Origin of the sequence: Slackia equolifaciens (assembly GCF_003725995.1) — a bacterium.
Lineage (GTDB): Bacteria > Actinomycetota > Coriobacteriia > Coriobacteriales > Eggerthellaceae > Slackia > Slackia equolifaciens.
The window spans coordinates 1-57,671 of record NZ_QIBX01000015.1; the positions used below are offsets into that span (position 1 = coordinate 1).

At 59.2% G+C, this 57,671-nt stretch carries 36 protein-coding genes and 1 tRNA gene; 10 read left to right on the plus strand and 27 right to left on the minus strand.

The window, feature by feature from the left end:
- Together DMP06_RS08160 and DMP06_RS08165 are read right to left on the minus strand one after the other, a co-directional pair.
- A partial coding sequence (locus DMP06_RS08160) for a PH domain-containing protein (RefSeq protein WP_123209253.1) occupies positions 1-1,720 on the minus strand: 1,720 nt, incomplete at its 3' end.
- A 3-nt stretch (positions 1,721-1,723) separates the two neighbouring features.
- Positions 1,724-2,218 (minus strand): PH domain-containing protein, encoded by a 495-nt coding sequence (locus DMP06_RS08165; protein WP_123209254.1) that lies wholly within the window; start codon positions 2,216-2,218, stop codon positions 1,724-1,726.
- Between the two features lie 228 nt (positions 2,219-2,446).
- Here DMP06_RS08165 and DMP06_RS11800 point away from each other — a divergent pair, with 228 nt between their 5' ends.
- Complete coding sequence (locus DMP06_RS11800; protein ID WP_274542720.1) at positions 2,447-2,578, plus strand: hypothetical protein; 132 nt, start codon at positions 2,447-2,449, stop codon at positions 2,576-2,578.
- A 170-nt stretch (positions 2,579-2,748) separates the two neighbouring features.
- On the opposite strand, the gene DMP06_RS08170 is transcribed toward DMP06_RS11800, so the two are convergent.
- Complete coding sequence (locus DMP06_RS08170) at positions 2,749-4,140, minus strand: hypothetical protein (RefSeq protein ID WP_148042517.1); 1,392 nt, start codon at positions 4,138-4,140, stop codon at positions 2,749-2,751.
- A gap of 619 nt (positions 4,141-4,759) precedes the next feature.
- Here DMP06_RS08170 and DMP06_RS08175 point away from each other — a divergent pair.
- The gene (locus DMP06_RS08175; protein WP_220092551.1) at positions 4,760-6,064 is read left to right on the plus strand and encodes a carboxylate--amine ligase; all 1,305 of its coding nucleotides are present in this window, start codon (positions 4,760-4,762) and stop codon (positions 6,062-6,064) included.
- Between the two features lie 861 nt (positions 6,065-6,925).
- On the opposite strand, the gene asnB is transcribed toward DMP06_RS08175, so the two are convergent.
- From asnB to DMP06_RS08190, 3 genes are all read right to left on the minus strand, one after another.
- Positions 6,926-8,773, minus strand: coding sequence for an asparagine synthase (glutamine-hydrolyzing) (gene asnB, locus DMP06_RS08180; protein ID WP_123209256.1), 1,848 nt, complete (start codon positions 8,771-8,773; stop codon positions 6,926-6,928).
- Positions 8,774-9,493: 720 nt separating this feature from the next.
- Positions 9,494-10,213 carry an amino acid ABC transporter ATP-binding protein gene (locus DMP06_RS08185; RefSeq protein WP_452586149.1) on the minus strand — a complete coding sequence of 240 codons (720 nt, stop codon included), beginning with the start codon at positions 10,211-10,213 and terminating at the stop codon, positions 9,494-9,496.
- Between the two features lie 313 nt (positions 10,214-10,526).
- Complete coding sequence (locus DMP06_RS08190) at positions 10,527-12,662, minus strand: ABC transporter permease subunit (RefSeq protein ID WP_123209257.1); 2,136 nt, start codon at positions 12,660-12,662, stop codon at positions 10,527-10,529.
- A gap of 422 nt (positions 12,663-13,084) precedes the next feature.
- Between DMP06_RS08190 and DMP06_RS08195 the strand changes: the two genes are divergently transcribed.
- The 3 genes from DMP06_RS08195 to DMP06_RS08205 all read left to right on the plus strand — a co-directional run bounded on the left by DMP06_RS08195 (position 13,085) and on the right by DMP06_RS08205 (position 15,892).
- Positions 13,085-14,635: a Mur ligase family protein gene (locus DMP06_RS08195; RefSeq protein ID WP_123209258.1), complete on the plus strand. Its 1,551-nt coding sequence runs from the start codon at positions 13,085-13,087 to the stop codon at positions 14,633-14,635.
- A 316-nt stretch (positions 14,636-14,951) separates the two neighbouring features.
- Positions 14,952-15,299, plus strand: a complete 348-nt coding sequence (locus DMP06_RS11880) for a helix-turn-helix transcriptional regulator (RefSeq protein ID WP_245962437.1) — start codon at positions 14,952-14,954, stop codon at positions 15,297-15,299.
- A 2-nt stretch (positions 15,300-15,301) separates the two neighbouring features.
- Positions 15,302-15,892 (plus strand): hypothetical protein, encoded by a 591-nt coding sequence (locus DMP06_RS08205; RefSeq protein WP_123209259.1) that lies wholly within the window; start codon positions 15,302-15,304, stop codon positions 15,890-15,892.
- Between the two features lie 220 nt (positions 15,893-16,112).
- Here the strand turns inward: DMP06_RS08205 and DMP06_RS08210 are convergent, their stop codons facing one another.
- The 4 genes from DMP06_RS08210 to DMP06_RS08225 all read right to left on the minus strand — a co-directional run bounded on the left by DMP06_RS08210 (position 16,113) and on the right by DMP06_RS08225 (position 20,532).
- A complete protein-coding gene (locus DMP06_RS08210; RefSeq protein ID WP_123209260.1) occupies positions 16,113-16,556 on the minus strand; it encodes a GatB/YqeY domain-containing protein in 444 nt (147 codons plus the stop codon).
- Between the two features lie 522 nt (positions 16,557-17,078).
- Positions 17,079-18,134 carry a cytochrome d ubiquinol oxidase subunit II gene (gene cydB, locus DMP06_RS08215; RefSeq protein ID WP_123209261.1) on the minus strand — a complete coding sequence of 352 codons (1,056 nt, stop codon included), beginning with the start codon at positions 18,132-18,134 and terminating at the stop codon, positions 17,079-17,081.
- A gap of 1 nt (position 18,135) precedes the next feature.
- Positions 18,136-19,602, minus strand: a complete 1,467-nt coding sequence (locus DMP06_RS08220; protein ID WP_123209262.1) for a cytochrome ubiquinol oxidase subunit I — start codon at positions 19,600-19,602, stop codon at positions 18,136-18,138.
- 438 nt (positions 19,603-20,040) lie between these two features.
- Positions 20,041-20,532 (minus strand): HsmA family protein, encoded by a 492-nt coding sequence (locus tag DMP06_RS08225; protein ID WP_123209263.1) that lies wholly within the window; start codon positions 20,530-20,532, stop codon positions 20,041-20,043.
- 330 nt (positions 20,533-20,862) lie between these two features.
- Between DMP06_RS08225 and DMP06_RS08230 the strand changes: the two genes are divergently transcribed.
- Positions 20,863-21,456 carry a TetR/AcrR family transcriptional regulator gene (locus DMP06_RS08230; RefSeq protein WP_161957868.1) on the plus strand — a complete coding sequence of 198 codons (594 nt, stop codon included), beginning with the start codon at positions 20,863-20,865 and terminating at the stop codon, positions 21,454-21,456.
- 458 nt (positions 21,457-21,914) lie between these two features.
- Here DMP06_RS08230 and nagA read toward each other — a convergent pair whose 3' ends face one another.
- On the minus strand, positions 21,915-23,063 hold the full coding sequence (gene nagA / locus DMP06_RS08235; protein WP_123209265.1) for an N-acetylglucosamine-6-phosphate deacetylase: 1,149 nt from the start codon (positions 23,061-23,063) through the stop codon (positions 21,915-21,917).
- Between the two features lie 578 nt (positions 23,064-23,641).
- The gene (gene nagB, locus DMP06_RS08240) at positions 23,642-24,532 is read right to left on the minus strand and encodes a glucosamine-6-phosphate deaminase (protein WP_123209266.1); all 891 of its coding nucleotides are present in this window, start codon (positions 24,530-24,532) and stop codon (positions 23,642-23,644) included.
- Between the two features lie 653 nt (positions 24,533-25,185).
- Here nagB and DMP06_RS08245 point away from each other — a divergent pair.
- Positions 25,186-25,833, plus strand: coding sequence for an HAD family hydrolase (locus tag DMP06_RS08245; RefSeq protein ID WP_123209267.1), 648 nt, complete (start codon positions 25,186-25,188; stop codon positions 25,831-25,833).
- Positions 25,834-26,049: 216 nt separating this feature from the next.
- Complete coding sequence (locus tag DMP06_RS08250) at positions 26,050-27,216, plus strand: DNA/RNA non-specific endonuclease (RefSeq protein WP_220092552.1); 1,167 nt, start codon at positions 26,050-26,052, stop codon at positions 27,214-27,216.
- Between the two features lie 230 nt (positions 27,217-27,446).
- On the opposite strand, the gene DMP06_RS08255 is transcribed toward DMP06_RS08250, so the two are convergent.
- Both DMP06_RS08255 and DMP06_RS08265 read right to left on the minus strand, forming a co-directional pair.
- On the minus strand, positions 27,447-28,502 hold the full coding sequence (locus DMP06_RS08255) for a hypothetical protein (protein ID WP_123209269.1): 1,056 nt from the start codon (positions 28,500-28,502) through the stop codon (positions 27,447-27,449).
- Positions 28,503-29,426: 924 nt separating this feature from the next.
- Positions 29,427-29,502: transfer RNA gene (locus DMP06_RS08265), tRNA-Phe, on the minus strand.
- A gap of 259 nt (positions 29,503-29,761) precedes the next feature.
- Here DMP06_RS08265 and DMP06_RS08270 point away from each other — a divergent pair.
- A complete protein-coding gene (locus DMP06_RS08270) occupies positions 29,762-30,730 on the plus strand; it encodes an SPFH domain-containing protein (RefSeq protein WP_123209270.1) in 969 nt (322 codons plus the stop codon).
- Positions 30,731-30,965: 235 nt separating this feature from the next.
- Complete coding sequence (locus DMP06_RS08275) at positions 30,966-31,529, plus strand: nucleotidyltransferase family protein (protein ID WP_123209271.1); 564 nt, start codon at positions 30,966-30,968, stop codon at positions 31,527-31,529.
- Between the two features lie 142 nt (positions 31,530-31,671).
- Here the strand turns inward: DMP06_RS08275 and DMP06_RS08280 are convergent, their stop codons facing one another.
- From DMP06_RS08280 to DMP06_RS08340, 13 genes are all read right to left on the minus strand, one after another.
- A complete protein-coding gene (locus DMP06_RS08280) occupies positions 31,672-33,000 on the minus strand; it encodes a coproporphyrinogen III oxidase family protein (RefSeq protein WP_123209272.1) in 1,329 nt (442 codons plus the stop codon).
- 192 nt (positions 33,001-33,192) lie between these two features.
- Complete coding sequence (gene purD / locus DMP06_RS08285) at positions 33,193-34,464, minus strand: phosphoribosylamine--glycine ligase (RefSeq protein WP_123209273.1); 1,272 nt, start codon at positions 34,462-34,464, stop codon at positions 33,193-33,195.
- A gap of 2 nt (positions 34,465-34,466) precedes the next feature.
- Entirely contained in the window at positions 34,467-35,777 is a 1,311-nt protein-coding gene (locus tag DMP06_RS08290; RefSeq protein ID WP_123209274.1) for an adenylosuccinate synthase, read from the minus strand.
- Between the two features lie 213 nt (positions 35,778-35,990).
- Positions 35,991-38,159 (minus strand): ATP-binding protein, encoded by a 2,169-nt coding sequence (locus tag DMP06_RS08295; protein ID WP_123209275.1) that lies wholly within the window; start codon positions 38,157-38,159, stop codon positions 35,991-35,993.
- Positions 38,159-39,505, minus strand: coding sequence for a metallophosphoesterase family protein (locus tag DMP06_RS08300; RefSeq protein ID WP_245962440.1), 1,347 nt, complete (start codon positions 39,503-39,505; stop codon positions 38,159-38,161). The genes DMP06_RS08295 and DMP06_RS08300 overlap by 1 nt, the downstream gene beginning before the upstream one ends.
- A 93-nt stretch (positions 39,506-39,598) precedes the next feature.
- A complete protein-coding gene (gene dnaB / locus DMP06_RS08305) occupies positions 39,599-41,002 on the minus strand; it encodes a replicative DNA helicase (RefSeq protein ID WP_123209276.1) in 1,404 nt (467 codons plus the stop codon).
- Positions 41,003-41,358: 356 nt separating this feature from the next.
- Positions 41,359-41,607, minus strand: coding sequence for a pilus assembly protein HicB (locus tag DMP06_RS08310; protein WP_123209277.1), 249 nt, complete (start codon positions 41,605-41,607; stop codon positions 41,359-41,361).
- A gap of 398 nt (positions 41,608-42,005) precedes the next feature.
- Entirely contained in the window at positions 42,006-42,533 is a 528-nt protein-coding gene (gene rplI / locus DMP06_RS08315) for a 50S ribosomal protein L9 (protein WP_123209278.1), read from the minus strand.
- Between the two features lie 10 nt (positions 42,534-42,543).
- Positions 42,544-42,804 (minus strand): 30S ribosomal protein S18, encoded by a 261-nt coding sequence (gene rpsR, locus DMP06_RS08320; RefSeq protein WP_123209279.1) that lies wholly within the window; start codon positions 42,802-42,804, stop codon positions 42,544-42,546.
- A 102-nt stretch (positions 42,805-42,906) separates the two neighbouring features.
- A complete protein-coding gene (locus tag DMP06_RS08325; protein WP_123209280.1) occupies positions 42,907-43,428 on the minus strand; it encodes a single-stranded DNA-binding protein in 522 nt (173 codons plus the stop codon).
- A 61-nt stretch (positions 43,429-43,489) separates the two neighbouring features.
- The gene (gene rpsF, locus DMP06_RS08330; RefSeq protein WP_123209281.1) at positions 43,490-43,783 is read right to left on the minus strand and encodes a 30S ribosomal protein S6; all 294 of its coding nucleotides are present in this window, start codon (positions 43,781-43,783) and stop codon (positions 43,490-43,492) included.
- Positions 43,784-44,194: 411 nt separating this feature from the next.
- Positions 44,195-44,704 (minus strand): hypothetical protein, encoded by a 510-nt coding sequence (locus tag DMP06_RS08335; RefSeq protein WP_181443041.1) that lies wholly within the window; start codon positions 44,702-44,704, stop codon positions 44,195-44,197.
- 391 nt (positions 44,705-45,095) lie between these two features.
- Positions 45,096-56,885 carry a Spy0128 family protein gene (locus DMP06_RS08340; RefSeq protein ID WP_161957869.1) on the minus strand — a complete coding sequence of 3,930 codons (11,790 nt, stop codon included), beginning with the start codon at positions 56,883-56,885 and terminating at the stop codon, positions 45,096-45,098.
- Positions 56,886-57,671: the final 786 nt, after the last annotated feature.

Sequence of the window (57,671 nt, forward strand, 5' to 3'; positions counted from 1 at the left end):
CCTGGCACAGTGCCACAAACACGGCGAACCAAAACGCAGCGCTGCGGATGATGCCCATGCGCACGATGGCGCGGCGCTTGGCGACGGGAGCGGGCTTGAACGTCTCAGTGGGCATGTCGGCAAATTCCGGCAGCACGCCCGCGATGATCTCGGGCACGCGGCTCATCTTAACGAACGGATGGATGACCACACCCTTCGTGGCAGGCTGCTGCCCCTGCGCCTCGGTCGAATCGGTGGCAGCGCTATCGATCTTGTGCACCGAAAGCTCGCAGTAGCCCATCAGGCGGCGGATGAAGCTTTGCTTGACCACAACGGACTGCACACGGTCAACGTCCACGCCATGGAAGCTGCGCGAAAGCAGACCCGATTCCACCTCCACGCGGCCTTCGCGACGTCGCAAGCGGAAGCCGCCGTAACGTACCACGGTGCCCAACGCCGAGATGACCCACAGCGCCGCGATCGCCAGAAGCGCCCACAGGATAATCTGAAGCGCCGCACCGCCGATGAGCGAGCTTGCGGTATTGGCGTCAGGTAGAGCGATGGATGCCTCGCCACCGACCACCATGGACGTCACCCAGTCCTCGGTCCAGCGCTCGATGGCGCCCTGGAACAACTGAGCCACCGAGCCCACCGCGGCAACGATACCCACGAACAGCAGACCCAGGCCCTCGCCTGCGCCGGATGCGCCCGCCAGCAACAGCTCCTTGTTGGACAATCCGGTTTCGTACTGCACCTGGCCGGTATCAACCTCATTGCCGCCGAATACGCCGCGCACATCCTGCAAGACCTCATCGGCCACGTCGAGCACGTTGGTCTCATCGGGCGAAAGTCCGGGTGCCTGCGCGCCCGCATACCCCGCGGCAACGCCTTGCGCAATCGACGCCCCGGGCACCGGCTGCAACACGTATCCAAAAGCGGTCAGTGGCGTTGCCTGCGGCGTGCCGCCCATACATGCAATGGCCCATGCGGAATAGTACAGGGAACCGTTCACCTGCGCAGTGCCGTCCTCGGCAACAGAACCGCCCGCAAGCAGAACCTTTTTGCGGCGGAAGAGCTCGGCGCGCAACGCCTCGGCTTCGGAGGTACGCATATAGGTAAGGCGCACGCCGTCGTTGGTGGCGCCGCCCGCCGTGTCGATTTTTACATCGCAGACGCCCACGATGCGCTGTATCAGCCCCGCGTTCTGATTCACGGCTTGGACGCGCTGGTAAGGCACATGCATGCGCTTCTTGCTGATGATGCCGGAGTTCAGCGTGAATTCGTCGGTTCCCAGCTCATAGGTGAGATTCTTCCACGAAAGCCACTGCACAAGAAAAATCAAGCCCACGATGAGCAGAATGAGCAGGAGAGCTCCCCCGATAACGAACGGCATGATTGCGAAAAGCAGATCGATGCCGCCCTCCTCGTCCGCCATGCTGCCGACCACGTTGCCAAACACCGACACGCCAATCGCGGCAAGGGCGACGAACGCCGCGCGCAGACCGCCCAGCCATATATAGGTATGATGCACATGGTGCTTGCCGGGGCGCAACGTTTCTGGCACCTGATCACGTGGATCGGGATACGGAACGCCAGGAGCGGGAGCGTAGCCCTGCGGCGCAGGTTGCTGCATCGAGCCCGCCGACGCTTGCAGATTTCCGGCAGCCTGAGACGGCGCGCCCGTCGCCTGCGGGTTGTCGCCGCTGCCCTGCAGTGGCGCTTGGTTGTTCAACTCGCTCATGGCCTACACGTCCTCTTGAGCCAGACGGGCCTGCTCGGCAATGCGATCACGCAGCTCATCGGCCTCCTCGAACGCCAAGCCGGGAATTTCGTGCTCGCCGGCAGCGGTGGCCACGGTCACGCTCGCCAGATTGAAGGCGCGCAAGATGGGACCCTGCTTGGTATCGGTGTTCTGCACGCGCACGAACGGGATGATGAAGCGCTTGCGCCACACGATGCCGCGCGCGATATCCAGCTCGTTCTCGCCCACCTCGTAGCGCCAACGCATCCAGCGAATAGGCGGCAGGACAATCAGCCAAATGATGAGGCACGCCACCCAAACGGCGGTAAGCACGCCGGTCACAATCCACGCCCACCAAGCTTCCTCGGGCGCCGCAAGCGCCACGATGGGCCACGCAATAACGCAGCACAGATATATGATGGTCAGCGAGATGGCGTCGCTGATGCGCCATACATTTTTGATTTTGGGATCTAGCTGGTTCTTTGGGATGGGACGCATACCAACAACTCCTCACGTCCGTTCGACAAAATTACCTGTCAGATACAAAGCCGCGCCACGCAGGCGTCGCGCCTCAACTCAAGCTCAACCAACAGGATGCAGTCAGTATACAGCGACTACCCCCCCCCCGATGGCAAGACGCGAATTGCCCAATGGCTACGGCATGTAAACAATTCGTCAACAGCGCGGCATGCCGAGCCGACGCACATGGTGTGCCGAGCCGGCGGAGTGCAGCATGTCGAGCCGACACACATTGCCACCATCGTGCAGATCGCAAACTATGAAAACGTATCGGCGCAGTTCACCGTGAGCGTCAACCAGGACGGAAGCATATCGGGCTTCTACGTGAAGGCGGTCTAACAGGAAGGCCAGGAGAATACCGCTTTCAACCTCTCCTCAAAACGTTTCATTGAGGACATGTGGGGGGTCATTATGGAAATTTTTACCCCTGATTCAGGGCATCGACCGGTCGATGCCCTGAATCAGGTTCGTAACGTCCGCCGCGAAGGCCCCGGTGACCGATCGGACCGCTATTCGCATGCGCCCACGAAAAAGCGTTCTCCAAGGAGCGACCAGGTGCCGTCCTCAGGCGGCGCCACATGAAGCACGGTGTCGGCATCGTCGCGCGATTCCACGCGCAGGGCATCGCATGCTTCAAGCAGCATGTCCACATACGAAGCGAGCGTGAACGTGGCGCGAGCAAGCTTCAACCCCTCGCCGCGATGAACGCATACGAAACCGCCCTTCAGGTCAACGACGCTCGTCACCTCACGCCGTCTCTTGCCGGTCAGATCGTAACGGAACACCACGTTATCGCGATCGAATAAGCGCACGTCGCGCTCGTCGCTGCCCACCACCGAGCATCCGCAGAACGCGGTGTCGATGCCGTCCCAGCTGCCAGCTCCGGCATAAATGACGTTGCTGATAGAAATCGTCTTGACCCCCGCCGCAAGCGCGTCAGGCACATAGACATCGATGTATTCGACCGCGTTCACCGAGGTGGTAACGTCTCCGCTTGTGGTAATGCCCGCCACGCTAAAGCGTTCGTTCCAGCCCACATGATAAAAGCCCTCCGACCCCGATGCCACGGCATGCATGTCCACATCCACGCGTTTCGCCCGGTCGTCCCAATAGGTGAAAAAGCGCAAGCGGTCGACATCGGGCAACGCATACGCCATGCCCGCCGGAGGCCAGGCGGTCTTCTGCCCGCTTTCATTGGGCACAACCAGCGACCCTTCCAGGGAGAATGCACCGGCATCCACAAACACCCGCTTACCCGCCAGCTCCCGCAGGTGCCCCTCGACAGCAGCCAAGCGAGCAAGCACCAGCTTCAACGTAGGAAGCAGCACGGCATTCAGAGCGAACCGATACCCCTCCAGCGTGCGCTCCTCATCTTGCACATAGGCGAAATCGCCCTTTTCATCAACAATGCAGCCTTCCTCGCTCGCGGAAGGGATTCCCAAGCCATCGACCGAACACTGCGCCGTCACCTTGAGCAGCGTGGCGCACGACACCGAATGGGCAAGCGCTTCTACCACGCCGCACGACTCCACCTGCTCACGAGTTAGACCAGCATGCACGAAACGCGTGAGCGTACGCAGAAGCACCCCGGGACGCTGCAGATAGAACATGAGTAAGTCGCGCATAGCCTGCTCGCGCTGCTGGGTTATATCCTGGTGAATCGCATCGAGTTCGCCTTCCGAGGCAGCGCCCGACCCAGAGAGGGTTGCGCATGCACCCGTGGCAGCGTTCAGAGCGTCGATCCTGCTCCACAGTTTTTCGGCGCGCGCGTTCCACGAAGGCACCTTGCCGTTTACGGCAGCCATGATGCGCTCATGATCGTCCGGCATCGCGAAACGTTTGAGCGAGAGATATTTCACGCCGTTGCGCACCGTGGGATGCGCATCCGCGATGTTGCTCACCTGCAAGCATTGCCTTTTGCAGACCAAGAGACGAATTCCGAAGTTGGATGAGTTCCGGTGTGTAACCGTTGGCCATCGTAGCCTCCTAGAGTAAACACCGCCACGCGCAAGCCCCAGCGCGGCGATACGCGTGTCCTGCCTTGAATGGATGGGGTATTCAAAACGGAGCATCCCAAGGACAGGCGGCACCGCAAAAAATCACCCATTGAAATAAAAGTACGCGATGCCTTACGTCCTTGGGATGCTTTGCATTATAGTACACCCCTTTTCGGGGCAAATATTGGACGGCATTTGCGCAAAACGCGTTCGCGCGCAACGCCTTTGCGCAGACTAGCTAGCCCGCGCACCTGCGCTCCGTCTCCATATTCCTCGCTCGCAATTCGCCAAGCGTTTGCGAACGCGGTATAATCGCGCGGTTGTTCAGGCGCTTTGACACGAATCGCCATCCCGAATACGAGGCCGCTGCGCCTCGAGCGCAGTAGGTCACGCTCGCACCGCGGATGCTTATGCCGCTCGCGGGCGCTTCGGATGCACGTACCGTGCGCAAGCGCCAGAAGGGCGTCCAGCAAGCGAATGCGCCGACCGTCCAAACATGCAAGCAAACGAAGGAGCTCTCCTTATGGCATACGAAACCGCCGCACAGAACACGCCGTTCGAGGCCACGCCCGCCGCGCAGGCACAGCAGGATTTTGTGCCGCTGCTCATCGGCGCGGACATGAACGCGTATTCGGTCGCCCGCGCGCTGCACGAGCAGTACGGCGTGGTGAGCCACGCGCTGGGGCGCTTTGCCGCCGGCGACACCAAGTACAGCCGCATCGTGCAGGTGGCGCTCGAGCCCAACCTGGAAGATCTGGACGTGCTTCTCGCACGCATCAACGAGTTCGCCGCCGCTCACGCCAACAAGAAGGTACTGGTATGGGGCTGCACCGACGGCTATGCCGCCATGCTCATGGCGCTGCGCGACAAGCTGCCCGAAAACTGCCGCACGCTCTACATCGACGCCGCGCTGCGCGACAAGCTTGAGGCCAAAGACAGCTTTTATGAGATGTGCGACAAGCACGGCATTCCCTACCCCACCACACAGGTGGTCACGCCGCAGCAGTTCGCCAGCGGTATGACCGAGGCAGACCTTGCCGCGGAGGCGCTGGGTTTCGAGTACCCCATCATCGTGAAGCCTGCCATGAGCGAGGAGTATTGGCGCCATCCCTTCGACGGCATGAAGAAGGTGTATACCGCCGCCACCCCCGCCGAGGCGCTGCATATTTTGGGACTCATCTTTGGCGCGGGGTATCCCATGAATATCATTTTGCAGGACACCGTCCCTGGCGCGGACGACAGCATGCGCGTGCTTACCGCCTACTCCGACCGCGCGGGCAAGGTAAAAATGATGTGCTTCGGGCGCGTGGGGCTTGAGGAACACACCGCCACGGCGCTGGGCAACCCGTGCGCCATTATCACCGAGCCCAACCCTGAGTTGCAGGAACGCATCAAGGCGTGGCTGGAGGAAATTGGGTTCACGGGCTTTTCCAACTTCGATATCAAGTACGACAGCCGCGACGGCGGGTACAAGGTGTTCGAAATCAACCTGCGCCAGGGCCGCTCGAACTTCTATATCACCGGCGGGGCCGGCATCAACATCGCGCGCTATGTGGTGGAAGACCGTATCTATGAGCGCGACCTGGGCGAATGCCTGATGAACGAGCGCGAAGGATTCTGCCGCTCCATTCCCTGGAAGGTTGTGCGCGATTTCGTGCAAGACAAGGAGTTCGTGCGCCGAGCAGAAGCGCTGCGCCGCGCTGGGCGCGAAGCCGTGGCCTTCTACTACAGTTCCGACACGCGGTTCAACCCTCTGCGCTGGGCCTACGTGAAGGTGCACATGTACCGCTACTTCGACAAGTTCAAGAACTCCGAAAAGTACAAATAAACGCTGGTTCGATTCCTCGGCAACAAGGAAAACGGCAACGATGAAGTGGCGTCATAATGGCGCCACTTTTTTGCATCCGTGAGCTCCGCTTCTCCGCCTCAGAAAGCTGGTCTCGCAAATTGTGGGTTATCCCAGATTACCTTCCTGCGAGGATTTTGGGTAGCTCGCTGTCCGAAAGGACGATACGGCTCAGCGCCACTTTTTTGCACTTATGAACTCTGTGTACAGCCAATCGCGCGAAAAACGCCATCTTTTTTGAGAACTCTCTCGTGCAAAAACATGCCCATTGTCGGGCATCCAAAAAGCCGTTTGGCCTTTAATCCTCCCCCCCATCTTCCATATTTTCCCAGATCAGACCACCGCACTTCCGGCTCTGCTGTGGAGTTTGATACCGAGAATGATGTACGAGAAGTTCATAAATGTAAAAAGTGGCGTTTTTGCCACAAATCCGTGTACATAGCAGCCGCAGAAAGATGACATGGCCGCGAGAGTGCAAACGCTTGAGCGGCAGAGATCCGTGCACGCGTCGTCCACGGAAGGACTCCGACGCGACGAACGCAGGAGCCATGAATGCGACGAATCCGCGTATACAATGCCCATAAATCGAGAAAATGACCGGCAAAGACCGCAATCGGGACGAATCCGTATATGCGCGCCCACAAGAAGGCTCCGTTGCAACACGCACAGGAGCCAATACCGCGACGGATCCATGCACGCGGCGCCCGCAAGGATCCCACCTTGGGCCGTCGGATGGAGGAGGGGCGCCACTCGCGCACGCGTCGTCCACAGGACTCCACACAAAAAAGGCGCCACCCACAGCGGGCGGCGCCATGAACGCTTAGCGCAACGTGCTCAGCGCACCTACTTCTCCTCGATAAAGAAGCGCTTGTACCAGATCAAGAACGTGAGTGCGGTGTAGATCTTGCGCTGGTTGAGGGCGCGGCCTTCAAAATGATCGTCGAGCAGCTTCATCAGCTTTTCACGGTCGAAGAACTCCTCGGCAAAATCAGCCTGGAAGTATTCCTTCACGTAGTCGTAATACTTCTGCTCACGCAGCCAGAATTTGATGGGCACAGGGAAGCCCTTCTTGGGGCGCGTAGCCCACTCATCCGGCAAGCAACGGTTGGCAGCGTGACGCAGCACCTGCTTGTTGCCGTTTTCGTTCACGCGGAAGCGCGCGGGCACATGCTGCGCGAACTCCATGACCCTCTTGTCCAGGAACGGCACGCGCAGCTCCAGCGAGTGCGCCATGCACATCTTGTCGGCCTTGAGCAGAATGTCGCCCGGCAGCCACATATTCATATCCAGATACTGCTTCTTGGAAAGCTCGCAGAACTGCGGCACCTGCGCATACACCGGCGCGCACAGCTCGAAGGCGTTGGGGCCCTGATCGTAGTCGGGCTTCAGGATGTCGTCTGCCTCTTCGGGCGAGTACACGTTGGCCTGGCCCACGTACCAGCGCTCAGGCACCTCGGCGCACTTGGTCAGGAAGTTATGACCCTTGAAGTACGGCAGATGTTGCACGAGCGAACCCAGCGCGCGGCGCACGCCCAGCGGCACGGTGCGCTTGAACTTGGCCATCTCGGGCGTATCCTCATACCACTCGTAGCCGGCGAACAGCTCGTCGGCGCCCTCACCGGAAAGCACGACGGTCACCTGCTCGGCGGCCAGCTGCGCCAGGAAGTACAGCGGCACACTGGACAGGTTGGACTGCGGCTCATCCATGTGGTACTGGATGGTTTCCAGCGCCCCGAAGAAATCGTCGCCGTCGATCATCTTGCGGTAGTTCTTGATGCCCAGCTTGTCAGACAGCTCGGCGGCGTAGTTGGTTTCGTTGAAATCCTTGTAGTCGAAGCCCACGCTGAACGTGTTGTCGGGCATGAGGCACGCGGCGATGTAGCTGGAGTCCACGCCGCCAGAAAGGAACGAACCCACCTTCACGTCGGCGATGCGGTGCGCCGCCACACTTTCATGCACCACCTGATCGCACTCGTCCACGTACTCGTCGAAGTTCTTGGAGTTGTCGTCCGAAAAATCGCACTGCCAGTAACGACGCACGTTCATCTCGCGCGTGGCCAGGTCATACGTGAAGCAATGCGCAGCCTCGAGCTTGTACACGCCCGCGAAGAACGTTTCCTCCGTGGCGGGGAACTGCAGCGTGAGATACGGGCGCAGGGCTTTCTTGTTTACGGCCTTCACGAAGCCCGGATGGTCCAGGAAACTCTTGATTTCGCTGCCGAACAACAAATCACCCTGTGCGGTGCGGCCGTAGTAGAACGGTTTGATGCCGAAGATGTCGCGCGCGCCGTAAAGCCTTTGGTTGCGCTTGTCGTAGATCACGAAGCCGTACATGCCGCGAAGGCGGTCCACTAGACCCTCGCCCCACTCCTCGTAACCATGTACGAGCACCTCGGTGTCGGCGTTGCAGTGAAACGTGTGCCCGGCTGCCTCGAGCTGGGCACGCAGCTCCTGAAAGTTGTAGATCTCGCCGTTGAACGTGACGGTCACATTGCCGTCGACGCTGGTCATAGGCTGGCGACCCGCCTCAGACAAGTCCAGGATGGACAGGCGGCGAAAGCCCATAGACACGTCGCCGTCAAAATACTGGCCACCCATATCGGGGCCGCGATGAACGATACGGTTCATCATGGCCTCAAGGACGGCCTCTTTATTCTCGATGCTGCCGGTGAATCCGACGAATCCGCACATAGGATGCCTTTCGTAGACTCTTTCATTCGGAGGGCGCAGCGCCGCGCGGGCGAACCAGCGCGCGCATTCCTGCCGCCGCGCAAGCGACCGAACGCCCAAACATTCATTCGAAGCTAGAATTGTAACGTTACGACCCCTTGAATTGGGAAAATGCGTGATATGAGCATAGCTCGATGCCTCAGAAGGTATCGGCGTGCCGGGTAGAAAGACCTCGCCGAATGCCAGCGTACGGGATAGAGCGGCCGAAAGTCCAGAAAGGGGCGGCGCGATTGCAACAAACGGCGATTTGCTGCAGTTTTCGAGGGGTGCCCCAAGTACATCGCTGTTGGGCTTCGCGTTGCCCCAGGTCACGGCCTTGCGCCGATTGGTCTACTTTAGGAGGCGCGCGAAAACTGCAGCAAATCGCCATTTGTTTGTAGAGCGATGTTTATGCGGCAGCAAATCGGCATTCGTTTGCGGGGCGTCGTTTCTGGTGCGGCAAATCGCCGTTTGTTTGCGGGGCAACGTTTGCGCGGTTGCGAAACGACGTTTGTGCTGCGGCAAATCGGCGTTCGTTTGCGGAACGACGCTTACGCGGTTGCGGGGCGACGTTTGCGCGGCAGCAAATCGCCGCTTGTTCCATCCTGCCGATGTTCGCCCCACCCGCTTGGCGCTCGTTCCCAGACAAAATTGCCCACCCGATTGGCGCTTGTGGCGTAATCTCGCGAAAGCAAACGCGCGCTATGCGATGTGGCCGAGGAAATCCTTTGTCCGGTCGGATTGCGGGTGCTCGAACACATCCTCGGGCGTGCCCTGCTCCACGATTACGCCGCCGTCCATGAATATCACGCGGTCGGCCACATCGCGCGCAAACTTCATCTCATGCGTGACTACCATCATGGTCATGCCCTCGCTCGCCAGCGATCGCATGACGTCCAGCACGTCGCGCACCAACTCGGGGTCGAGCGCACTCGTGGCCTCGTCGAACAGCATCACATGCGGATCCATCGCCAATGCGCGGGCAATGGCCACGCGCTGCTGCTGACCGCCCGAAAGTTGCCCGGGCTTGTAGTCGGCGCGCTCGCGCAGGCCTACGCGTTCGAGCTGTTCGAGCGCGACACGTTCCGCCTCCTCCTTGGGACGCTTGAGCACGTGCTCTTGGGCGAGCATGACGTTTTTCTTGGCGGTGAGGTGCGGAAACAGATTGAAGCTCTGGAATACCATGCCCACGTGCTCACGCACCTTGTTGATTTTGGTCGAGGGATCGGTGATTTCGGTGTCTTCGAACCAAATGTGGCCACTGGTGGCCTCTTCGAGACGGTTCACGCAGCGCAACAACGTGGATTTGCCGGAGCCACTGGGTCCCAGGATGACCACCACTTCACCACGTTGCACCGTGAGATCGATTCCCTTGAGAATCTCCTGCGCGCCGTAGCATTTGTGCAGACCCTCGATGCGAATGACTGCATCGGCAACGGCTTCGCGCGCGCTCGCAGCCGCCTCTCCTTCTGCGGAGGCGCCGCCCGCCCTGTCGCCTGACATAGGCGGATTGTGGCTAATCGCCCCCAAAATGGGCTCGCGATTCTCGGCCGCCCCCGACGCGAGTGCGTCCCAATCAGCCGATTCCGGCACGGCCGCCCCCGGCGCGAGTGCGTCCCGATCAGCCGATTCCGGCACGGGCACCCCTCGATTAGCCGCCCCCGACGCGAGTGTGCCCTGGCCGGCAGATGCCGTCATGTGGGATACCGCGCCATTCACCTCTGCGCTTGCCATGCTACTGCCTCCCGCCTTCCTCGGACGCCATCTTTTTCTCTGCCTTGGTGACCACATGAATCAAGGGAATCGTAACCACGAGGTAGTAAAGCGCCGCGCAGATATACGGCGTAATGTTGCCGGTGGTTGCCGTAAGGTTCTTGGAGAACATCATCAGCTCCATAACGCCCACGCTGGAAAGCAGCGACGTGTCTTTGTAGAGCATGACGAATTCGCTGGTCATTGTGGGCATTACGCGACGCACTGTCTGCGGGATGATGACGAGGCCCATGGCCTGAATCTTATTCATGCCCAACGAGCTCGCCGCCTCCATTTGGCCCTTGGGAATAGATTCGATACCGGCGCGGAAAATCTCTGCCAGGTAGGCGGATGTGTTCACGGCCATGACCGCGATGCCCAGCGGCAGATTAGGCAGGTTGAATCCCAGCATCGGCATGCCGAAGAACGCGATGTAGATCTGCAGGAACAACGGAATGCCGCGCAGCAGATTGATATATGTCACGCCAACCGCACGCAGAATGCGATTGCGGCTCATCTTGAGGAACGCGAACAGCAAACCAACAGGGATGGCCAGCGGAAAGCCGATAACCGTAACCAAGAGCGCCGTCCCCCATCCCTGGAACAGTGACGCGATGGAGGTGACCACGTACTGCGGCTTGAAGAACATGCCCAGGAACGGATTGGAGTTCCACGCATCCACCCACGCCTGATTGTCTAGCCACGACACCGCGTCCTGAACCCATGTGCTTTCAGACACGGCGATCGTAGGGCTTTCGGGCAAATCGTGCTGGGTGCCGTCGCTCGTCGTGTAAGCGCCGCCCACGGTGTAGGCGCCGGCCGTGCTGGGAAAGAGCACGCCCTCCACCTCGATGGAAAGCTCCGAGCCGGCAGGAATGGGCTGGTCGAAATCGATAACGAGCGACGAATTGGACACGCGCGCTTGCGCCTGAACCTGCGTGCGGTCGAGGTCGCTTACGATGGTCGCCTCAACGGAGGTATCCTCGAAGGAGCCGCCATCGGGCAGCTGAAGCGTGATCTGAGAGACGTCGCCCTCGTCGGTGCCGGTGATGCACCCCCAAGCAAGACGCGTGGCGATGCCGCCGAGGACCGCGCTGCCGCCATCTTCATTGGAACGTGCGGTAGCCGTGACGGAGGAAAGCACACCCTGGGCTTCGGTGCTTGACTGAGTGGCGGTATCGGCGGATTCCCCCGCATCGCTTGCGTCCGTGTTGCTTGCTGCGGCATCGGAGCCCTCGTCGCCCGACGCCGATTCGTCTGCCGTGGCGCCGGCCGATTCGCTGGGCGCCGCGCCGAACCACTTTTCATACAGCTCGTCATAGATGCCCTCGGCGCGAATATCCGCCAACGCCTCATTGATGGCTTGCGTGAGGCCGGGGTTGTCCTTGCTTACGGCGATGCCGAACTGCTCGCCTGTGGAAATCTCCTCGATGATTTCCATGTCCGTGAACGAATTGGACACCATCCACTGCTCTACCGGCAGGTCGCACACCACCGCCTGACACTGGCCGCTCATGACGGCAGTGAACGCCGCGGTCCAGTCATCAAAGTTGACGGTTTGCGCCTGAGGAAGGTTCTCCAGCGCCCATTCTTCAGACGTAGTACCCGATTGCACGGCCACCTTCACGCCTGCTTGATTGAGGTCGGAGGCCTGTTCGTGGCCAGAATCCTTCGCCACGGCAACGCCCTGGTTGGAATCCATGTACGGATCGGTGAAGTCGACTTCCTGCTTGCGCTCGTCGGTGATGGTGATGTTGCAGGCGCCCACATCGGTTTTCACGCCCTGCTTGACGGAAGGAATGATGCCGTCGAATTTCTGCGCCGGCAGATAGTTGAGCTCAAGGCCCAGACGCTCGGCGATCATGCCCATGAGCTCGACGGTGAAACCTTGGGGCTCGCCGGAATCATCCGCATACTCAAACGGCGGCGTGGCAAGGTCGGATGCCACGGTAAGCTTGCCCTCTTCTATAAGGGTGTAATCGACGCTGTCTTGGCTCGACCCGCTTTCCGGGGAATCACCGGAGCCGGAGAATGAGCATCCGATCAGGGAGAACGCTACGAGAACGGCGCTGGCGGCAAGCAGGATAAAAAGAGAGGTTCGGACTGAGGCTTTGCGCATGGCCGTCCTTTCGGAGAATGAATCGGAGAGCGCCTCCGCAGAGGCACTCGATACCCCAGACTAACCCCGCCGCAAAGCAAAAACGGCGCGCTGCCCAACTCCCCTCCCACTCAACAGAAAGCTGAACAAAGCCTTAAAGCCTCGGCTGCAGGCCGAGAAGCGCCTTGCGAAAGCGTCGAAGGGCGCCTCATGCCTCGCTCAGGCACGCCAAGCGTCACCCCGCCGCAGGCCGGCACTAATGCCAGAACGCGCCCGGCCACCCATCCAGCATCACCCCCTGCCGCGGGCAGACCGGCGCGCAGCCGTGTCCTTTCGCCCTAGATATGCGCCGCGGCAGCGATTCGCAAAATGCGCACGCACGCACGGCGGCTCTTCGGTACAATCATGGGCAACCGATGCCATCGCTACTGAAAGGATGCGCGATGCAAAAACCCCAACAGACCGCCTCGACCGTGAAGCGATATGCCGCTCTGCTTGATAATTTGGGAGTCCTCGCATCTCCGGTCGATGCCGCCGCCCTGCCCGATAGCCCCATCGCATTTGCCACCTGCGATTCGCGCGAGGTGGTGCCAGGCACGTTGTTCGTATGCAAAGGCGCCGCATTCAAGCGTGACTACTTGATGAGCGCCATAGAGGCGGGCGCAGCATGCTACGTGTCCGAGACGGATTACGAAGCGCCCATCCCCTGCCTGCTGGTCACCGATATTCGCAAGGCTATGGGCGCCATCGCAGATTTCGCCTGGGGACACCCCTCGGGCAAAATCGATGTCTGCGCGTTCACGGGCACCAAGGGCAAAACCACGAGCGTGTACTATCTCAAGGGAATCCTTGATGCGCAAGCGCGAGCGGCAGGCACGCATACGGCAGCGATGTTCTCGAGCATCGAGATGGACGACGGCATAGAGCGAGGCGAGGCCAAGCTGACCACGCCCGAGCCGTTTGACCTCGAGCGTCACCTGGCAAACGCCGTGGCGGCGGGGGCCGAGCATGTTGCTATGGAAGCATCCAGCCAGGCGCTTAAATACGGTCGCACGTTTGGCGTCGAGTTCGCCGTGGGCGCATTCACCAATATCGGCGAGGATCACATCTCGCCGATCGAGCACCCCACATTCGAGGATTACTTCGCAAGCAAGCTGCTACTGTTCAAGCAATGCGAAACGGCCGTGGTGAATTTGGACATGGACCGGGCCGATAAGGTGTACGCCTCGGCACGCGAGCGTTGCCCCCGCGTGATCACGTATTCGCTCGAGCACGAAGCGGCCGACGTGTTTGGCTTCCATCTGCGTCACACCGAGGGCGGCATCACGTTTACGGTGCGCACACCGCGATTCGAGCGCGAGGTTCTGCTCCCCACGCCGGTGAGATTCAACGTGTCGAACGCGCTGGGCGCAATCGCATGCGCCGAAGGACTGGGCATAGACGAAGAATGCATCGTGCACGGGTTCGAAAGCGTCATGGTGCCCGGACGCATGAACCTTTACCCCACCCCGTCGGGACGGATCATGGGCGTAGTCGATTTCGCCCATAACGGCATGAGCCTTGAAACGCTGCTGCGCGATCTGCGTGAGAACTACCCCGATCGCGAGCTCTGCGTAGTGTTTGGAGCCACAGGCGGCAAAGGAATGGATCGCCGCGAGACTATGGGTGTGGCAGCAGGCAAGTTCGCCGACCGCATCGTAATCACCGAAGACGACCCCGGCCCGGAGGACCCGGCCGACATCTGCGCAACCATCGCTCATTTCATAGAGGCGCAAGGCAACCACGCCTGGCAGATAGAGGTCGATCGCGAGGCGGCGATACGCAAGGCAGTTTTTGAAACCGAACGCCCCGCCGTGGTGATTGTGACCGGCAAAGGCCATGAGACGCGCATGATGCGCAGAGGCGGCGCCGAACCCTGCCGCGCCGACGGCGTAATTCTGCGTGAAGCGCTCGACGAGTTCGACGCGATGCAAGGGGAGAACGAGAGCGCGTAAGTTAGGCATGAGCGCGCAAATGGGACTTACGCACCACCCCCTTTAGATACAAGGCCGGCTTAATTCGTGAACTGCCTCCCATTTCTTGGACAGAAGAGACAAGTCCGAGGAACGGGAGGCTTTTTTCATGACCATGTACGATAGGGGCATCAGGGCTCGCGCCGCCGACATCTCCGCGATGCCGACATCTCCGCGCCGCCGACCCCTCCGCGATGCCGAACCGTATCAATATGCAATATATACTTGACATCATCCATAATATGCAATATAAATCTTACATACTTCAATTCATATATTGCTTATGGAAGGTATTGCAATGGACGGCACCACACTTGGATCAATCCCCGCAAGCTGGAGGCGCAAAGAGGAGAGTCCGCGACGAGAGGCGGCGATTCCCTTGCCTTCGCAGGGAGCGAGCAACAACAGCGCGACGAACGCATCACTTGAAGCGGTCAAACCCGTCTCCCAGCAAAAGAACCTGCGCATGAAGGCGGCGCGCGTGGCGTGCGGCATGTCCCAGTCGGATTTGGCAGAGGCGGTGGGCGTCACGCGGCAAACCATCGGGCTAATCGAAGCAGGCGGATACAATCCCACGCTCAATTTGTGCCGCAGCATCTGTAAAGCTCTCGGCGTCACGCTTAATGACCTGTTTTGGGAGGAGTAGCCATGGCGGCAATCGAGAACAACGCATCATTTGTATCGGCCATTCGGGAATTCCTGTTTCCCCGCCACGATGAACGCGTTGAGGCCGAACTGGGTCGTTCTTATCGCGTCGCGTTCTGCGTACTTGTGGGAATTCTTGTTGTTCATATCGTGCTGAACATGTTCCTGGTGATGTGGGAAATGCAGTTCACGGAGCCCGGCGACCCGATGCCGGTTTCGGGAGGCGTGGTTTCATGGGTGGAGTACCTCGCGTTGATGGCCGCCCTCATCCTGATTACCGTCATTCAAATCAGGAAAGGCGTGTACATCACGGGAAGATGGTGCACTCCTGACGGCAATTTCCCCATCGCATACGCCTGCGCGATCGCCGCTTTTTCAGGCTCTCTCGTGGGGGTGACGGCCATGTTGACGCGCGTGTACGTCGAGGTGCATTACGTTGGCTGGGAGCACGTCACCTGGGCAGGCGATGTCGCAATCATGGCGATCGACGCGATCATGATCTTCGGCGCCGTGATGCTTGCTTTGTACGCCTCGTTCAGGGCGGCGCAGAAGCGCGAGGCGAAGCTGCTCGAAGCATTGGATTTCGACGACTAGAATTTGGAAACTGGCGCCCTTTCCGACCGCCTTTGTAAACCGGCGTCGCAAAAGCCTAATCAAATGTCTGCAGAATACAAGGGGTCCCGAGTCACGCTTGATTTCAGCGACCCGGGACCTCAAATGCGCCTGTATTTTGCGGGCGTCATTCCCGCTGAATGAATCGAATCGACGGCTTTTTTCAGAAACCGACTGGCGCCGGGGCGCCGGGCGGCCTCCCCTAGGCCAGACGGCTACCCACTTCCTTCGCGGCAGCAGCTTTATCGAAATTCCCTCCGGTGGCGGCGTTGAGCGCACCCATGACTTTGCCCATATCGCGCTTGGTGGCGGCGCCCACCTCGGCGATGGTTTTTTCCACCAGGGCGATCAGCTCATCGCCGGAAATCTGCCTGGGCAGATACTCCTCCAGAATGGCGACCTGCGCGCGCAGCGTTTCCGTACGCTCCTCGTTGTTGCCGGCCTTGATAGAGCCCTCCAGCGTTTCGCTTGTCTGCTTGATCAGGCGCTTGAGCATGGCGTCCACGTCGGCATCGGTGATCTCGCGGCGCTCGTTGACCTCGATGTTCTTGATCTCGCCATGCACCTGGCGAAGAATAGACAGGCGCACCTTGTCATGCGCCTTCATAGCGTTCTTGATTTCTTCCTTGAGCTCTTCGTACTTCATGGATGCCTCCCAACGTGATGGGGCGCCCGTCTTTATCGGGGCCCGCTTGTATTTTCCTTTAGTATAGCGCTCCATATACCAAACGGCAGGTCGGGCAAACGCCCACTCTCCCCGTCGCCCTCACCATCGCCGCGCTTCTGCGCCGCGCCGCCATCTTCAGCGTATTTTTTTCTCTAGGTGCCCCATTGCCAGTCCAGCCACCCTTCGCTTTCGTGCCCCGTTGCCGATCCAACCGCCCCTCCGGTCGCCCCTTCATTTTCGTGTTTCGCACCGCCCCTTGCCGTCACTTGAATTATCACTTTACACTTGAATCATCACTTTAATTTCAATTGACACTCAAGTGACGAGCCGGATCGAACGAAGCCGAGGCGTAAGCCGCACGGCGAATGCTACTACATCGGCGAGATAGTACGCGCCCATACAACAATGGCCGCCCCCACGGGACGGCCATCATGTCTTTATAGTCCGCGAGCCACGAGTGACATCGCTTGTGGCGACACATGCATCACCAGCATAGGCGCTTTAGTACTGCAAATCCTCCACCTTCACGCGTCCGCGGAACGTACGGTAGATGATGAAGTGATAGATGAGCACCAGCGGCAGACCCACGCACGTGATACCCAGCATCCAGGTGAGCGTCAGGTTGCTGGAAGCCGCTGTGGCAATGGTGATGTTCTCGCCGGAAGCGGCAGTGGGGAACAGCGTGATGGGATCGCCTGCGCCCGCAACCACCAGATTGGGGAACATGCTCGCGCCCCACAGCGCCACCAACAGCACGCACACGGCGGAAGAGGCGATGAATCCGGCCAGGTCGCTGCCGTCGCCCTTCGCCTTGGCGATGCAGAACACCATGGCGAGCACGGCAACGATGGCGATAACAATGCCCAGAACGGTCTGCACGCCGGTCAGCTCGGGCGCAATTACGAAGTGCCCGTACACCGACACCAGCGCGAAAAGCACCAGCGCTGCAATGCCCGCCACATAGGCGGCCTTTTTGGCGCGAGCGCGCACCTCAGAATCCACCGGAGCCTTCAGCATGAGCCAGCTGGCGCCCTGAAGCACGAAGGCGGAAAGGCCCAACAGACCCGTGAGCAGAGTAAAGGGAGTCACCAGGCCCAGCAGCGGCACGCCGATGTAATCGCCGTTTGCATCCATGGGGATGCCTGCGTACACGTTGCCCACGGCCACGCCCAAAAGCAGCGCCGGAAGCAGCGAGCCCACAAAGAACAGGATGTTCCACAGCTTCGCCCACGCTTTGTCGTGACCGGCGAATTCAATCGCTGCAGCACGCACGATAAGGCCCATGAGCACCAGCATCACGGCCAGATAGAAGCCGGAGAACGTGGTGGCGTACGCCGCCGGAAACGCTGCGAACAGTGCGCCGCCCGCGGTGAGCAGCCACACCTCGTTGCCATCCCACACAGGACCGATGCTCTGACGCACGATGGCGCGCTCCTGATCGTTTTTGGCAACGAACGGGCTCAGCACACCCGCGCCCAGGTCAAAGCCATCAAGCACGAAGTAGCCCGCGATCAGCACGAAAATGAGGCAGAACCAAACAACCTGCAGGATCTCCATGTTAGTTCGCCTCCTTCTTGGAATCGGATGCGGCGCCCGTTGTAACGGCGCCCGCGATGGCGGCGGCGCCATCCTGGTCGACGATACCGCCTTCCAGATCTTCCACGGGGCCCTTCTTGATAAATCCGCTGATCAGGCGTGCCCATGCAACCAGGATGATTGCGTACACGGCAATAAACAGCACGATGGTGATCAGCAGCTCGACCGACGAGACCGACGCTGAAACGCCGTTGTTGGTCAGAAGTTGCACGCCCTCAGGCGAGCTGGTGGCGGGATACACCACGTACGGCTGGCGGCCAACTTCGGCCGTAATCCAACCAGCCTGGATAGCAAGAATCGGGAAGATGGGGCACACGATCATGATCCATTGCGCCCACTTCTTTTGCCCCAGCTTGCCGTTCTTCTTGAACGCGGCGATGGCGGCGATCAGAATGACCACGCAAATCAGGCCGAAGAGAGCAACCATCAGGTGATAGCTCTGGAACACGAGGTTAACCGGAAGGTCCTCCACCACGATATCGGGGTTCTCGGCGGCAAGATCGTTCAGACCGGGGTATTCCTTGCTGAAATCGCCGGAAGCCAAGAAGCTCGTGAAGCCGGGCAGCTCGATGGGAGCGATCACGCTCTGGCCTTCCTCATCGACAAGACCCACCGCATACAGCGGCAACGTGCCCGTTTCGTAGTGGCCTTCCATCATGGCGATCTTGGTGGGCTGCTCCTCGGTAACCACGGCGGCAGAGGAGTGTGCCGAAACCAGCAGGCAGCAGGTGGCCACGAGCGAAACAGCAACGCCGGTGCGCAGCGTCTTGCGTGCGAACTCGGCATGCTTGCCCTTGTGCATATACCAAGCCGAAACCGCAATTGCCACGAACGCGCCCATAACCAGCAGAGCCAACACGGTGTGGCTGTAGCGCGGCAGCGTTGTGGCGTTGAACGCCGCAGCGAAGAAATCGGTCAGCACGGCCTTGGAGCCATCGGCGGAAAGCTCGGCACCGCCGGGCGTTTGCATCCAGGAGTTGGCGATGATGATCCACAGGGCAGAAAGGCAGCTGCCCAGCCATACCAGCCAAGCGCTGGCCAGGTAGAACTTGGGGCCGACCTTGCCGCGACCGAAGAGCACGATGCCCAAGAACACCGACTCGAGGAAGAACGCGAGCAGGGCCTCGGCGGCCAGCGGCGCGCCGAAGATGTCGCCCACGAAGCGACTGTAATCAGCCCAGTTGGTGCCAAACGAGAACTCCATGGTGATGCCTGACGCCACACCCACGGCAAACGTGGTGGTGAAGATCTTAGCCCAGAACTTCGTAGCGGCTGCATCCTTCGGGTCGCGCGACTTGTAGTAGCGCGTTTCGTTGATGGCCAGAATCAATCCCATGCCGATAGAAAGCGGCACATACATGAAGTGGAAGATAACTACCAGGGCGAACTGAATACGCGCAAGCAGTGCCGGATCGAGGAATTGCTCCATAGCACACCCCCTTTGCTTGATCGGCGCCCGCAGGCGCTTCCTTGGACATGCGCAGAAACCGACCCTTGCCAATATGGACAATTGGAGATTGTGCTGCATGACCCCTTTTTGTGCTTTCGGGAGCCTGCACCCCTGCGCCGCAACCGGAGGTCAAGGCCCACATGCAGTATCCCGAAAATACTTCGTCATCATACCATAAAAAGGAGGTTCTATGGATTAATTGCTATTATTTTAGTAACATTTTTCGAACAGTTTGCGGGGGGCTGCCCCAGACGGGCGGAGCAGGCACGCTCATCGAATTCGATGTGAGCCGCGACGGGCGGGCTATCGCAGGCGGACAGCACAGGCGCTTTACCCACGGCGCAACGCGTCGGTCCCGCGTTATGCCGCATGCCCGGACGGGCGGCGCAGGCGTTTAGGCCGCAACAAAGCCTTTGGCTATTTGCGATGGGCAGCCCGCAGACGGCTCGGCACAAACAGCGCCGCTGCTATTGCCGCAACCGCCACGATTGCCGTTCCCACCGCGCATACGGCCTGCAGGTGAATCGCAGGGATGCCGACCAGCATGCCGATGATATACGGCACGAGCCAAATCAGCCACACGAACGTGCTGAACGTATGGAATGACGCCTGCATCGCCTCATCGCGACGGATGTACGTGACGGTCGCCCATGTCGCATGCGCGAGCATGAGCACAATGGCGAACGTGCCGGAAACTCCATGAATGCTAGCGCCCTGCATAACGGCTCCCTGATTTGCGATCGAGGTCATCATGAGCGTGCCCGTCGTGTCGCATGCGAGCCCCATCCAAAACAAAACCGCGTGGCGCAGCGAAAGCGACCCGGCCTTTCTCTCCGAAAACACCCCCACCGTATAAAACACGAGCGCCATCGAGATGGCCGCCGTGGCCAAAACCAGTTCCAAACTCATGCCTTCTCACCCTCTTTTCGTTTCGACTGCTTATTTCTGAACACTCACCCTTTATCCATGTCGGCCGTTCATTTCTGAACTGTGTTCATTAATGAACGCTGTTCATTATATCCGCCTTGCATTACAATGCAAGCCGTACACAACCGATTCACATTTGCTGGCATACATGCGCCGCGGGCAAGCTCTTCGACATCTGTGCGATGCGGTATGCGAAGATGTGGGCGCAAGCGCCGCGCCGGCGAACCTCTCGACAGCCTTTCTTGGCTCAACTGGTTCGTCAAGATGCTGGGCAAGCGCCGCGCTGGAGAGCGCCGCAAACGAAAGGGAGCCATGGGAAACAAGCCCACCATATCCAAGGAAATCATTCTCGATGCCGCCTGTCAGCTTGCAAGCGAGAAGGGCGCCGGAGCGTTGAACATTCGCTCCGTGGCCTCTCGATGTGGCGTCGCGGTAGGGTCGGTATACAACTACTATCCGAACAAATCCGAGCTCGTGGCCGATGCCGTCGAAAAGTTCTGGCGCAATTCCATCCCTCACGACCAGCTTGCACGCGCCGAGGAAGTCGTAGATGGCGGTTTCGTCGACTTTTGCCGCGATGCAATGGAAAGTCTACGGGAGCCCTTGGCGGTATTCCGCGAAACCTGGCTGTCCAACCAGGGAAAACTCGATGTTCGCGACATAAAAACGAGCCGCGAACGCGAAGACGCCTGCTTCAGGCACATTCGCGCAGGCATACTCTGCGCGCTTCAGCGCGACCAGGCCGTCGATCGGTCCATCTTTGGAAGCGCGTTAAGCGAGGAGCAGCTCTGCGACTGGATATGGGACTCGATATTCGAAGGGTTGCGGCGCGGCGACACGGCCAACGAGGCTCTCTTTGCAGTGCTCGAGCGCGCGCTGTATGGTAAAAAGCCCCGAGTCGAGTAAGCGGGCCGAGCCGTTCGCGCCCGGGGCCGGCCATCCTGCACGACCCCCTTCGCTCATTTAACCGAACCAAGCATTCGCGCGCGAGGGCGGCGACATCGTGGGCCGCGGGTTCGATTTCGAGTCGTTCAAGCCGTTCGCGCGCGGGGCTGGCGAGCCCACATTCACCGCTCGAATACCCAACTCCCGCGGGATCACATTCGTCGCTCGAGCACCCGACTCCCGCGGGCTCACATTCGTCGCTCAAGCACCTCGGCCCTCGTCGGCGTCACATCCGGCGCTCGACCTCCCGAAGGGCACCGGAAACGAAAACGCGGACGCGGGGTGCCCCAACGTCCGCATTCATGTTTCTAGAAAAAACTCGTACACCTCAATGCCACAGGGTCGCGCTGGCCGAGGCATTCGGCTTTGCGATCCGGCGCCCGCGCCGCATCCCCCATCACGCGCCAGACAGCTGCACGCTACGCGATGCGCTCGCCGCGCAGAATGACGGCACGGATCTCAAGCGTCTTCATATCGAGCAGCACCAGGTCAGCCACCTTGCCGGCCTCAAGCGATCCGCGATTGGAATCCACCCCGATTGCACGGGCAGGGTTGATCGTAGCCGCACGCACAGCCATCTCAAGCGGCACGCCCATATCGCGCACGGCCGTGACCAGGCACCCCATAAGATCGGTGGCGCTGCCGGCGATGGTGCCGTCATGAAGCGTTGCGCGGTTACCGCGCACCGTGACGGCCTGACCGCCCAGGCTGTACTCGCCGTCGGGCATGCCGGTCGCCTCCATGGAATCGCTAATGAGAATCATATGGTCGGACCCGAACAGCTTGAACGCGCTGCGCACCGAAGACGGATGGATATGCACGCCATCGGCGATGATTTCGGGCGTGGCGCCCGCATCAGCAGCGGCACCGATCACGCCCGGCTCGCGATGATGAAGCGGCGGCATGGCGTTGAACAGGTGCGTCAGATGCTTGGCGCCGCGGCGGTATGCCTCGCGCGCGACGTCGTAATCCGCGCACGTATGCGCGATGGACACACGCACCTCATCGGCCACTTCGTCGACAAACTCCAATGCTCCAGGTTCTTCAGGAGCAATATCCACCAGCTTGATAAGCCCGCCCGACACCTCCTGCAGGCGTCGGAACATGCCCGCGTCGCACGCCTGCACATACGCCGGATTTTGCGCCCCCACCTTGTTTGGGCTGATGAAGGGGCCTTCCATGTTGATTCCCACAAGCGCGGCGGCGTTAGCGGGAGCAACGTATTCGGCGGCGGCGCGCATGATGCCCTCGAGTTTTTCCTCGGGATACGTCATGGTGGTGCCGCACCACGATGTTACGCCGCGCGATGCCTCATAGCGACAGATGGCCTCGATCGACTCGACTGAGCCATCGCAAAAATCGTGACCCACCGCGCCGTGGGAATGAATGTCGATCAAGCCGGGGATTGCGTAGCAGCCCCAACCATCGAGTGTCTCGCCAAAATCCTCCTCATCAAGGATGTCCGCCGTGCCGCGCGAAAGCAGCGCGGAAATCTTTCCATCTTTCAAAATGATGTCGCGCGATGCAAACTCACGCCCATCAAACGCCTGAACATCAGCGATGATCATAGCATCCCTCCCGATTCTTCTACATTTGCGCCGCAGCGCGAGTCAACGATACCGAGTAGCGCTTCTATGTTGCAAAAACCCGCTTCTTCGCCGCAAGAAGCGCCTCCACATTACGAGAAACGCCTCCATGTTGCAACAAACGTCGATTTGCTGCAGTTTTCGCGCACCTCCCGAAGTAGCCCAATCGACGCGAGGCTGTGACCTGGGGAAACGCGAATCCCAACGGCGGTATACTCGGGGCACCCCTCGAAAACTGCAGCAAATCGCCGTTTGTTTGCGGGGCGCCGTTTCTAGTACGGCAAATAGCCGTTCGTTTGTGGGACGACTTTTACGCGGTTGCGAAACGACGTTTCTGGTGCGGCAAATCGCCGTTCGTTTGCGGGGCGCCGTTTGCGCGGTTGTGAAACGACGTTTGCGCGGTTGTGAAACGACGTTCGCGCGGTTGCGGGGCGACGTTTATGCTGCGGCAAATCGCCGCTTCATGCAATCAAGCTTGGTTTCACGGTCGCGTCTTGAGGCCCTGCCTCAACAATCCTGCAGCATAAAAAGGGCGACGCCTTGCGCCGCCCTCCGTGGAACTACTCGTTGTAGTGCTTACCGCAGCACTCGCCCTCCGCGGGCGGATTGCCGTGATGATGGCGGCGGCAATCCTCATCGCCGTGCTCATGAGCACCACCACAGCATTCTTCATCGTCGCCATGATGATGGCCGCAGCCGCAATCCTCCGCCACCTGGGCAACGTCGCCGCACTTGGAGAACGCAGCCTCGTCCACCACCGCGATAGCGTTGGGGTGGAACTGCAGGATAGAGGCGGGGACCTTGGGCGTCACCGGCCCGAAGAAAACCTCGCGCACAATATCGGCCTTGTCTTCGCCGGACACCACGAGCAGGATCTGCTTGGCGGCCATGATGGTGCCAATGCCCATGGTGTACGCCTGGCGGGGCACCTCGTCCGCGGAGTTGAACAGGCGGCTGTTGGCCTGAATGGTGCTCTCCGTCAAATCGACGCAGTTGGTTTCCTTAGTGAACTCGTCAGCAGGCTCATTGAAGCCGATGTGGCCGTTGTGACCCAGGCCCAAAAGCTGAAGGTCGATACCGCCGGCCAGCAGGATAGACGCTTCGTACGCCTCGCAGGCGGCATCGGCGTCGGGGTTGGCTCCGTTGGGTACATGCGTGTTCTCGGGACGCACGTTTACATGATCGAACAGATGCTTCTGCATGAAATAGCGGTAGCTCTGCTCGTGCTGCGGATCAAGACCGCGATATTCGTCCAAATTGAAGGTGGCCACGCGAGAAAAATCGAGCTCGCCTTCCTCGAAACGGCGCACGAGCTCAGCATACAGACCCTCGGGCGTAGAACCGGTGGCCAGACCCAGCACGCAACCGGGCTTTTCCGCAACCAGATCGGCGATGATATCGGCCGCGGCCTCGCTCATTTCCTGATAATCCTTGGTAACGTAGATTTCCATGGATCCCCTTTCATATTGGAAGCGTAGGAGCATTGGTAACATGATAGTGCGAATCTTCGCATAGCTCCCGCTCGCCGCCAATACATTCCTCGCCCAAAGCGCAAAAAGGGCGCACCGCGGTAGTGCGCCCTTTCAGAGAAAGAAATGCGTAATACAATTGTGATACAATCAAGTGGGCCGATAGCCGACCCGTGAGCTGGCACGCGCCTTCCGATGCAAAGGGAGGTGGTGCGTGGGACTCGCAACCGCAATAGTCGGGCTTGCTACAGCAATGTGCAGCCTTGGCGCGGCGTTGCTTTCGTTCTTGTCCGCAGCACGGGGTAGTTCCCGAAAGAAGGAAAAAAGCCGAAAGCGCTAGCCTGCGGCTCCTTCAATAAAACAACGGCGCTGCCCGCACACCCAAACACGGGCGGCCATCGGCTGCATTATAGCGCATCGCTTGCAAGCGCCACGGCAAACGCATTCCGATGTATGCATCGTGCAGCAAGCAGGAGCCGGCGCAAACGCCTTGCCCGCCGCGCCCAACCCGAACACACGCAACACATCCGCCCAACAAGATGGATACACTCCCCTGGTATGATTGACCCCAACCAAACACCCAGCGCCCGGCCCCGCCCAAGGAGCGCGGGCAAAGGCGCATAAGGAGGAATCCTATGAACCCACAGATTGACGCATTCGTGTTTGATATGGATGGCACTCTCTTGGATACGCTGCCCGACCTGGTGGATGTAACCAACGACACCATGGAGCACTTTGGCTATCCCACGCACACCTCCGATGAAATCCTGCGCATGGTGGGCAACGGCCTGCGCTCGCTCATCACGCAGGCCATGCCCCAGGGGCTCGAGAAAGAGGCGGCCGACGCATGCATCGCCCACTGGAAAGCGCTCTACGACGAACGCGGCGACGTAAAAACGCAGGTATACGCCGGCATGATGGACGTGTTGCATACGCTCAAGGCACGGGGCAAGAAGCTTGCGGTGCTCTCCAATAAATACGATGCCGGCACCAAGCTTATGACCAATCACTATTTCGCCGACGTGATGGATATGGCAATGGGCGAAGGCCCCGTGCCGCGCAAGCCCGACCCCACGGGGCTCTTGCGCGTTGCGGCAGAGCTTGCAGTGCCTATCGAACGCGTGGCATATGTGGGCGATTCTCATACCGATGTGGAGGCAGCCCAACGCGCCGGAGCTTTCGCAGTAGCGGTGACCTGGGGCTATCAGCCTCGCGAGCGGCTCGAGGCCGCAAAACCCGACGCATGGGCGGAATCGCCGGCCGACTTGCTGGCGCTCGCATAACCCAACGTTTTTCGAACCGGACCGTTCGACGCGAATAGATTCGCCCAGCATTGCGCGCCACGGGGGGACGCCGACGTGGTGGGCCTCCCAGGAGCCCACGTTCGGCACGAATAGATTCGCCCAGCATTGCACGCCCCTCCAGCATGGAGAAGCCCAGCGCAACCCCGGCGTTGTGCGCCCACCCCTTGCACCGCCCCCTCGACATGGAAGGACCCCATGCACCCTAGTTGTCAGATGACTCTCCCCTTGACGGAAAACAGCTCTATTATCCACCGCATTTCGCTTGCCTTTATGGCGGCACTTGCGCTTTGCCTTGCACTTGCAGGATGCTCCTCCGCCAGCGAGCCCGAACCTGCGCCCCCGACGGGCGAGGCCGCTGTAGTTGTTGAAGATTTGCCCGAATACGACGGCACACTGTGCTTGGAGGTCAACGACGGGCAGCCCGGTTTCACCGATGGGGAAGTGGCCCAGGCTCAAGACGCCGTAGAGCACGGTCAGACCATCGAGCGCTACAGCACGCTCGATGACCTGGGTCGATGTGGTACCGCCTACGCCGTCATAGATTCCAATACCATGCCTACTGGCGAGCGCGGCGATATATCCGCCGTGCATCCCAGCGGATGGAACCAAAAGTTCTATGACTTTGTGGATGAGGAGGCCCTCTACAACCGCAGCCATCTGATTGGCTGGCAGCTGGCCGGCGAGGACGCCAACGAACGCAACCTTATCACCGGCACGCGCGAAATGAACGCTGCAGGCATGCTGCCTTACGAGAACATGGTCGCCGACTATGTGAACGAAACGGGCGGCGAGGTGCTGTACCGCGTGACCCCATGGTTCGAAGGCGACGAGCTTGTGGCGCGGGGCGTGCAGATGGAGGCGCAATCGCTCGACGACGGAGGGGCGGCCGTGAGCTTCAACGTGTTCGTGTACAACGTTGAGCCCGGTGTGGCCATCGACTACGCGGATGGCTCCAGCCGCGCGTCGAGCGAGGTGCCGCAGGTGGAGCGCTTCGTAGGCGCAATCGATCCCAACGGGTCGATTTCAGACGCCCCCAAAGCTGACCCGCGCTACGACCACGATGCCTGGGGGTCGACGGCAAACGTGAAGGAAACCGGAAGCGGCGACGATGATGGAGGAGGTGCACCGGGTGCGGCTGACGCCCAGCCCGATGCATCAAAAGACGCAGGCGCGAGCGACTCCGATGAATCCGCTCGCGATACGCAGGGCACATACGTGCTCAATACCAACACGATGAAGTTCCACTACCCCACCTGTCCGTCGGTTGAAGAAACCGAACCCGACAACCGACAGAATTACGAGGGCAGCCGCCAAGACCTCATCAATCAGGGGTTCGAGCCTTGTGGCAGATGCAAACCGTAGCCTTTACGGGCTGGCCGATTCCGCCATGGTCGGGTTCGAGCGGCAGAGCCCTTGGGCATCCGAGCGGCAGCGGCCGACTCCGCCACAGTCGAATTCGAGCCTTGCGGCAGGCGCGAACCGTAATCGAAAGAGGCCGGCGCGGAAGGAGCGCCGCAAGCATAAGCCGAGCCTGCTTTCTTGCACGGCCGCATGAGTCGAGGCGCCTTTCGGCACCTTTGCCGGCGTTGAGCCTATCCCCTCGTGCGGTTGTATGACGCGTCGGCGTCGAGTGCAACGATGAGCGATTGGCGTAGCTGATCGAGGTTTTCCTCAGCACAGGGGAATACCAGCACGCGAACATCCTGCTGGTATTTCACGTCGGCATACACGTCCGGATCGCCCAGACCTATGAAATCCGCGCGAATGGCAACGCCCATATTGGAGGATGCTCCTACGTATACGTCGCGGAACTTGCTGTAATCGTCCTGCTTGACCCCCTTGCCAAACGTGAGCACCACATAGCAGCCTGGATATGCAAGATAGCCCGCAGAGGATGCTGCCCCGTGCCCTAGCGGTTGCGATTGCAAACCGGAAGCATCAGTGGACACGCTTGCCACCGAGGCGCCCGACTGGGCGACAAATGCGTGCTGATTCCAGTTCTCGAAGAACTTCTTGGGCGTCAAACGCACACCCGCACCCTCCAAAACCACGCGCCTCGCCTCACGGCGGGCCTTTTCCTCATCGCGCGCTGCTGCGGCATCTTTGACCTTTGCGGCGGCGCCATGGGCAACCGAACCAGCGGCTCCGGCAGCGATGCCCGCAACGCCGACGGCCTTGCCCGCTGCCCCTTTGAGCGTCTCGCGCGCTTTTCCGAATCCACCGCCAAACGCATGACCGGCCTTTTCGAACGCGCCAGGAGCCACTTTGGCAGCACCCGCCCCCGCATCGCGAGCAACCTTGGCGGCATGCGAGCCGGCATCTTTAGCGGCGCCCACTACCTTATTCACAAGCTCAGGGTTCTTTTCAACGGCATCCTTTACCTTGGGAATCGCCTTTTGCATGGCGGGAATTGCAGCCGCAGCAACTTTTGCCGCGCCGGAGGCTGCGGTTTTTCCGGGCCCGGGAATTGGCGCGCGGTCTATGACCACTGCGGCAATGCCGAGAATTCCCGCGATTGCCTTGGCATAATCCTCTGCCGTTCTTTCAGTGGGCGGACGGTCGTAAGAGGAGTCGTTTTCAGATGCCACCGCCTCAACAGGCTGAACCTTCTCGATATCTCTCGCGTCGTCCTGCGCATATGATTCCATAGCAGCTCCGTTCCTGGCGTTAATCGCTCGCTCGCCTCGGCAAACATCCCAAAGGAGACTTGGCACTTGGCACTTGGCACTTGGCACTTGGCACTTGGCACTTGGCACTTGGCACTTGGCACTTGGCACTTGGCACTTGGCACTTGAATCATATCAAGCCTTGGTGCCGCATTGCGACAATCCCTCTGATTCAGGCAGCAATTGACGCATAGGGTTTTAGAGCGCGGCGGAGACGCTCTCCGCTCCGTACCCCCCTGCTTTCACCTTCCTATATCGAACTTGCGATCCGTGCCTCGGTTTTTGGACAACATTACAGGTTAGCCGAGCGCAGAATCGGCGTAAGAAAAGTTATCCGCAGGATTTTCCTGGGAAAACGCCCTATCGTGACGAGGCAGAGAGAGATTGGCCGGTTCCGTAAGCCCCAGCCCCAACGCTCATCAAGCAAAATATCGAGAGCATTCCCGGCTAACCTGTAATCTTGTCCAAAATTAAAGGATCCATCCGTATCATGAACCCGCCCGCTGATTTTTCCGAACATCCGGCACCGAGGATGGGGGATCGGTGTGGCCTGAGTTCCATTGCAGCACACCGGATCCACACTCGGTTGATTAGGTCCTTTACACACTTTTTGCCTATATCCCGAGGATGGGGGGGCGGTCGCACATGCTGTTCGTCCGTGCCTGGTGAAATGCCCAAGATGTACGTTTTGTCTATAGTCTGAAGACTACTGGCCGGGAATCATCTGGAGAGAGTTCCGCATGCCCGCTGAATGTAAGCGGTGAATAATCCTGGCGAACGCACTTTTTATCCTATGGCTCGACAATCGGAACGGACACGCGCTCTGTGCTATGTCAAAATGTTGGTCACGTTGTAGGTTTGACCAACAAAAAAGGTCAGCCACAGTGGGCTGACCTGGCGTTTTAATGGTGGTCAGAGAGGGACTTGAACCCCCGGCACGGGGATTTTCAGTCCCCTGCTCTACCAACTGAGCTACCTGACCGGTTGCGCTTAACGCGAGTTAGTATCTTAACAGGTTGCCTCCTATAGTGCAAGAAAAAAGATTCAGAAATTTCACCTGCCAGCATTGGGCTTCTGCAAAATTTACGAAAGGGCGCATTGCGAGATGCAAAGGGCGCGCGCTTCGCCTGCGCGTGACGATATACAATAGGCATGCCTATCCAGCGCGACGGCGCAAGATGCACAGCCCGCGGAAAACGCGATGTGCCAACCAGCCAGACATCCTGGCGGAAAGGATCGCCATGACAGCCTTCATCATTAGCAACATCGTCGTGTTCGTCATCATCTTCGTCGTGATTGTGCTGCTTGTCAAAGACGGCTTTTTCATCGTCGAGCAGCAGCATTCCGTGATCATCGAACGGCTGGGAAAATTCAACCGCTTCGTAGGCGCGGGCTTTCATGTGAAAATCCCCATCTTTGAACGCAAGGCGGCCACGGTCAGCCTGCGCACGATGAAAAACGGCTTCACCATAGACGTGAAGACCGAGGACAACGTGACCATTGGCCTGGACGTTTCGGCGCAATACCACGTTGACTATGCGCTGGGCAACACGCCGCAGGAGTCGGGCATCTACAAGAGCTACTACATGCTGCAGGAACCCGTCGACCAGATGAAGGACTTCATCACCGATGCCCTGCGAAGCGCTATTCCTATGTACTCACTCGACGAGGTATTCGCCAAGAAGGACGACATTGCCCAAGACGTGAATGCCACCGTTTCCACCCAGATGGCAGGCTATGGCTTCACGTTGGTGTCGACCCTTATCACGCGCATCGCGCTGCCCAAAGAGGTCGAGGATTCCATGAACCAGATCAATTCGGCACAGCGAATCAGACTAGCAGCGCAGGACCTTGCCGAAGCCGACCGCATCAAGATGGTGACCGAGGCCAAGGCTGAGGCTGAAAGCATGGAGAAGGCGGGCGAAGGCATTGCGAACCAGCGCAAGGCCATCGCGCTTGGCATCAAGGATTCGCTTGAGACCATCAAGGAATCGGGCGTGACTCCGCAGGAGGCCAATCAGCTGTTCATGTTCACGCAGTGGACCGACATGATGGGCAAATTCGCCGAAAGCGGAAAGGGTTCCACCGTGGTGCTGCCCAGCGATTTCCAAACCGCGGGATCCATGTTCGAGCAGATGTTGGTTGCAGGAGATGCCAACGACTCCCGCCATGAGGGCGAGGCCGAAGCGGGCGGCAGCAGCGCCAAATAGCACGCCTGTTTTGGCCTACCCTTGGGACGGAAAGCCTCGGATACGTCGGAGCCCCACGCCCCAGCGCCCCGCATTGACATCCACGTTCGACGCATTGCTCCACGGTTTCGCAAGAGACGCCCGAACGGCGCCATCGGTACCGACGCATAAAGGCGGTTCCAAAACCGCCCCTTCGTTTTCTCTTTCCGCATGATGTGATACAATTGTGTTACACCACCCGGCGAGAGGATTTCCTATGCGCAAAGAGGTCACATACCACCATATCGTGGACACGAGAGTTCCCCTGTCGCTTCGTCTGCCCGCAAGAATCGTTGAGCCTATCGAGGAGTACGCTGCGCAACACAGGCTGAGCAAGACCGATGCGTTCATACATTTCCTCGAGCTAGGGCTTGCGCAGCGGGAGAAAGAATTTACCTCGGAGACCATTGGAACCATTCAGACTCAAATAGAGGAGATTCTGAGACTCCTTAAAGCAGACAATCGGCCTGGCATCCCTACGCAAGAGGAAATTCGCGAAGCAGTGCGAGAAGTGTCAGCGGAATACCCAGGCATTGCGCAAGTGTATCTCTTTGGCTCATTCGCTCGAGGCGATTCCGCCCCAACAAGCGACATAGACCTTCGGCTTATCTTAGACAGGTCACACAGCTTCAATCTTCATGACCTGGTGCATTTTTCCAAGCGCATCGAGAAAATGACGGGTCGTACGGTAGATGTCATCACATCTGATCAGTTGAGAAATACAAACCTGTCTAAAGCGATTGAGCGCGAGAAGGTGTTGCTGTATGAGCGCGAAAGCTGAAGAAGCGTCAAGCATCCAGGAGATATACGATATCGTACTGCAAACGCAGTCCGAAATCGAGCATTCGACCGAATAGTGTAGAACGAGAGGCTTCGAACGAAAGGCGAAACCCCTCGTTGCATGCGGCTTATTCTATGAAATTCTATTTGCACTCGGCGCAGCCGCTGCCGAAGAGGAGCTGGCGCTCGCCTTCGGGAAGCGCGGCGCGAGCCTGGTCGCGCAGGTTGTTCACGCCGATGAAGAACTGGCGCATCATCACCACCATCAGGTAGCGGCCCTTGGGCGTGAGCGTGATGCATTCGTCATCGTCGCGATCGAATGCTCCCGACATCTTCATGAACGCATACTCAACCGGAAGCCCGCCGGCAACGCTGCAACCAAAGTCGCGCTCCCACTGCTTCTTATCCAAACGCAGACCGAACAGCTGCATCATGAAACGATAGCGCATGCGGTTGTGCTTAGAAAACGTCGCCTTGCCCATCACCGACATGCGGCCGCTTTCGATGGCCGCGTTGTAATCGCGGATGCTGAACGTGTTCACGTACTGCGTGTCGCCCAAATACGTCATGCCGCCGCTGCCGATGGCCGGATACTCCTCGTAATCGACGATGTATTCGTCGATCATCGCGTCTTCCGGCGCCACGCTGGCCTCACGCTTATTGAACGTCCAGGCCGAACCGTGCTCGAAGGGCGCATTGGCCCCACCGGCGAGCGTTTCGCTGATGATTTCGTAGAAGTGCTGCTCGCGGTCGTAATCCACCTTGCCCACCGTACGCGCCAGCGATTTCTCCACCGAAGGCGAAGCCATAAGCGGATAGAACGTGGTCTGGCTGGTGCCGCTCTCAATTACCATCTCCAGGTCACGGCGCAACACCTCTTCGGTCTGCGCGGGGAAGTTGAAAATCATGTCCACGTTGAGCGATTTGAAATACGGTGCCGCCACCTTGATGGATTCAAGGATGGTCTTGCCGTCGCCGTACTTCTCATAGCGATCCATCTGCCTGAGCAAATCGTCGTCGAAGCTCTGCACGCCAACGCTCATGCGATCGACGCGGCCCTGAAGCTTCTCCAGATACGGCAGCGTAAGATGGTTGGGGTTGGTCTCGCACGAGACCTCTTTGATGGAAAACTCGCGTTTTGCCAGGTCGATGAAGTCGCACAGCTCATCCAGCATGATAGTGGGCGTGCCGCCGCCAATGTAGAGCGAATCGAAATCGTAGCCGAGTTCTTTGACCATCATGAGCTCGCGGCGCAGGTTCTTGAAATACGGTACCGCACGCTTCTCGGAAAACGGGAAGCGGTTGAACGAGCAATACGGGCACAGGCGCTCGCAGAACGGGATGTGCGCATACAGCATATAGGGCTGCCCGGGCTTTGGGCCGGGAATGCGCTCCACTCGGCAGGGCTCGATCTTCATGAAGCTATCGGCGCAGTACCGTACCGCGCGCGTAAGGAGTCGTTCGCTCAGCATTCGCTCTTGTACCTCTATCTTATTCTCAATCCGCCAGCGCTGCGTAGGCGGGCGTTAACGACAACGACCCTGCATCATAGCGCACCAGCGCCTCTCGCGCAGTGGCGTCACGACAAAACTACGGAGTCGCAGACAGCAAAACGCCCCGACTATTGAAAGCCAGGGCGTTGATGCTGCTTGGTCGATCGAATGCTAGCCTTCTATGGCGCGCATGGCAATGTCGCGACGGTACTGCTTGCCTTCGAAGTTGATCTTGTCGCACGCCTCGTAGGCACGCTCACGCGCCTCTTCGAACGTATCGGCGAGAGCGACCACATTGAGAACACGACCGCCGTTGGTCACGAGCTCGTCATCGGCGTTGAAAGCAGTGCCGGCATGGAACACGATCACGTCGTCGAGCGCCTCCGCCTCTTCGATGCCGAGGATGACCTTGCCCTTTTCGTACTTGCCGGGATAGCCCTCGCTGGCAAGCACCACCGAAACGGCGCACTCGGAACGCCAGGAAAGCTCGACGCCCTCTAGGCTACCGCGGGCGACGGCCTCGAACACGTCGAGCGCATCGCTCGCGAGGCGCGGCATAAGCACCTGCGTTTCGGGATCGCCGAAACGGGCGTTGAACTCGAGAAGCTTGGGGCCTTCCGCAGTCAGCATGAAGCCGCCATAGAGCACCCCGCGATACGGCTCGTCGAAATCCTTAGCGGTGGCTGCGGCGGCCGCCTCCATAATGGAGCGCATCTGCTCTTCGAGCTCGGGGGTCACGCACGGCACGGGGGAATACACGCCCATGCCGCCGGTGTTGGGACCGCGGTCTCCATCATAGGCGCGCTTGTGATCCTGGGCACAGGGCATGCACAATGCCTTGCCGCCCGCCAAAAACGCCAGCATGCTGCACTCGGGTCCCTCGAGCATCTCCTCGATGACCACGGTGGAACCGGCCTCGCCGAAATCGCCTGCGAAGCAATCGCGTACGGCCTCCTCGGCGTCCTCCATCGTTTCAGCCACGACCACGCCCTTGCCGGCTGCCAGGCCATCGGCCTTGACCACGATAGGTGCGCCCACCTCGTGCAGATAGGCCATCGCTTCGTCCTGAGACGTGCACTTCTTATAGCGCGCGGTGGGAAGATCATGCGCCAACATGAATTCCTTGGAGAAGCTCTTGGAGCCCTCAAGACGCGCGCCTTGCGCATCGGGGCCAAACACCAAAAGACCCGCCTTGCGAAGCTCGTCCGCCACGCCGGCAACCAGCGGGGCCTCGGGTCCCACAACCACCAGGTCGATGGCATGGTCGCGTGCGAAGCCGATAATGGCCTCGGCATCCTCGGTGTTCACGGGCACGTTGGTGGCAATAGCCGCCGTACCGCCGTTGCCAGGAGCCACAAACAGCTCGCCGCAGCGCTCGGAGCGAGAGATTGCCCAGGTAAGCGCATGTTCACGCCCGCCCGAGCCAAGTACCAATACGTTCATTCTTACCAACCCCTCATAAAGGTCTGATTGCGATCCGGACCCACGGAGATGATGGTTGCCTTCACACCACTCAAACGCTCGATTTCGTGTACGTAGTCCTGCGCCGCCTGCGGCAGCTCCTCAAAACACGTGGCCTTGGTGATGTCCTGCCCCTTCCAGCCCGGCATGGTCTTATACACCGGCTTGGCATGGAACAGCACACTCTGCTGCATGGGGAAATAATCGTAGGTCTTGCCGTCGCACTCGTACGCCACGCAAATCTTGAGCTCGTCGAACGCCGAGAGCACATCCAGCTTGGTGAGCGCGATATCGGTCAGGCCGTTAACCTCTGCGGCATAGCGGGCGATAACCGCGTCGAACCAGCCGCAACGGCGCTTGCGCCCGGTGGTCACGCCGTACTCGTGGCCCTCGGCGCACATCAGGTCGCCGTCGATGGCGTCCTGGCCCTCGCCGCCGTTTTCGGGATAAATCAGCTCGGTGGGGAAAGGACCGGCGCCAACACGTGTAACATAGGCCTTCTCGATGCCCAGCACGCGGTCGATGGCGGCAGGACCCACGCCAGAACCCGTAGCCGCGCCGCCCGCACAGCACGAGGAGCTGGTCACGAACGGATACGTGCCATGGTCGATATCGAGCAGCGTGCCCTGCGCGCCCTCGAACAGAATATGCTTGCCCTCACGCAGCGCGTTGTTCAGAAGCTGCGCGGTTTCTGCCATATGGGGACGAATGACCTCGGCATACGGCAGATACGCGTCGCAGATTTCATCCACGGTGAACGTGCGCTTGCCGTACACCTTCTCCAGGATGGCGTTCTTCACCTCGAGCGCCGCCTCCACCTTCATGCGGAACACGTGCTCGTCCAGCAGATCCTGGATGCGGATGCCGCTGCGGGCGGCTTTGTCCTGATAGCACGGGCCGATGCCGCGGTTGGTGGTTCCGATTTCGTTTTTACCCAGCTTGAACTCGGACGCCTTGTCCAGCTCGATATGGTAGGGCATGATCACGTGAGCATCGCAGGAGATCTTCAGGCGCTCGCAGGACAGGCCCTCGCCCTCCAGCATGCGCATCTCCTCAACCAGCACCTGCGGGTTCACCACCACACCGTTGCCGATAACCGGCACCGCGTGCTCGTACATGATACCCGACGGAATAAGGTGCAATGCGAGCTTCTTATCGCCGTGAATCACCGTGTGGCCGGCGTTGTTTCCGCCCTGGTAGCGCACCACGTAGTCGAAGTCGCGGGAAATGAGGTCGGTCACCTTTCCCTTGCCTTCGTCACCCCACTGGGCTCCGACCAACACCACGTTAGGCATGTTCGTCTCTCTTTCTTCCATATATTGAACCTCAAGCGGCCTTAAAACGCACATGGCCTTTAGGTCCGAGCGCCCATCGGCGAAAACGCTGCAGAGGCTGTGCCCCGGGCCTTGTCTAAGACCTGCATCCAAGACACGCGGTCGGAGCGAAGATGAATCGCCCAAATCGCCGCCTCGCCCACACGCCGCGTCGCGCGCTCGACAACCTGTTGATTATAACCCCAAAATCTTGCAATCTTTGGCATAGGAGCCCATCAAATCGACGACTTCCTTGTGGCAGGTGAAAACGATGACCTGGCGTTTCTGCGCAAGTTCGACCAGAGCACGCACGGCGCCGCGGCGGCGATCGTCATCGAAATTCACAAGAATATCGTCGGCAAGCACGGGAAGGCTTGCACCCACCTGCTCCACGCATTCGAGAAGGGCGATGCGCAGCGCAAGATAGAGCTGCTGGCAGGTGCCGAGCGAGAGCAGCCGCGGCTCCCACGCGCGACCTATGGCGTCCACCGCACGCACGGCGCCGGATTCGTCCGCCCGCACGGCTCCCCATGCGCCATCGGTCATGAGCGCCATGAGTTCCGAGGCGCGGGCGTACACCTCGGGCTGGCTTTCGCCTTCCCAGGTGCGAACGGCCTGCTCCATCATGCGACGGGCCAGAAGCAAACGCGCCAGTTCAACGCCCGATTCGTGTTGACGCGTGACAATCTGGGCGCGCTCGGTTTTAAGAAGATCCAGATCGGTGTCGCGTTCGGCCGCCGCAAGAATCTGATTGAGCTCGCCGATGCGCCTATTGCACGCCTCGAGCTGCTCGGTCAACGCAGCGCGCTTCTGATCGGCCGATGCCGCCTGAGCCTCAACCTCGGCCGGGGAAGCGTCGGAGTTGAAGCCGCACTCCTCCAGGCATTCGAGCTGACGCGCGCGGCACTCCTCAGCCGAACGAGCAAACGCGTCGCGGCGTGCCGTGGCCTCCTGGAGACGCGAGACCGCGGCTTCGCGTGCCACACGTGCCGCCCGCGCGGCGTCGACCAGCTCGATGGCGCGACGCAGAGAACGCCCCGCCTCGGACAATCCGGCCGATTTCAACACCGCCTCGATGCGCATGTCCTGCTCGAGCGCTTCCGTCTCGCGCGATTCGAGCACGCTCTTCTTTTCCAGCATGTCACGCCTCGCCGCCTCCGCCGCATCGCGCGATGCGGCGGCTTTTGGACGAAGCCCCGCTGCCATCGCAACGGCCAGCACGACCGCAGCGGCCATGCACACGAATCCGACAATGCATGCCGCCATGCTCTCCATACGCGACCCCGCGAGCACCCACGCAGCGCCGGCAATCGCCAGAGCGATCACCGCGATAGCGGGCAGCGCGGGGCGCTTGGGCGACGATGCCTCGCTTTTGTCTTGGGTCGCCGTATAGCGGGCGCGCGCGTCGGAAAAATCGTCCTGCGCGGCCTCGAGCCGATGCGAAATACGCGCCTGCGCCGCTTGTTCGCGCTCGATGGCGTCGCGAATGGCAGCCTCGTCGGCAGCCGTCATGCGCGCGGCGCCGGCGTTGATAGCCGCCTGGGCGGCCGCCTCTGCCGCATCCATCTCGCGCTGGGCCTCGTCGCGCAGGCGAAGCGCCTCGTTCTCCTGGCCAGATAGGCGGTCGATATCCGCCTTGAGCGCGGCGAGCGCTTCGATACGAGCGTTCGCCTCCGCCAAATCGAGCGCCACGCTGTGGCGACGTCGGGTAAGATCGCGGCGTTCACGATCCTCGTCTTTGAACCTATCTGACTCTTCGCGCGCCTCAGCGAGCTGGGCGCGACACGCATCGAGCTGCTTTTTCAGATTGGGAAACGAATGCGTGGCAGCGGCCGCACGGCTCGTGTACGTTGCGATGCGCGCATCGATGGCCGCCAAGGCCGCCGCCGGACTCACCTCGGTACCCGATCCGGCAGTGAGCAGGCGCGAGGTCATATCGCCCGCGTCGCCCAAACCGCGAAGCTCGTCGCTCGTGAGGGCGAACACGGTGCCGTATGTGTCTTTATCGATGTCGTCCACGATGCGGGCGGCATCCTCCGGCTTGGCTTGGAGACCGTCCACGTTGCGCACGCGCGAAAGCTCGACGGTGTCCCCCGTCTTGGTCTTGCCGGAAAGGGCGGCCTTCCGCTTTTCGAAGATGAGCGCGCCGGCACGCTCGGCCGATGCAGGCTTGTAGACGTTCTTTGAGCCACGCGCGTCTTCCCATCCGAACAGCACGCCTCGTATGAAAGCACTCGTGGTGGTTTTACCCGCCTCGTTTTTGCCGTACACCACGTTGAGCCCCGGGGTAAAGGGGCCGATCGTCGTGTCGAAAAAGCGGCCGAACGCCTGCATATGGATGCGCTTGAGATAGAACTTTCCCATCACGCATCCCTCCCATCAAGCAGGGCGAGCGCCATATCGCAGGCGCCCTCAGCCAAATCGTCCAGCATGCCGTCCACGCCGCGCGGGAGCGCAAGCCCGCGTTGCGCGAATTCTTCCTGCAGGTACTGCAGCCGCGCATCATCACGGGAGGATCCGGATTGGGCATGCTTTCCCCCGCGGCTATCCTCAGGTTGCGATGCCATGCTTTTGGCAGCGCGAATGAGCGCGGCGGGAAAAAGGCCGGCGGCCTCGAGCCCTTCTTTATCAAGGGGCGGCGTGGTGGCGTTGATCAGGGCGTCGCAGTAAAACGCCGGATAGCTTTCATTGAGCTCCACGCGCATCTCCTCTACGGTGCCGGGACGAGCAAGCACGTCGTAAAGCTGGGTAGGCCCCCCGATGGTCACGCGGGCAACCATCTCCTCGCAGTGGGCAGCCGCATTCGCGTCGAACATAGCGCGCACGCACGCGGCGAGGATGTCATCCACGCCGGCGCATCCGCTCACGTCCACGCATAGCTGCTCCCATTCGACCTGGGCGGTAGGAATGAACTCTATCCTGTTGGGAAGCCCCTCCTCAAGGGTGACCTTGTAGCAGCCGCGACTTCCCGTCTCCTTGATGTCGCGCCCTTGGATGCATCCGCAGAACACGATGCGAGGATCGGGCTCAGGGGTGGCATAGCGCATATGGATATGCCCGAGCGCCCAGTAGTCCATTCCGGCGCTGAGCAGCTTATTCTCGGTCACGGGCGCCTTGAACGGATCCATCCACAGACCCGAATGCAACATGCCTATCGCAAACGGCGCCCCCGTACCGCAGGCGTGTTCGGCCGCCGCACGGGTCATGCCATCGGCGATGGAGCCGTCTGACGCCTGGTTGGAAAACCCTCGTGCCGCAATCAGGCATACCGGCTGACCATCGGCATCGCGATGCACGAAAAACTCCGGGGCATCTGAGCCTGCCATGTGCACGTTGGGCGGCAGCGACGTGGCCACCTCGTGCCAATTGGGATACGGGTCGTGGTTGCCGGGAATCATGTAGACGGGAATCCCCGCGTCTTGCAAACGCTCCAAGCCGCGCAAAAAGTGGCGCAGGTGAGCATAGCTCGGCTTGTCGGTATCGAACATGTCGCCCGCCAGCAAAAGAAAGTCAACCTGATTGTCCAGGCAGGCTTGAATTACGCGATCGTACGCCTCGGGAATCGCACGCACGAGGCGCTGCGCCCACGCGGGCGAAAGGGCCCGCAGGCCCCTGAAGGGCGCCCCCAGATGCAGGTCGCCCGAATGAATGAATGTCAGCTTTGCTCCCATGAAGCGAGTGTAGCACGGAGTGCGACGCTTGGCGGCCATGCCCGGCAAGCGAATCAGAACTTACGGAAACAGGCAGCGGGCCGATCCTGAAATGGCCGATGCTCAAAAGACGCGGCCTGCTGAGAGGTAGCGTTATAGCTGCGAGGCGTCGATATAGTTGCCGAACTTGGTGAACTCGGGGTTAAACGACAGCGTGATGTCGCGCGTGGCGCCGTTACGGTGCTTGGCCACGATGAGCTCGGCGGTACCCAGATCGGGACGGTCTTCGCTTTCGGCCTCCACCTCGTCCATGCTTCGGTCGATGAACATAACGATGTCGGCGTCCTGCTCAATGGAGCCGGATTCTCGCAGGTCGGAAAGCTGCGGACGCTTAGAGCCGCGCATCTCCACAGCACGAGAGAGCTGCGAAAGCGCAAGCAGCGGCATGTTGAGCTCTTTGGCGAGCACCTTAAGTCCTCGCGAGATTTCGGCCACCTCGACGGCGCGGTTGCCGTCGCGGCGGTTCGAAGGAGGCTGCATGAGCTGCAAGTAGTCGACGATGATCAGGCCTTTCTTTTTGTCGCGCAGCTGACGGCGCGCCTTGGCGCGCATCTCGAGCAGCGTAAGGCCAGGCGTGTCATCGATGTACAGCTCCAGACCCGAGAGCGTGGCGGCGGCGTTCATGATGGCATTCCAGTCGCCTTCGGTAAGATCGCCTTGGCGCAGCTTGCCCAAATTCACGCGTGCCTCGGCGCACAAAATACGCTGGACCAGCTGGTTGGCACCCATCTCCAAGCTGAACATTGCCACGGCGGCGCCCGATTTTGCGGCGTTCGTGGCGAGGTTCAGCGCGAACGAAGTTTTACCAACACCGGGGCGGGCGGCCAGAATCAGCAGGTCGCCGCCGCGCAAGCCCCAGAACAGCTTGTCCACATCGGCAAAGCCCGTTGGCACGCCGGCCATCTGGGCGCGGTTATTTACCAGCTCATCAATCTCGTCAAAAGCCTGGGTGAGAAGGTCTGTGATGTTCTGGAACGAGGACGACACGCGCTTTTGCGTGACGTTGAACAGCATCTTCTCGGCTTCCTCAATGGTCTGATTGGTGTCATCGGGGGCATCGTAGGCAAGCGCGTTGATGTTGACGGAGGCATACACCAGGTCGCGCTGGACACTGGTACGTTTGACGATTTCGGTATGGGTTTTCCAATTGGTAAGCGCGAGCGTATTGTTCGCGAGCTCGACCAGATAGGCGCGACCCCCTACGGCATCGAGCTGCCCCTCGGCGGCAAGGCGCTCGGCGAGCGAAATCTGGTCGATAGGAACGTGGCGGGTGTTTAGCTCCAGCATGCCTTCAAAGATACGCTGGTGGGCTGGACGAAAGAAATTCTCAGGCGTGAGCTTTGTAGCCACTTCGTCAATGGCGTCAGGATTGAGCATGCATGCGGCGAGCACCGATTTTTCCGCCTCGATATTGCTGGGCAGGGGACGGCCGGTGGAGCTTTGAAGCTGGGTCGACTGCTGTTGCGACTGGTTCCGCCTGTCGTTGTTTTCCGCCATGAACTGCTCCTTGGTTGCACGCTTCGGACAAAAAGAGCGACCCCCGCACGGAAGCCGCAAGCTGTTTCTTCTTGTATATCTTATCGCAACGAACGCACACGCCTACCGCCGCGTGTCGCTTCAATGAAATGAGCAGAGAGACCCTGCAAGCTGCTGAGAACGCAAAACGCCGTAGTTCCGGACGCCTTGGCGCGCGAGGAAAAAACTGCGAGTCGCGGAGGCGTTGGACGACGCCCCGCGGGCACCCCGAAACCTGCTCGCCTGCATCCGCAAGCACGCAAACGCCGCCCTACTACCTAGATAGATACGGCAAAGCCCAACCGTGCGCGATATATGGGATACGCGCCGCCCGCCGCCTAAAGCGACGCGGCAACTACGCGACGAATATAATCGGAACGGTTCTTGGCCTTCGCATCGATCTGCGCCAGCATCGATGCCGGAAACTTGATCGTCACCGGCACAAGAGGCTCATCCGACACCGGCGGACGACCCTGATGGATACGCTCAAGATGGCCCTCCCAATTACCGGATTCGTACTCTGCTGCACGGCGCTCTATTTCTTCATCTGTAAGAATATACCCATTCGCAAGCTTCCATTCTGCCATCAGCGCAACCTCCTTTGCGACCTTCTGATTTCACGTAACGTCGCCTTTGTTGGCGGAGCCATAGCGTGATATATAAGTATTCCGTCTTCGCTTATTACCGCGACCATTTCTATTGAACGCCCTCTAGAGTCAAACCCGATGCACACATACTCAGGAAAGTTGGGGCTATCCATGCGCAATGTCAAATTCGTTGAGTTAAACCATGCTGCCAGGACGTCTTGCTCCGTTAGCTCGCGATGCTTGCGACATACTCGTTCATGAACCACTACCTTCATTGTGCCTCCTATTATAACAAAACATAATACCAAATGTAATACATTTATTTTGGTACAAAAAAACCTCGCAGCATCCTAAGTGCTACGAGGTTTGTTGTGTTGTGACGCTATGGGAGCGAGGTGCTACTCAGCGGCCTCCTCGGTGGCAGCCTCTTCGGCGACCTCGGCAGCCTCAACGGCCTCCTCGGCCACGGGCTCCTCTTCCTTCTTGTCGCCAACGGTCAGGGCCAGCTCGACCTTGATGTCGCGATAGATGGAAAGGGCCACGGTGTGAGCGCCGGCGGTCTTGATGGCAGAGCCCATCTCAAGACGCTTGCGATCGATCTCCACGCCGGTCTCAGCCTTGACGGCATCGGCGACCATAGCGGCGGTAACGGAGCCGAACAGCACGCCCTCTTCGCCAACCTTAGCCTCGACGAAGATGGACTTGCCTTCCAGAGAAGCCTTCAGGGCCTCGGCGTCGGCGATACGCTTCTCCTCGCGCTTGGCGATGTTGCTCTTGCGCTGCTCAAGCTGCTTCAGGTTGCCCTTGGTGGCCAGGATAGCCATCTTCTGGGGACCCAGGTAGTTGTTGAAAAAGCCGGGAGCCACGTCGACGACGTCGCCTTCGCCGCCCTTGCCCCTCAGCTCGGTAAGCAGGATAACCTTCATCGGTGCCTCCTTAGCGGTTGCGACGATCGCCGCGGCCGCTCACAGCAGGAACCGTGTAGGGCAGAAGCGCCATCTCGCGGGCGTTCTTGATAGCGGTGGCAACGTCGCGCTGATGCTGGACGCAAGCACCCGTAACGCGACGGGGCTTGATTTTTCCGCGGTCAGTCATGTACTTACGCAGCATGGCCGTGTCTTTGTAATCGACGTACTGCACGTCCTCCTTGCAGAACTGGCAGTACTTGCGGCGCGGCTGCTTGGTGTATTCAGCCATGTGATTTCCTCTCTTTAACGCATCCCGACACCTGTCAGGAGCGTGGTGCGAAGCATGATTGCTTCGATGCTTTTCCCAAAAATGCCGTATCGGATGGGCGGCTTAGAAGGGGATGTCCTCATCGTAAACGGAGGTATCCACCTGGGGCGCCGCAGGAGCCTGACGAGCCGGCTGGGGTGCATACTGGGGCTGGGCCGCAGGCTGCTGCATCTGGGGAGCACCATAGCCTCCCTGATAGCCGCCGGCGTTGTATCCGCCCTGGTAGCCACCGCCAAAACCGCCATCGCCGTTTCCGCCACCGCGGCTCATGAACTCGATTTCGTCCACGACAACCTCGATCTTGGAACGCTTCTGGCCGTCGCGCTCCCACTGGGACCAACGAAGCTTGCCTTCGATGGCCACCTTGGAGCCCTTAGTCAGGAACTTGGCCACGCTCTCTGCGCGGGTGCCGAACATCGTGCAGTCGATGAAGTTCGGGTAATCCTCCCACTCGCCGGTCTGCTGGTTGCGGCGACGATCATTTACCGCAACGCCAAACCCCAGAACCGGAAAGCCGTTGGCCGTCTGGCGCAGCTCAGGGTCGCGCGTAAGATTTCCCGATATGACCACTTTGTTGATGCTCATTGTTCTTCCTCATTCCTTGAAGCATCTAAGAGCATTCGCTCCATCCGATGGGCGGCCGCAATTAGTCGCGGTCGCTGCGGTGCACGATCTTGTGGCGAACCACCGCGCCGGTGATGCGCAGCACGCGGTCGAGCTCCGCGATGTTGGCGGGATCAGCATGGAAATCGATGAGGGTGTAGTTGCCCTCGTTCAGGCCGTTGATCTCGTAGGCGAGCTTGCGCTTGCCCCAATCCTCGACGTTATCGATCTTGCCCTCGCCCTCGGCGATGGTGGTTTCGATACGCTTCATGGTTGCGAGACGGGTTTCGTCGTCGATGTTCGGTGCGACGAAGAACAGCAATTCATAAGCCTTCATTATGTCACCTCCTCTGGACTTACGGTTCCGGGTCGCATGAAGGCATCTGCCCGGAACAGGAAACTTGCCCATAATAGCAGCACCTTCCCACCAGCGCAAACAGTATTTCAAGCAACGCTCGATACTCACAACTTATTCACGTTGTCCAACAATGCGGGCCATCCTATGGCCGAAGCGTTGGGTTGGACCACACCATCGAGCCGTTTTCTTAAAACCATGCTAGCCTACAAACCTTGCCAAACCCTTGCCGTAGATTTCGTTTTTTGCGGCACGGACTATGCTGCGTACGTCTCGATGATTCGATAAAACCTTGCCGATTTCTCCTCTCAACCTTGCCGATTTCATACAAAAAAATGCCGTCAGCTCACCAACGAGCTGACGGCATTTAGCGCGCGTTACAACTGAAAGGTCTTACGCCTCTTGCGGAGCGTCGCCCTCTTCAAGGCTTTCGTCCTCGGCCGCAGGCTGCGTCGCGGGCGCGACATCTGCCAGGAAGTTCTCGCTTTCGGCAATGTAGACGATTTCGTCGCTAAAGCCGGCAACGGCGCCATTCTCATCCGCATCGTACATCATGCCAACGACAACCGCCTGCTCGTCGCCGGCCATACCGCCTTCGGCGATGATGGCATCCTTGTCGCCCTCGTCGGTATCGATGTAGCCGTCGTAGCAGAAGGCATACATACGGGCGCCCGCAACGTTGAGCACTGCATCGCGCGCGGACTCAAAGCACTCATCGATGGTGCCGCCGTGCGTTTCGGTGAACAGCTTGTCACCCATGACGGTAGCGGTAAACGGCGGAAAGACCTCGCCCTGCTCCATTTTGCCTTGCGCTTCTTCAATCACCTGGATGAGCAGCGATTCCAGCTCATCGTTGATCTCGGGCACTTCCATCTCTTCGGTTTCAACGGCGTTCTCGGACATCGATGACTCCTTACTATCCATGTTCCACATTAGCGGCGGAACTTCATGCCTCGTTGCATTCGGCTTCTTGCGGCGCATTGGAACTCGCGCAGCCATGCGACCATCCGCAAAGCTTTCAGCAAGTATATACGACCCCGCATCGCGTGCGTCCGCCGCACACAATGAATCAGGAATTCTCGAAAGAGGGGCCGGGCCGCCGCTGTCTTAAACGTTATCGGGGAAGCCAACTACCCGCATCGCCCCTTTCGAACACCTATATCGGAATTCCGATATATATCTCGAAATTCCGACATATTTCCGAGATCTTTTCGAGATAGGCTCGAGATACAAAACGAGCCGCCCCGTTAAGGGCGGCTCGCTGCTTCATGTATGGCCCTGCGGCTCTGTGGCTCTAGCGGCGACGGGTGCGCAGCAGCCCGAAGGCTCCCACGGCCACCAAAGCCGCAGCCACCACGGCGATGCCGGCGATCAGCATCCACGGCGTGGAGTCGTTCGTCTGGGCGAACTTAGGCTCATCGGGCTCGTCCGCCGGCTCCTCGGGAACGACCGGCTCCTCGGGCTCCACGTAGGTGTTGTGGAACTCGGCAAGCTTGGTGCCGTTGCCGTAGTTAACCGTGGCCTCGAGCACGCCCGTTTCGGGATTGTCAACCACAGTAACCGTCGCGGTCCAAACCTTCTCGTCGTAGGTCACGCCGTCCTTCTGGATACCCTCGGTGGCAGCATCGTCATCCGCAGGCAAAACCTCGGACACCGTGTACTTGTAGGTACCTTCCTCGGTGAACTCGACCGTCGGGAACACCACACTACCCGTCGCGGTGTTGGTGGCGGTAACCGCGTTGCCCTCCGGGTCAGTCAGCTCGAAGGTGAACTCGCCTTCAACCATGTCGCGACCGGCCAGCGTCTTGAGCGCACCGAACGTAATGCTCGACGGATCGGCCTCGTAGGTGTTCTCGAACGCTACGGAACCGCCAGCGTCAACGCCCTCGATGGCCCACTCGACAGCAAGCGTGCCGTCGCCCATGTCCTTCACATTAGCCGTCACATTGTACTTGTCGCCGTCATAGTTCACGCCGGCGGCATTGCCCGGAACCTCAGACAGCTCGTACTTATATGCGCCCGGCTTGTCGAAGGTTATGGCGGGGAACTCCACCACGCCCGCGGCCGTATTGGTGGCTCTTGCCACCACATTGTCCGTAGCAACGTCGGTGAGCACGAACTTGAACTCGCCGTTGTCAAGAGTGCGGCCGGTGTTAGCGGTCAGCTTCTTGGTGATGCTGAAGCCGCCTTCACCCGTAAGGCTGGAATCCTCAGGCGTCACGTTATACGTATTCGTAAACGTGAAGTCGGTGCCGGAGGCAGTCTTCTTGGACGTCACCTGCGCCTCAATCTTTCCGGCGCCAAGATCGGTCACGGTAACCTCAACGGTCTTGGTTCCCTGCTCATTGGTCACACCGGGCAACGTGCCAGACTCGCTGATGGTGTAGGTGAACACCTTGAAGCGGCCAGCCGCCAGCGTCTCGACACCTTCATCGGAGGTCGCATCGACGTCAAGAGTCGTGTCATCGGTACCAAAGACGTTCTCCATCGTGTACTCGATGGGACCGAAGTTCACGATACCGCTCGCGCCATTCGTTACCATGGTCACTTCGGGCATCGGAGCGGGCGTGCCGTCCTCTGCCTTGTTGCCCACGATGGTGAACTCGTACTCGCTACCCTTGAGCTCGGGCTTGCTGAGCCCATCCGCCGACGCGATGACCTTGTTTCCGGCAATGCCGAGCTCAAAGCTCGCATCGCCGCCGTAGGTGTTCTTAAAGGCAAGCGCATCGCCCTCGTCGTAGGACACTGCAGCGAAGAGCTGGCCCGTACCGTTGTCCGTCACCGTAACGGTCACGCCCTGCGGTGCGCTGTTGGCAGCAACGCCGGAATCTGCGGAAGGCGCATCCTCACTGACCGTGTACTTGAAGGTGTAAACGGTGGTGCCATCGGCATTCTCAACCTTGCTGGCCTTACCAACCTCACTAGAGCCCCCTGCGGTAACCGCGGCGTTCAGATTCTGCGTGGTGTACACAATGTCGCCGAACGTGATGGTCTCAGTGCCGTTGTTGGAACCGGTGGTCACCCTCGCGCCGTTCTCACCCGTCACCGTGAACGTGAAGTTGTAGTTGGCGATGTCATCGTTAGCAAGCGTCTTGGTGCCTTCGATGGTGGCGTCGCCCTTAGCACCCACGGTGGTGGAGCCAGCGTCGTAGCTGTTATTGAACACCAGCCGCGCGGGCAGCGCGTTGGTAGCAATGGCACCCTGGGTTACACCCTGGCTCACGCCGTCGACGAAGGTCTCCACCAGCAGCGTGCCCTCGCCGTCTTCAGTGACTACGAACTGCACCTCATAGGAGGAATCGTCGTAGGTCACGCCGTCCGACGGGTTCTGGGTGGGCTTCTCCTCGGCCACCGTGTAGGTGTAGGTGTTACCCACATCCTTCTGGGTGAAGATAAGCCCCGTCAACGCAGGGATAACCTCGCTCGCCACGTTGGAATCGCCCGCGTTGCCAAGCTCGGCGCCCGTGGTGGAGAACTCAAGCGGCTGGCCGTTGTTCAGGCGTACGACGGAAGCGTCGTCCTTGCCGGTCATGGTGAACGTGAAGTCACCCGCGGCAATCGCGCGTCCGGTCATGTTCTTCACGATCTGGAGACCAGCAGCGGTATCGAACGGCACTTCGCCCGTCTTATAGGTGTTCGTGAACGTGCTGTTGTCGATCGAGGCAGCGGCCGAAAGCGTGCCATTGCCGTTATCGGTCACGGTCACGGTCACCTGTGCCTCGTTGCCGGACCAGTCGATTCCAGGATTCTCGCCCGGTACCTCGCTCACGGTGTAGTGATACTCGCCCGGCTGGCTGTAGGTGATGGCACCGAAGTCGAAGGTCGCCTCGCCGCTGTCCTGCGGACCCGTAACGGTCTTGATGGCGTTGCCGTTCTCATCGATGGTCACGCCATTGGCCTCGTCAGCCTCAGGCATCGGGGCGTTATCGACCGACGTCAGCTTGAACTGGAAGCTATAGGCATCGGTCCACGCATGGCCAGCAAAAACCTTGGTGAAGTCAAAGTCCGCAGGTACGCCCTCAACCTCAGACACACTATAGGTGTTCACGAACTCGATGGATGCCGGGGTATCGCCCGCAGCAATGGTGGCCGTCTTCTCAGCACCGTCAACCGGCGTGTAGCCAGCGGCAGCGGTCTCGGTAACCGTCACCTGAGCACCCTCGGGCAGGCCCGCAATAGTCGCGGACCCGTCGTGCTTGAGCGTAAGGGTCGCCTCGCCATTCGCGAAGGCAATCGTGCCGTCCTTGGTGTCGTCGGCATGATCGAGGTTATACGTACCGTTCAGCGCGTTGCCGCTTGCATCCGCAACCTTGATGGTGAACTCGAACTCCTTGGCGGCGTCGATCTGGGTGCCCTGGCCATCCGTCAGCTCGATGGTCTTACTAATCACCAGATCGCCCTTGTTCACCGTTCCGGGAACCGTATTGGTCTTGATGACGGGGCCGTTCTCGCCCACCTGGATGGTGGCCTGGTTATCAATCTCGTCCTCAAGCACAGCGCTCTCGTTCACCACGCCCACGAAGGACACGGTGCTGCCCAAGCCGGGCTCGACACCCGCAATCGTCCACGTGATGGTGTTAGTCTGCTGGTCAAACACGCCACCGTTATCGATGGTCTCCCGATCAACCGTCACACCCGTGGGTACCACGTCGGTGATGGTGATGTCGGCAGCCTGATCGGTGGTGTTGGCGTACTCGATGGTGTAGGTGATGCGGTCGCCCACCTGGATGGAGCCGTCGGGACGCTGATTGTTGTTCTCGCCAGACTTCTGCGGAACCTCAACCGTGGCCTCAACGCTCTGGTGCGGGTCGTTGTCGCCCACCTGCACAGTAGCAGTGTTGGTCAGCTGACCGCCCTGCACCGCAGAGTCATCCACGGTGGCCTGGTAGGTCACGTCACCCTGCTCGGCCGCGTCGGCCTCGACGGTCCACGTGATGGTGCGGCCGTCCTGGCTCAACGCTCCGCCGTTGGAGATGCTGTTCGCATCAACCGTCAGACCCTCGGGCACGTTGTCGGTTACCGTCACGGTAGCGGCCTGCGCCACGCCGTGCTCGTCCACCGCGTCGTTCACCCAGTGGATGGTGTACTCGAGCGTGTCGCCCACACCCACGAGCTGACCGTTCACGTTGGTAGTAACGTCACCGTCAACGCGCGACACGTCCTTGCTGTCCTCGTCCACCTTGTAGGTGTTGGTGAAGGCGGCGATATCAGCAGAGTTATCAGTCTCGTTACCCTGGTCGTTCTTAACCTGAGTCATCGACGTCTCGATGCTCAGCTGGCCGTTGGGCGTCGTGTTGTCGTTAACCGCCACCGTCACCTGGTACTCGGCCTGCGAGTAGGTCACGCCGTACACGTTGCCTGCGACCTCGCGGATGGTGTAGGTGTAGGTGTTGCCACGATCGGCGTTGCCGTATGCGATGTCGCCGAAGTTATTGATGCCAACGCCCTCGCCGTTCAGCTGATCGCTAGACACAGTGATGGTCTTCGTCTGGCCGTCGGAACCCTCAGGCATAGGCGCTCCCTCAGAGCCGACCATCTCGAACGTAAACACATCGTTGGCGGTCCACTCGTTGTTCTCGCGGCCGGTGAAGGTCTTGCTCACGTCAAACACATCAGAGCCCGTCACCGAACCCGTGGCGGCATACACGTTGGTGAACGCGGCCTTGGTGATCTCGTCAGCATCCTCGGCGTCGGTAGAAGCCGAGTTGTCATACTTTGCCTTCGCCTCGAGGGCGCCATGGCCGTTGTCTGTCACAGTAATGGTCACGTTGGTCTGATGGCGATCGTAGGTCAGACCGTCCTTGACCGGGTCATAGGGGCTCACGTCCTCAGGCAAGACCTCAATGATTGCGAACTGGTAACCATCCCCATCCGTGACATGATTGAATGTCATCGTTCCGAAGGCAAAGTCGGCAGTGTTGCTATTTCCATTGCCCTCCGGCGTAGAGGCCGTTGACGTGCTGGTGTTGGACCAACCGCCCTCAATCGAAATCCAACCATTATTCACTGCCTGCTGGGCAGCATCGTTAATCGGAATCAGCACACAGTCGAACGTCTCACCGTCAAGGATGTTGCGGCCGTCCACCGTCTTGGTTCCATGCAGCGCATCCGCGCCCTCAAGCGTGGCGGGCGTAGGCTCGTACGTGTTGGTGAACGTCATCTGGCCGCTTTCGGGCAGAGTCTCAATGGTTACCTCGGGCTTAATTTGAGCAACGCCCGTGGAGGTGTCGGTGGTCACCCTAACCGTAGCGGTGTACACCGTTTCATCGAAGTTCATTCCGTTGCCGTCGGTTCCCTGCTCACGAATCTCATAGGTGAAAGTTTCGCCATCGTGCTCTTGCGTGAACTCGATATTGTTGAAGGTGAACGTGCCTCCGCTGTTCGTGGTGGTGCAAACGCGGTTCTCACCCGTACCCTCGGTGCCCGTAGCGGGCATCGGCGCGGTTGCCGCATTGGCACCGGTAGGACGCAGCTCGAACGTGAACATGCCATTCGTAAGCGGCTTGCCGCCCTCGGTGGTGTCGTTATACACCTTCACGCCCGTAAAGCCATACGGAGCCATGTCGGCATGATAGTAGTTAGTGAATGTCGCCGCCGCACCGCTGGCGAGTTCAATCTCCTGATCGGGCGTCATGGTGTTGTCGTCGTTCTGGGTCTGGATAACCTTCACGTCGGTCACCTTGAGCGCACCGGTGTTGTCGTCGGTCACCGTCACTTCCACGCGGAAGTTTGCAGCAGAGTAGTCAACGCCAACGATGTTGGGCGTGTTCAGCTCCGCCACGTTATAGGTGAACGTCTTGGTGCGTACGCCTGTCTGGGCGTCTACGGTTGCACCCTGCGCCATATCGGCGAAGGCGTACCTAATGGTGCCCAAATTGAAATTAACCGGGGTACCGTCAACCGCATCGCTGATCAGCGTGACAATGCGCGCGTTGGAACCAGACACCTGCTCCCCGCCATCAGGCATCGGGGTGCCTTGGGCAGCCGTCACCTGGAAGCGGAAGCTGTCGGTGCTCATCCAATCGCGACCATCCAGCACTTTCTGGAATTTCAGCTGCGTGGAGGTATCGAACTCCACCTCAGTTGCCTCGTAGTTGTTCACAAAGGCGAAGGCACCGTCCTCGAACTGAGCAGCAATTGTCAGCTCGCCGGTGTGCTTGCCGTCGGCGTCGGTGTCGGTCACCACAAGGGTGAGCGTGCCCACGTGCATGTCGTAGGTGATGCCGTTAGCGATCGGGGTCTGGTCCGTCACGCCATCGGGCACAACCTCATGCACGTAGAACTTAAATGTACCGGTGCCGTCGAATGTGTTCGCAATCGGCTTCACGGTGATGTTGCCAAAGTCGAACGAGCGGGTATCGGAGCCGTCGGCGTTCTTCAGGCCGGACACCTCAGCCGTTGTGTTCTCAATGCCAATACCGCCGATGGTCACCAACTGAGAGGTGGGAACCCTTTGACCCGTGCTGTCTGCATCGTCGGTGGCAGGCTCGAGCACGAACTCGAACTTCTCGTCCGCCAGCATGTCACGGCCCGTGAAGGTCTTGGTGCCGTTCAGGCCAGTGGTTGCATAGCTCTCTTCACCCTGCGGCTGATACCTGTTAGTCCATGTGGTGGCATTCGTCAGGTTGCCATCGGTCACCCCCACGTTCAGCGTGCCGGTGCCGTTGTCGGTTACCGTGAACACCACGGTACGGTCGCCGGTGTCGTACGTCATGCCGCCTAGCTCGCCCTCGTATTCAGAGAACGTGTAGGTGTACACACCGGGCTGCGTGAAGGTCACGGTACCAAATCCAAGGGTGGCAGTATCGCCCGACGTCGGGTTGATGGTCAACTGCCAATTGTCCTCGCTCACACCGGAAGGTTTGGGCGCTTCAATGGTGCCTGCACCGTCAAGAGTCGTGGCGGTACCCTTAACTTGGAAGGTGAATGTGTCGCCTTCCTCGAACTCGCGACCCGTGATGTTCTTCTCGCCGTCGAAGGACTGGCTGCCCGTTGCAGCATACTCGTTGGTGAACGTCGCTCCACCCGAAGATTGAGCACTGTCGAGCGTGGCGACCAAACGACCGCCCTTATCCTCAACCTTGTAAGTGAAGGTGTGGTCGGCGCTGTTGCCAGTCACACCGTTATACGTCCAAGTCCCATCCCCGTTTTCCGTAGCGTCGTCGGGCATGTTCTCCTTCACATGGATGGTGAAGGTTCCCGCCTTGGTGAACACAATGTTACCGAAGTCGATAGCACCGGAGTAGACACCATTCTCAGCAGTATCGTCGGCAGCATTGCCCACGGTAGCAGGGTTGGGTAGCGTGACGCTATCCACATCGGAACCATCGGCTGCGGTCACGCTCATGGTAAACGTAAACTCGTTCGCGGCCAGCGCCTTAGAGCGGTTACCCGTGAGTTGTTTGGTCAGGCCAAGCTCGGCCGACGTCAAAGTCGCGTCGGACGGAGTGTAGCTGTTGTTGAACACGATGGCGTCGTTGGCATTGGTGCCAGCAGCCGGTGTCCAAACCTCAGACCATTCCGCATCCTCGCTTGCCCGCTTCTCAATCTTAGAGATAGCGGCCGTAATCTTGCCCTGCTGGTCATCGGTTGCCGTAATGGTCACACGATACTGCGACTCATCATATGTGTAGCCAACGCTAAGCTGGTTGTACTCGGTGATGATGTATTGGAAGTCCTTGGTGTCAACGGGGCTGCCCTCATTCACCATGTCAGACTGGGCAATTTGCACCTGCAGCAGCAGGCTATAGATAGGAGCCTTAAACTCGCCGGACGTTTCGGTTTGCTCACCCGTGTGGTTATTGACGTTCCTTATCGGGCTGGTGCTTCCCTTCGTAGGCGAAGGCGCACCGTCCTGTGCCTCAACGCGGAACTGGAACGCACCCTGCTTAAGCTCGGTACCCGTGGGCCACTTGGTGTTGGTAAGCACCTTGGTGCCGTCAAGGCTCACGCCCGAGCCATCAAAGGTGCTGGTATAGGTGTTGATGAACGCGGCGACATTGGTATCAACGGTTTCAACCGGGTTGAGCTCTGCACCCTCATCATCAACCGTCTTGGTCATGACGGAGGACACATCCAGCGTACCGTTACCGTTGTTGGTAACGGTCACCTCAACGTCGTAGGTAGCCTTGGAAATTGTCAGACCATCCACGCTTGCACCCAGCTCGCTGATGGTGTAGCTGAACTTCTTGCTGATCAGGTAGCCGCCCTGGCCATCAGACAGATCTTCCTCGTCAAATACGATGTTGCCGAAGGCTGTGGTGGGCTGGTTCTTGCTCACCGTTGTCGTAGTAGAGCTTCCCGTGACGGTCGCAGGCATAGGAGCGCCATCATGGCCCACAAGCTGGAAGGTGAAGGTTTCATCCTCGCCCCAGGCGCGGCCGCTCAGGGTCTTAGAAACCTGCAGGTTGGTAGAACCGTCAAGCTCACCCGTCGCATGGTACTCGTTGTTCACTGTGAAGTCGGAGCCGCTGGTAATAGGGGTGCCGTTTTCGTCGCACACCGTTGCACGCACAACATCGCCATCCGTACCCTGCTCGCTTGCCACCTTCACAATGACAACCTTTTGGGCAAGATCGTAGGTGATTCCGTTGTGCTGGAAGCCGTTGTCGGGGTTGTTGTCAGCATCCTGCACACCTTCGGGCATGTTCTCAGTGATGACGTAACGGTATTCCTTATTAATGTCGTTCTCGTCGAACGTCATATCGCCAAAGGTGATGGTACCAGCCTGCGTTGCCACTGCCGTCGCCGGAGTAGGCATGGGCTGATCAGCGTCTTCAGTGAATTCACCCGTGGAATTCAGCTCGCGCGACCCATCTGCCTCAACCGTGAACGTGAAGTTGTCGGTTGCAGTCATGGTGCGCCCGCTCAGGACCTTTGTACCGGCAAGGGCGATAACATCCTCGGTTGCAGAGTACGTGTTGTTGAAGGTAGCCACCTTGCTGTCAACGGCAACCCACGTGTTGGACTGGCTATCCCACTTCTCAAGCGTGGTGTCGCCAACCTCAAGCGCACCCTTTCTGTTGTCATTCACAGGCACAATCAGACGGTACACAGCGTTGTCAATGGAAACGCCGTGCGAAGTGGTGGCATTCTCGCGAATGATGTAATGGAAACCATCCGGTCCGCTGGGCAGCGTAAAGTGGAACGCGTTATCGTTCGTGAACGCAGCGTTGACCGATGTGCCCTCGGTAGGTTTCACCGTAATGGTGGGATTGGTGGGCAGTGGAGCGTTCGGCGTTGTCCGGCTTGCGCTGATGGTGAACGAGAAGCTGTCGCCCTGCTCGAAGTCGCGATTAGCGATGGTCTTGGTGAGAGTGATACCAAGATCAGCCGGAGTCTGGTCGATAGCCGTCACGCTGTAGTTGTTGGTGAAAGCGATGCTCGCGTCTTCTGTGCCGACGGTACCCGAAACGCTGTGCTGGGTATTGTCGAACGCACCGGCCGTCGTGGGGTCAACCGTTGCGGCAGTGTTGGTGAAGCCAGCGGCGGGCGTTTCAACCACCGTATATTGAGCGTTGGTCATGTTCGGGAATTCGATGGACTGACCAGCAGTCAGCGTGAAGGTGGCCGTTCCGTTTTCGCCGAACGCGATCTTCTCAGTGGAGGTGGCAGGGTCAGCCCCCGGCGTGGTCTTCACGACATTCACCGTCTGGCCAGCCTTAGCCTGCGCGGTAATGGTGAAGTTGAAGGTTGCGGCAGGAGGCGTGAGGCCCGCATCTGCGGTGACGTTCTTGGAGATGGTCAGCGACGCGGGCAGGGGCAGCGTCAGCTTGCCGTTGTTGCCCTCGTACTGCGTAACCTTGCCGTCTGCCATCTGCGACTGCAGACGCTGCGCGGCGGTGCCGGTGGCGTTATCCGTTTTCACCTGGGCGAAGTCATTCAGACGATCGAAGCGCGGCGTGCCAGCATTGAGCGTCCAAACGCTTTCACCGTTATCGCCGATTGCAACTTCCTTCACATGGTCGATAATCTGAGAGCCAGTCAACGCCACTGTGTCGTATTCGACATTACTGCCTACATAGTATTCAATTTGATAGTAGTAAGTAGCATTTGGATTGACCTCGTTATTCTCCAAGTGACCTTCAACCCAATGCCCGGGATCCCCCCAACCTGTTCCCGGCTGCCAATAACCGTCAACCCAGGTAGCCGCCATTGCAGGATTCGTGCACTGCGGGTCGGTATACAGCGTGGTGTCCTGTGTTACGAAATAGAACGGGTTCGTGGTAGCAGGCGTAAAGGTGGTGGTGGCATCACCCATAGTGGCGCCGTCGCTGTTCATGTTTTTTCCGCTGAACGCGTTGCTGTAGAACGCCACCTGGTTGTTCTCGCCAGTGTGGGAGGTTACGTAGTCTTGGCTCACACCGCCCTCACCAATGATGAGGTTGTTGTTGGCGTCGACGGTACCTTCCTTCATGCCAACCTCATACACAACGCGCAGAGGCATTGCGTTGTTGTCTTCATTACTGGTTACGTTACCGTCAGAGTCAAGATCCACCGTGTTCACACGCAGCGGAATGGCAGCTGCAGGAACATCGATTGAAATGGTCTGCGTGCCATCATCGTTGTTGGTCACCTTGACATTGATATCAGATGCATCGAGATCCCCATAGATGGGACTATTGCTAACAGCACCGGAGAAGTGGTAGATAAACCCGTCCTCAACTTCTTCGGCTGGGTATTCCACATCAAAGCGCTGACCGCCGTAGAGAATGACAGGCACGTTATTCACCTGCATGTACTCGCCGATGGTGTCGGTGTAGTTCAGCCAGCCAGATTCCACGGGGTCGTTGCCCTCGATCTTGGTGGGATATTGAGGAGTCGAGGTTGCAATATCGCTCACGATATCACTGAACGCGGAGCCTATTTCAGATGCATCCTGCGCATCAATATAATCGTCGTTGTACTGCAGGGACGTAATGTCAGCAATACCACCGCTAGGATGATTCATGGTGTAATACTCATAGTTGCCCCGCCAATCCTCATTGACAGGAACCTGCACGCTCTGTCCGCTGTTGTAGGTATTCCAAGCGTTACGGATGCTATTCGCCATGGTGTTGTTGTTATCCCAGCGCCCAGAAGGATCGAGTGTCATGTAAGCGAGATTACGTTCGTTCTGGCCGCCAATACTGGTAATGCCCATACCCACGGTATATACGCGCGCAGCATAATCCGACCCGGCTTCGACGCCGTAGTTATCATTGATGGCCTGCTTCATGGCTGAAGCGGTAGCCATCGCCAGCATGCCATTTCCGTAATATGCGTCACCGCCAGGACCCTGCGTCCCCGAATTGGACGGATTCCACCAGGACGAGCTGCTAAGAGAGTAAGTGGGATTACCGTCGGAAAGAAGGACCACTGCCGGAACGCGTGAAACCTCCTGTCCGCCCACATTAGCCGTCGTCTGATCCTCGGTTGCCAGGATATTCATGCCTTCATAAACGCCTAGCTGAATATTGGTACCGCGGCCATTGGACGAATCCTGATCGACGCGATTGCTGTAGCCGTTTACCGTGGTTGAGAAGGAGCTGTCATTTTGTCCCACGGAATTGATCTGAACATACGTCGGATCGCCCCACGATGATGCGTTGGACGTGTAGTGTCCAAGAGGCAACAGCACATCTGCCTCGGTGCCATAAAGCACCACAGCAACACGACTTTCGGAGTTACCCTGCATGAGCGTATGGATAGATTCATTTACTGCATCAAAGGTGTCTCCGAGTGAGTCGCTGTTATACATCGAGGTAGAGTTATCAATGATAAATACGACATCCACCGGTACTGATGCTTTGCCCGTGATGGACGTTGAGGTTGCAAGGGCGGAATAAGTTACAAGGAACTCGCCGTTCTCGGAAAGCTGAATGGTGTTCTCCCCGGCATCGCCGGTGAAGCTCACAGGACCCGCCGTGACCGTCTTGTCGGTCCACACGCGGCCGTCATAACGGGTGGAGTTTTCCCCTGCGAGCATGTCGGAGTACGTGTTGCGCGTATCGGGATCAACCTCGCGGGCGTTGGGTGCTGCGATCGACATCGTGATAATGTCGCCCGAAAGCGCATCGAGCGCAGGCTGATACGCGTCTTCCATAACCGAAGTTACACGCGCGCCGAATGCATTCGCGCTCGATTGCGTGTCGTCTGCGTACGCAGGTGACGTAGAGCTAAGGACGAGGACCAGTGCTGCTACAACAAGCAGAACCCCCCCCCAAGCCTTTCTTATCGTGGTGCCCATACTGCTCTTCTCCTCTGTTCCGGCTACCATATATGCTTACCGTTCCTTAACGACTTACTAAACAGGGCATAGGTATCCCTTGGTGCCTATAGATAAGTTATTAGTCTAAAGCTTTACTCTCTTTAAGTGAACCTTAATTAGAGTATTTTTAAGCCAATCGATAAGCGGCATGGCGCGCGCAGCTCAGCGGTAGGCGGTTGTTTTGGCTGTTCAAGATGACATTAAAAAGAGTTTTTTGCGTCAGAATGACGTTCAATGCAATTTCTTGCCAATTTGAAATGACTGTCCTTCGGGCAGTTTAAAGAACAACCGTTTAACTGTTTATCCGTAAATAGATTGCCTCGTAGAGGCTTGCTCCGTTCTTGGCTTTCTTATAAGCCTCGTAGGAATCGTCTATCGATTTGGAAGAAGCGGAAGATGTCGAGTAGAAAAAGAGAAGAGCGGCATGAATAGCGCCGCTCCCAACAAGTAATCGGCGTCACCCGCAGTCACCTAGTTTAGTTTAGGACGCTCAACTAGGCGGGCTTCGCTGACGGCTCCATTATAGCATCGTCTTCGCTACCGCCCATTTCTCCATAGGAAACAATCGTAAAGAACCCCGCCGAAACGGGGTTCTTGCCTGCTATTGATTCATCGGTTTTT

Excerpts from the sequence above, each read along its gene's own strand:
- DMP06_RS08280 (WP_123209272.1), bottom strand. The coding sequence starts at position 33,000 with ATGCTGAGCGAACGACTCCTTACGCGCGCGGTACGGTACTGCGCCGAT.
- nagB (WP_123209266.1), bottom strand. The coding sequence starts at position 24,532 with ATGGAAATCTACGTTACCAAGGATTATCAGGAAATGAGCGAGGCCGCG.
- DMP06_RS08255 (WP_123209269.1), bottom strand. The coding sequence starts at position 28,502 with ATGGAATCATATGCGCAGGACGACGCGAGAGATATCGAGAAGGTTCAG.
- DMP06_RS08290 (WP_123209274.1), bottom strand. The coding sequence starts at position 35,777 with ATGCCTAACGTGGTGTTGGTCGGAGCCCAGTGGGGTGACGAAGGCAAG.
- DMP06_RS08220 (WP_123209262.1), bottom strand. The coding sequence starts at position 19,602 with ATGGAGCAATTCCTCGATCCGGCACTGCTTGCGCGTATTCAGTTCGCC.
- DMP06_RS08205 (WP_123209259.1), top strand. The coding sequence starts at position 15,302 with ATGGCGGCAATCGAGAACAACGCATCATTTGTATCGGCCATTCGGGAA.
- purD (WP_123209273.1), bottom strand. The coding sequence starts at position 34,464 with ATGAACGTATTGGTACTTGGCTCGGGCGGGCGTGAACATGCGCTTACC.
- DMP06_RS08295 (WP_123209275.1), bottom strand. The coding sequence starts at position 38,159 with ATGGGAAAGTTCTATCTCAAGCGCATCCATATGCAGGCGTTCGGCCGC.
- rpsF (WP_123209281.1), bottom strand. The coding sequence starts at position 43,783 with ATGAAGGCTTATGAATTGCTGTTCTTCGTCGCACCGAACATCGACGAC.
- DMP06_RS08270 (WP_123209270.1), top strand. The coding sequence starts at position 29,762 with ATGACAGCCTTCATCATTAGCAACATCGTCGTGTTCGTCATCATCTTC.
- DMP06_RS11880 (WP_245962437.1), top strand. The coding sequence starts at position 14,952 with ATGGACGGCACCACACTTGGATCAATCCCCGCAAGCTGGAGGCGCAAA.
- DMP06_RS08335 (WP_181443041.1), bottom strand. The coding sequence starts at position 44,704 with ATGTCCGAGAACGCCGTTGAAACCGAAGAGATGGAAGTGCCCGAGATC.
- DMP06_RS08165 (WP_123209254.1), bottom strand. The coding sequence starts at position 2,218 with ATGCGTCCCATCCCAAAGAACCAGCTAGATCCCAAAATCAAAAATGTA.
- DMP06_RS08325 (WP_123209280.1), bottom strand. The coding sequence starts at position 43,428 with ATGAGCATCAACAAAGTGGTCATATCGGGAAATCTTACGCGCGACCCT.
- rpsR (WP_123209279.1), bottom strand. The coding sequence starts at position 42,804 with ATGGCTGAATACACCAAGCAGCCGCGCCGCAAGTACTGCCAGTTCTGC.
- nagA (WP_123209265.1), bottom strand. The coding sequence starts at position 23,063 with ATGATCATCGCTGATGTTCAGGCGTTTGATGGGCGTGAGTTTGCATCG.
- DMP06_RS08250 (WP_220092552.1), top strand. The coding sequence starts at position 26,050 with ATGCACCCTAGTTGTCAGATGACTCTCCCCTTGACGGAAAACAGCTCT.
- DMP06_RS08225 (WP_123209263.1), bottom strand. The coding sequence starts at position 20,532 with ATGAGTTTGGAACTGGTTTTGGCCACGGCGGCCATCTCGATGGCGCTC.
- DMP06_RS08230 (WP_161957868.1), top strand. The coding sequence starts at position 20,863 with ATGGGAAACAAGCCCACCATATCCAAGGAAATCATTCTCGATGCCGCC.
- DMP06_RS08195 (WP_123209258.1), top strand. The coding sequence starts at position 13,085 with ATGCAAAAACCCCAACAGACCGCCTCGACCGTGAAGCGATATGCCGCT.
- DMP06_RS08210 (WP_123209260.1), bottom strand. The coding sequence starts at position 16,556 with ATGAAGTACGAAGAGCTCAAGGAAGAAATCAAGAACGCTATGAAGGCG.
- cydB (WP_123209261.1), bottom strand. The coding sequence starts at position 18,134 with ATGGAGATCCTGCAGGTTGTTTGGTTCTGCCTCATTTTCGTGCTGATC.
- DMP06_RS08340 (WP_161957869.1), bottom strand. The coding sequence starts at position 56,885 with ATGGAAGACGCGTATCAGCCTGCGCTCGATGCGCTTTCGGGCGACATT.
- DMP06_RS08275 (WP_123209271.1), top strand. The coding sequence starts at position 30,966 with ATGCGCAAAGAGGTCACATACCACCATATCGTGGACACGAGAGTTCCC.
- dnaB (WP_123209276.1), bottom strand. The coding sequence starts at position 41,002 with ATGGCGGAAAACAACGACAGGCGGAACCAGTCGCAACAGCAGTCGACC.
- asnB (WP_123209256.1), bottom strand. The coding sequence starts at position 8,773 with ATGTGCGGATTCGTCGGATTCACCGGCAGCATCGAGAATAAAGAGGCC.
- DMP06_RS08175 (WP_220092551.1), top strand. The coding sequence starts at position 4,760 with ATGGCATACGAAACCGCCGCACAGAACACGCCGTTCGAGGCCACGCCC.
- DMP06_RS08190 (WP_123209257.1), bottom strand. The coding sequence starts at position 12,662 with ATGCGCAAAGCCTCAGTCCGAACCTCTCTTTTTATCCTGCTTGCCGCC.
- DMP06_RS08300 (WP_245962440.1), bottom strand. The coding sequence starts at position 39,505 with ATGGCCGCCAAGCGTCGCACTCCGTGCTACACTCGCTTCATGGGAGCA.
- DMP06_RS08245 (WP_123209267.1), top strand. The coding sequence starts at position 25,186 with ATGAACCCACAGATTGACGCATTCGTGTTTGATATGGATGGCACTCTC.
- rplI (WP_123209278.1), bottom strand. The coding sequence starts at position 42,533 with ATGAAGGTTATCCTGCTTACCGAGCTGAGGGGCAAGGGCGGCGAAGGC.
- DMP06_RS08310 (WP_123209277.1), bottom strand. The coding sequence starts at position 41,607 with ATGGCAGAATGGAAGCTTGCGAATGGGTATATTCTTACAGATGAAGAA.